The organism is Streptomyces sp. NBC_00637, from assembly GCF_045161545.1.
GTDB lineage: Bacteria > Actinomycetota > Actinomycetes > Streptomycetales > Streptomycetaceae > Streptomyces.
Genome location: NZ_CP109046.1, coordinates 2,581,040 through 2,638,710, shown reverse-complemented (window position 1 = coordinate 2,638,710; position 57,671 = coordinate 2,581,040). Strand labels below are relative to the sequence as shown.

Below are 57,671 nucleotides of genomic sequence, written 5' to 3'. Positions count from 1 at the left end.
GACACCGCGACGGCCGACCCCTCGGCCTCCGAGACGGACAAGAACGTCCTGGAGACCATCGGCGACGCCATCACCGACCTCTTCGACGGCAACGGCTCCGACGCGACGGCCGGTTCGAGCCCGTCCCCGTCGGCCTCGGCCTCGGCGTCCGCCGACGACTCGTCGTCGGACTCCGGCTCGGGCTCCACGGACACCTCCGGCTCCGGCTCCGCCGGCGAGGACTCCTCCGGTACCGCCAAGGACGCCACCGACGCCGTCACCGACACGGCGAAGGACACCGTCAAGGACACCGCCGACAAGGCCGAGGACGCGGCGAAGGACACCGAGGAGGCCGCCGACGACGCCACGGCCTCGCCGAGCCCCTCGGAGAGCGCCACCACGGACGCCGACGACTGCCCCGCCGCCACGGACGACGAGGGCGGCATCGACAACAAGATCCGGCTGCCCGACGACCCCTGGTACCTCAACGCCAGTTCGCTGCTCCTCAAGGGCGCCGACTACCAGGGCGTCGTCAAGGTGAAGACCGCCAACGGCACGGTCAAGGAAGTGCTGAAGTACGTCATCTCCGACGGCACCGACATCGGCGACCTGCACCAGACGGTGAACGACAAGCAGTCCGGCAAGACGTACCACGTGCAGGCGGGTCAGGGCACGACGTCCACCATCCGTGACGGCGACACGATCATGTACACGGAGAGCATCTCCGGGAACCTGTTCGGCCTGATACCCATCACGTTCAGCCCGGCGAGCCCGCCGCCGCTGAACATCCCGCTGATCTACTTCACCAACGTGAAGGTCCAGCAGGCGGGCCAGCTCGGCGGCACGCTGACCGTTCCCGGCCTGCACCAGTACACGACCGGCTGAGCGGTACCGGCCGATCGTCCCCGAGCCCGTCCGGGAGCCGCGACAGACGCCGAGGGCGCCCCCTGAATCCTCAGGGGGCGCCCTCGGCGTCTGTCCTGGCCCGCTCGGCGGAGCGGGCCGCCCGCTCAGTCGCGGGACGCGCCACCGAGGTGGTGCACACGCAGCATGTTGGTGGTGCCGGCCACGCCGGGGGGCGAGCCGGCGGTGATGATGACGACCTCGCCCGGGCTGAACCGGTTGATCTTGGCGATCTGCTGGTCGACCATGTCGACCATCTCGTCGGTGGTGTTCACGAACGGCACGATGTGCGACTCGACGCCCCAGCTGAGCGCCAGCTGGTTGCGGGTGCCCTCGTCGGTGGTGAACGCGACGATCGGCTGGGCCGCGCGGTAGCGGGAGAGACGGCGGGCGGTGTCGCCGGACTGCGTGAAGGCCACCAGGGCCCGGCCGCCGAGGAAGTCGGCGATCTCGCAGGCGGCGCGAGCGATCGAACCACCCTGCGTGCGGGGCTTCTTGCCCGGCACGAGCGGCTGGAGACCCTTGCTGAGCAGCTCCTGCTCGGCCGCGGTGACGATCTTCGACATCGTCTTCACGGTCTCGATCGGGTAGGCGCCCACGCTCGACTCGGCGGACAGCATGACCGCGTCCGCGCCGTCCAGGATCGCGTTGGCCACGTCGGAGGCCTCGGCGCGGGTCGGACGGGAGTTGGTGATCATCGACTCCATCATCTGGGTCGCCACGATCACCGGCTTGGCGTTGCGGCGGCACAGCTCGATGAGGCGCTTCTGCACCATGGGGACCTTCTCGAGCGGGTACTCGACGGCCAGGTCGCCACGGGCCACCATGACGGCGTCGAACGCCGCGACGACGTCCTCCATGTTCTCCACGGCCTGCGGCTTCTCCACCTTGGCGATGACGGGGACCCGGCGGCCCTCCTCGTCCATCACCCGGTGGACGTCGGCCACGTCCTTGGCGTCCCGCACGAAGGACAGCGCGACCAGGTCGGCGCCCATCCGCAGCGCGAACCGCAGGTCGTCGATGTCCTTCTCGCTCAGCGCGGGCACGTTGACGGCCGCACCGGGCAGGTTGATGCCCTTGTGGTCGGAGATGACACCGCCCTCGATGACGATCGTCTTCACCCGCGGGCCCTCGACGTCCAGGACCTTCAGCTCGACGTTGCCGTCGTTGATGAGGATCTGGTCGCCGCGCGAGACGTCGCCCGGCAGACCCTTGTACGTCGTGCCGCAGATCGTCTTGTCGCCGGGGACGTCCTCGGCGGTGATGGTGAACTCGTCACCCCGCACCAGCTCGACGGGGCCTTCGGCGAAGGTCTCGAGGCGGATCTTCGGGCCCTGGAGGTCGGCGAGGACACCGATGGCCCGGCCGGTCTCCTTGGCGGCGGCCCGGACCCGGTCGTAGCGGCCCTGGTGCTCGGCGTGCGAGCCGTGGCTGAAGTTGAAGCGGGCCACGTTCATGCCGGCTTCGATCAGCGACACGAGCATTTCATGGGAGTCGACCGCGGGGCCGAGAGTACAGACGATTTTCGAACGGCGCATGGGGCGATCCTATCGGTTTGTTTCGCTACGGAATATTCCGTCTGGTGGAAGATACAAATGAGAGGCCTTGTGCTCAGTTGCTTTACTGCTCGGTTGCCCCGCGGCGGAGCCGCAAATGATTAGCGCTTCACCAGTGCGTAGGTCTGCGTGGCGATCTCCAGTTCCTCGTCCGTCGGCACCACGGCGACCGCGACCCGCGCGCCGGCGGGGGAGATCAGCCGCGGCTCGTCCCCGCGCACCGCGTTCAGCTCCTCGTCCACCGCCAGGCCCAGGGCGCCCAGGCCGGCGATGGCCGCCTCCCGTACCGGCGCCGCGTTCTCCCCGACCCCGGCGGTGAACGCCACCGCGTCCACGTGCCCGAGTACGGCGTAATAGGCGCCGATGTACTTCCTCAGCCGGTGAATGTAGATGTCGAAGGCGAGCTTCGCCCGCTCGTCGCCCTCGTCGATCCGGCGCCGGATCTCCCGCATGTCGTTGTCACCGCACAGCCCGACGAGCCCGCTCTTCTTGTTGAGAAGAGTGTCGATTTCGTCGATGGACATTCCACCAACTCGCGCCAAATGGAAGATGACGGCCGGATCCATGTCCCCGGAGCGCGTACCCATCACGAGCCCCTCCAAGGGCGTCAGCCCCATCGAGGTGTCCACGCACCGGCCCCTCTCGACGGCCGAGGCGGACGCCCCGTTGCCGAGGTGCAGCACGATGACGTTCACCTCTTCGGGTGTCCTGCCCAGCAGCTTCGCCGTCGCCCGGGAGACGTACGCGTGCGAGGTGCCGTGAAAGCCGTAGCGGCGCACGCGGTGCGCGTCGGCCGTCTCGACGTCGATCGCGTAGCGGGCCGCGGCCTCCGGCATCGTCGTGTGGAACGCGGTGTCGAAGACGGCGACCTGGGGCAGGTCCGGGCGCAGGGCCGTCGCGGTGCGGATACCGGTGAGGTTGGCCGGGTTGTGCAGCGGGGCGACCGGGATCAGCCGCTCGATCTCGGCGAGGACGGCGTCGTCGATCACGGTCGGCTCGGTGAAGTGCTTGCCGCCGTGCACCACCCGGTGTCCGATGGCGGCGAGCTCGGGGGAGTCGAGACCGAGGCCGTCCTTCGCGAGCTCCTCCGCGACGGCCTTCAGCGCGGCGTCGTGGTCGGCGATCGGCTCGGACCGCTCACGGCTCTCGCCGCCGGTCGCGAGGGGCGTGTGCCGGAGCCGGGAGGACTGCTCACCGATCCGCTCGACGAGCCCGCTCGCCAGCCGGCCGCTGTCCCGCATGTCGAGCAGCTGGTACTTGACCGACGAGGAGCCGGAGTTGAGGACGAGGACACGGCTGGCAGTCACTGCTGGGCAACCTTCTGGTCGGCGGTCGGGGACGGGGACGGCAGCGAGGACGGGGTCCCGGCCTCGTCCTGAGCCTGAGCCCGAGCCGGGTCCTGGACCTGGGTCTGGGCCTGGATCGCCGTGATGGCCACGGTGTTGACGATGTCCTGGACCAGGGCGCCCCGGGACAGGTCGTTGACCGGCTTGCGCAGCCCCTGGAGCACCGGCCCGACGGCGATCGCGCCGGCCGAACGCTGCACGGCCTTGTAGGTGTTGTTGCCCGTGTTGAGGTCCGGGAAGATCAACACGCTTGCCTGGCCCGCGACTTCGGAGCCCGGCAGCTTGGTCGCGGCCACGGTCGGCTCCACGGCGGCGTCGTACTGGATCGGCCCCTCGATCCGCAGGTCGGGGCGCCGCTCGCGGACGAGCTTCGTCGCCTCCCGCACCTTGTCGACGTCGGCGCCCGAGCCGGACGTACCGGTGGAGTACGACAGCATCGCGATCCGCGGCTCCACGCCGAACTGGGCGGCGGTCGCGGCCGCCTGGATGGCGATGTCGGCGAGCTGCTCCGCGTCGGGGTCGGGGTTCACGGCGCAGTCGCCGTACACGAGGACCTTGTCGGCGAGACACATGAAGAAGACGGACGAGACGATGTCCGCGTCCGGCTTGGTCTTGATGATCTCGAAGGCGGGCCGGATGGTGGCGGCCGTGGAGTGCACCGACCCGGAGACCATGCCGTCGGCGAGTCCCTCCTGGACCATGAGCGTCCCGAAGTAGTTCACGTCCGAGACGACGTCGTACGCCAGCTCGACCGTGACGCCCTTGTGGGCCCGCAGCCGGGCGTACTTCTCGGCGAAGGAGTCGCGCAGCTCCGAGGTGGCCGGGTCGATCAGCGAGCTGTCGCCGAGGTCGATGCCGAGGTCGGCGGCCTTCTTGCGGATCCGGTCGACCGGTCCGAGGAGCGTCAGGTCGCAGACGCCCCGGCGCAGCAGCACCTCGGCCGCGTGCAGCACGCGCTCCTCGGTCCCCTCCGGAAGGACGACCCGGCGCTTGTCGGCGCGGGCCTGTTCCAGGAGCTTGTGCTCGAACATCATCGGCGTGACCCGGTCGGTGCTCGGCGCGGAGACGCGCCCCAGCAGACCGCTCGTGTCCACATGCCGCTCGAACAGGCCCAGCGCGGTCTCGGCCTTGCGCGGGGTGGCCGCGTTCAGCTTGCCCTCGAGGGAGAACAACTGCTCGGCGACGGGGAAACTGTTGCCGGGTACCGAGACGACGGGCGTGCCGGGGGCGAGGCGGGCGGCGAGGGTCAGGATCTCGTCGGTCGGCACCTCGTCCAGGGTGAGCAGCAGACCGGCGATCGGCGGGGTGCCGGCGCTGTGCGCGGCCAGCGAGCCGATGACCAGGTCGGCCCGGTCCCCCGGAGTGACGACCAGGCAGCCCGGCGTCAGCGCGTTGAGGAAGTTCGGCAGCATCGCCCCGCCGAAGACGAAGTCGAGGGCGTCACGGGCCAGCCCGGAGTCGTCGCCGAGGAGCACCCTCGCGCCCAGCGCGTGGCTGATCTGCGCGACGGTCGGCGCGGCGAGGGCGGGCTCGTCGGGCAGCACGTAACAGGGCACGGGCAGCCGGGTCGCGAGCCGGCCGGCGATCTCCTCCCGATCGTCCGGGGCCACCCTGTTGCTCACCATCGCGAGGACGTCGCAGCCGAGGGCCTCGTACGCCCGGTAGGCGTTGCGGGTCTCGGCGAGCACGGACTCCACCGTCTGCCTGCGGCCGCCGACGACCGGGATCACGGACGCGCCGAACTCGTTCGCGAGGCGCGCGTTGAGGGCGAGTTCGTCCGGGAACTGGGTGTCGGCGTAGTCGGTCCCCAGGACGAGGACGACGTCGTAGGCGCGGGCGACGCGGTGGAACCGGTCGACCAGGGTGGAGACCAGTTCGTCCGTCCCCTGCTCCGCCTGGAGGGCGGACGCCTCGTGGTAGTCCATGCCGTAGACGGTGGCCGGATCCTGCGCCAGCCGGTAGCGCGCACGCAACAGCTCGAAGAGCCGGTCGGGCCCGTCGTGGACGAGGGGACGGAACACGCCCACCCGGTCGACCTGCCGCGTCAGGAGCTCCATGACTCCCAGCTCGACGACCTGACGGCCGTCGCCGCGATCGATTCCGGTCACGTACACGCTGCGGGTCACGCGAGCTCTCCGTCTCTCTCCGGGGCACGGGGCGGGGGGCACAAAAATCGCCCACCTAGGTGAGCAGATCCCTCTTGACAATACCTCCGGCCGTAGTTAAGGCGCCCGTCAAGAGACAGCCCGCTCGGCGGCGTGAAACAATCGAACCTGGCTCACCGGTACCAACAGCGAGCAGGAGACACAGCACGATGCGCATCGGAGTTCTCACCGCAGGTGGCGACTGCCCCGGCCTGAACGCAGTGATCCGGTCGGTCGTGCACCGCGCCGTCGACAATTACGGCGACGAGGTGATCGGCTTCGAGGACGGCTACGCGGGTCTGCTGGACGGCCGTTACCGCAGCCTCGACCTCAACGCGGTGAGCGGCATCCTGGCCCGCGGTGGCACGATTCTCGGCTCGTCCCGCCTGGAGCGCGACCGGCTGCGCGAGGCCTGCGAGAGCGCCTCCGACATGATCCACGACTTCGGCATCGACGCGCTGATCCCGATCGGCGGCGAGGGCACGCTCACGGCGGCGCGGATGCTGTCCGACGCCGGCCTGCCGGTCGTGGGCGTCCCGAAGACGATCGACAACGACATCTCGTCGACGGACCGCACCTTCGGCTTCGACACGGCGGTGGGCGTCGCCACCGAGGCGATGGACCGCCTGAAGACCACGGCGGAGTCCCACCAGCGGGTGATGGTGGTCGAGGTCATGGGACGCCACGCGGGCTGGATCGCGCTGGAGTCCGGCATGGCCGCGGGCGCGCACGGGATCTGCCTGCCGGAGCGCCCCTTCGACCCCGCCGACCTGGTCAAGATGGTCGAGGAGCGGTTCTCGCGCGGCAAGAAGTTCGCGGTGATCTGCGTCGCGGAAGGCGCGCACCCGGCCGACGGCACCATGAACTACAGCAAGGGCGCGATCGACCAGTTCGGTCACGAGCGCTTCCAGGGCATCGGCACGGCGCTGGCCTACGAGCTGGAGACGCGGCTCGGCAAGGAGGCCCGACCGGTCATTCTCGGCCACGTCCAGCGTGGCGGTGTCCCGACGGCGTACGACCGTGTCCTCGCGACCCGCTTCGGCTGGCACGCGGTGGAGGCGGCGCACCGCGGCCAGTTCGGGCGGATGACGGCCCTGCGGGGCACGGACGTGGTGATGGTGCCGCTGGCGGAGGCGGTGACCGAGCTGAAGACGGTGCCGAAGGACCGGATCGTCGAGGCGGAGTCGGTCTTCTAGAGGGTCCTGTCGTTCAGGCGGAGCCGTCGTCCAGGCGATCGCGGCGATCAGACCGTCTCGTCGTCCAGGCGGTCCCGTCGATCAGGCGGCGCGGTTCCCGAGGCTTGTCCAGAAGGTGTCGACGATCCGGTCGAGGAAGTCCCGGCCGGCGTCGCTCGCCTCTCCGGCCGCGCCGCCGCCGCCCCAGCTCAGCGTGGCGACCATCTGCCCCTGGTAGTCCTGGTGCAGCTCCTGGAGGGTCCCCTCCAGGAGACGCCGGTCCAGGGGCACGATCCTGCCCACGGGGCCGACGTACGCCTGCCAGCGGGTGCGGGCGGCGGTGCGCAGCAGGTCCGCCAGCCTGGCCTCCAGGCCGGTGACGGTGACCAGGTCGGGCAGCGAGAGGCCGAGCAGCTCGGCGAGGGCCGCGGCCTGCCGCTCGGTGCCGCGCCACTGTCCGCTCTCCTCCATCCGCGTGTACGCCGGGAACTCGTGGCCCACGGCCCGCGCGACGTCCTCGGGGGCGAGGCCCCGGGCGACGCGGTGTTCGCGCAGGGTCCGCGGCCTGCCGATCAGCTCACCCGGGGAACACCACAACACGCCCGCGAGAGCGGTGAGTTCGGGATGCGTGGGGGTGAGTTCGCCGCGTTCCCAGGAGATGACGAGGTCGGGGGTGGCGTGCGGCAGGGCGTACGAGGAGCGCAGCCCGTGGGCGACGTGGACCGGGGTCATGCCGAGCGCCGCGCGGAGCCTGCGGGCGGCGGGAGCGTCGAAGGGGGGACCTGGCTGACGGGTGTGGGCTGGGGGTCTGGGCACGGGGACAAGCTAGGGGGTGGTGGACGCGGTGACTACCGGGTGTTCGGACATAGCCACCGACTGTAGGAACCTACGGTGGTGACCGGTCGGTCAGTAACAGGTGCCTCGGCAACCGGTGGTCGGCGACCGGCCGGCGTGCGCGGACGTCACTTTCCGCGGGCCGCCCGTACCCACCGGTACACCAGTTCCGGCCTGCCCACCTGCCCGTACAGCGGCTTCCGCTCGGCCCGGCCCGCCTCCACCAGGTGCTCCAGATACCGGCGGGCCGTGATGCGGGAGATGCCCACCGTCTCGGCGACCCCGGCCGCGGTCAGCCCCTGCTCCGCCTCCCGTACGGCCTCCGTGACCCGCTCCAGCGTGGGTGCGCTCAGCCCCTTGGGCAGCGCGGCGGGCCCCGGCGCCCGCAGTGTCGCCAGCGCCCGGTCGACCTCGTCCTGACCGCTCGCCTCGCCCGCGGCCCCACGGAACTCGGCGTACCGCACCAGCCGGTCGCGCAGCGTGGCGAAGGTGAAGGGCTTCAGCACGTACTGCACGACCCCCAGCGAGACGCCCTCCCGCACGACCGTCAGGTCCCGCGCCGACGTCACCGCTATCACGTCCGCGTGATATCCCGCCGCCCGCAGCGAGCGGGCCAGCTGCAGCCCGTGCGCGTCGGGCAGGTGCAGGTCCAGCAGCAGCAGGTCGACCGGCGTGCGGTCCAGCAGGCGCCGCGCCTCCGCGCCGGTGTGCGCCTTGCCGACCGCGACGAACCCCGGCACCCGGCCCACGTACATCACATGGGCGTCCGCGGCGACCGGATCGTCCTCCACGATCAGCACTCTGATCGGCTCTTCGCTCGTCATGGCCTGCCTCCGGACCCCGTGACGGACCCGGCGGTACCCGGGGCGGAACCGCCGCCGCCGGACGTGGCCGCGGCCGGCAGCGGCAGGCGTACCAGGAACTCCGCTCCGCCGCCCGCGGCCTCCGCCACCGACAGCGTCCCGTCGTGCCGCTGGACCGCCTGGCGGACCAGCGCCAGCCCGAGGCCGCGCCCGCCCGGCCCGGCGGGTTTCGTCGAGAAGCCGCGTTCGAAGACCAGGGAGGCGTGCGCGGGATCCACACCCGCTCCCGTGTCCGCCACCCGCAGCAGCAGCTCGGTGCTCTCGGTGGCGGCGGTCACCGTCACCCGCGCCCGGGTGCTTCCCTGGGCCGCGTCCACCGCGTTGTCGATCAGGTTGCCCAGGATCGTCACCAGGTCCCTGGCGGGGAGCGACTCCGGCAGCAGGCCGTCGTCCAGGGTGCTCTCCTGCGACACGACCAGTTCCACGCCCCGCTCGTTGGCCTGGGCCGTCTTGCCGAGCAGCAGGGCCGCGAGCACCGGCTCGCTGACGGCGGCGACCACCTGGTCGGTCAGCGCCTGGGCCAGTTCCAGCTCCGCCGTCGCGAAGTCCACCGCCTCCTCGGCCCGGCCCAGCTCGATCAGCGACACCACGGTGTGCAGCCGGTTCGCCGCCTCGTGGGCCTGCGAGCGCAGCGCCTGGGTGAAGCCGCGCTCGGAGTCCAACTCGCCCATCAAGGACTGGAGTTCGGTCACATCGCGCAGGGTGACCACGGTGCCCCGGCGCTCGCCGCCCGACACCGGGGAGGTGTTCACCACCAGCACCCGGTCCGCTGTCAGATGCACCTCGTCCACCCGGGGCTCCGAGGAGAGCAGCACACCCGTCAGCGGGGCCGGCAGACCCAGTTCCGCCACCGACATGCCCACCACCTCTCCCGAGACGCCCAGCAGCTCCCGGCCCCCGTCGTTGATCAGCGCCACCTTGTACTGTCCGTCCAGCATCAGCAACCCCTCCCGCACCGCGTGCAGGGCGGCCTGGTGGTAGTCGTGCATATGGCTCAGCTCGGTCGCGTTCATGCCGTGGGTGTGGCGGCGCAGGGACGCGTTGATCACGTACGTGCCGATCGCGCCGAGGGCGAGCGCGCCGACGGCCACCGCGAACAGGGCCGTCACCTGGTCCTGCACCCGCTTGCTGATCGACTCGACCTTGATGCCCGCGCTGACCAGGCCGATGATCGTGCCGTCGTCCTCGATCGGGGTGACCGCGCGGACGGACGCGCCGAGGGTGCCGGTGTAGGTCTCGGTGAAGGTGTCGCCCTTCAGCGCCGCCGCCGTGTTGCCGCGGAAGCGCCGGCCGATCTGGGTCTCGTCCGGGTGGGTCCAGCGGATGCCCTCCGGGTCCATGATCGTGACGAAGTCGACCTCGGTGTCCTTCATGACCCGCAGCGCGTACGGCTGGAGCTCGGCGGTGGGCCGGGGGGTCCGGATCGCCGCCCGTACGGAGGGGGAGTCGGCGACCGAGCGGGCCACGGCCGTGGCCTGGCGGCCCGCGGCCTCCTCGGCCTGGCCGCGGTCGCTGACGTACGTGAACAGCGCGTATCCCGCGACGAGCACCGCTATCAGCACCGCCTGCATGGCGAAGAGCTGGCCGGCGAGGCTGCGGGGTCTCGGCAGGGCGGGGATGCGCATGCCGTCAGTGTGCCCCCGGGGTTGAGCGTGAACTAAATGAACGGAAGGGTGACCGCCCTCACAGGGCGGGAGATAGTCACGGCAATCCCCCATACACCCCGGTCGTGAGCCGCACGCCGGTGATGCCGACGAAGACGTCAAGGAGGGCAGCCGTGGCCGCCAGCAGCACCCCCGATACGGCACCTGCCGCACCCGCGATCAAGCGGGACCGCACCCACTATCTGTACATCGCGGTGATCGTCGCGGTCGCCATCGGCATCGCCGTGGGCCTCGCCGCCCCCGACTTCGCCGTCGAGCTGAAGCCCATCGGGACCGGCTTCGTCAACCTGATCAAGATGATGATCTCGCCGATCATCTTCTGCACGATCGTGCTGGGCATCGGCTCCGTGCGCAAGGCCGCCAAGGTCGGCGCCGTCGGCGGTATCGCCCTCGGCTACTTCATGGTCATGTCGCTGGTCGCCCTCGGGATCGGCCTCGTCGTCGGCAACATCCTGGAGCCGGGCACCGGCCTCGCCATCACGGACGCCGTGAAGGAGACCGGGCAGGCGCAGGTCTCGCCGGAGGCCAAGGACACCACCGAGTTCCTGCTCGGCATCATCCCCACCACGATCGTCTCCGCCTTCACCGAGGGCGAGGTCCTCCAGACCCTCCTCATCGCCCTGCTCTGCGGCTTCGCGCTCCAGGCCATGGGCAAGGCCGGTCAGCCGGTACTGCGCGGTGTCGAGCACATCCAGCGCCTCGTCTTCCGCGTCCTCGCGATGGTGATGTGGGCCGCCCCGATCGGCGCCTTCGGCGCCATGGCCGCGGTCGTCGGTTCGTCGGGCGTGGACGCGCTCAAGAGCCTCGCCGTGCTGATGCTCGGCTTCTACGCCACCTGTTTCCTCTTCGTCTTCATCGTGCTCGGCGCGCTGCTGAAGATCGTCTCGGGTCTGAACATCCTCTCCCTGTTCAAGTACCTGGCCCGGGAGTTCCTGCTGATCCTGTCCACCTCCTCCTCCGAGTCCGCGCTGCCGCGGCTCATCGCGAAGATGGAACACCTGGGGGTCAGCAAGCCCGTCGTCGGCATCACCGTCCCGACCGGCTACTCCTTCAACCTCGACGGCACCATGATCTACATGACCATGGCGTCCCTGTTCATCGCCGACGCCATGGGGACGCCGATGTCGCTCGGCGAGCAGATCCCGCTGCTGCTCTTCCTGTTCGTCGCCTCCAAGGGCGCGGCCGGTGTCACCGGCGCCGGTATGGCGACCCTGGCCGGCGGTCTCCAGTCGCACAAGCCCGCCCTGGTGGACGGCATCGGCCTCATCGTCGGTATCGACCGCTTCATGAGCGAGGCCCGCGCCCTCACCAACTTCGCCGGCAACGCCGTCGCCACGGTGCTGATCGGCACCTGGACGAAGGAGATCGACAAGCCGCGCGTGCAGCTGGTGCTCGCCGGCGGGCTGCCCTTCGACGAGAAGACCCTGCTCGACGAGGACGGCGACGGCGTCGAGACCGTCCCGGCGGACGTGCCCGAGCAGCGCGAGGGCGGCGAGAAGGAACTCGCCAAGGCCTGAGCCCTCCCCGACTCCGGGTGTCCGGCCCCGCCTGAACCGGGGCCGGACACCCGGTCACCACCCCACCGTCTCCGGGCGGCCGAGCACTCCCCCGTGGCTCGGCCGCCCGGTCTGTGTCTCACGCCGGTCCACCCGCCCGAGGGTCTCGGCGGCCGCGCGCGGCAGCCACCGCCGGGCGTTGCCGAAGGTGAATCCGAGCCGGGTGGCGCGGGTGTTGTCCATGCCGTAGAAGCGGCGGAAGGAGAGTGGGGAGACCTCGCCGACCTCGACCTCCCGGAACACCGTCCGGCCCCCGGGGAGGTGTGCGGCCACCGCCTCGCACAGTTCGCGCGTGGTCAGCGTCCCGTGCGAGGCCGCGTTGACCGGGCCGGTGAAGTCCTGGCCCACCGTCCAGAACAGGAAGTCGGCGACCTCCTCGACATGGATGTACGTCGCCGGACGGTTCGCCGTCGGCACGGTGATCGGTTCACCCGCGCGGATCCGGGAGGCGTAGTGCTCCAGCCGTCCCGTGAAGTCGTCGGCCCCGCCGAGTACATGGGCGACCCGGACGGCCACGTGGGGGAACACGGGCTCCGCCGCGAACACCGCCTCCGCCTGCCGCTTGCCCTCGCCGTAGTGCGAGTCGAGGAACTCCGGATCGTCCCAGGGGAGTTCGAGATCGACCCGCACGTCCAGCGGATCGACGTCCCGCTCCCGCACGGAGGCGACGGAGTCCTCGTACTCGTACACCTCCACCGTCGACGTCAGCACGTAACGCCCGGTCCGGCCGGCGAACACCCGGCGGGCGGTCGCCGCCTGGCGCGGGGTGTAGCAGACCTGGTCGACGACGACGTCGAAGACGCGGGAACCGAGCGCCGCGTTCAGGGCCGTCTCGTCGTCGCGGTCGGCGATCAGGTGGAGCGCGCCCGGGGGCGGCGCGGAGGAGCCGCGGTTCAGTACCGTCACCCGGTCCCCGGCGGCCAGCAGGCGGGCGATCAGCCGCTTGCCGAAATACCGGTTGCCGCCGATGACCAATACCTCGCGCGCATTTCCCCGCCTGGGCGCCGTCTTTCCGGCCGGCGTCTTCGCGGCCGCCGTTTCCCCGGATGCGGACTCTCCCGCCGCCACCTCCCGGGCCTTTACCTCCCGTGTCATTTGCATGACCATGATTCTCCCGGCGTACGAGCGTGTCCTGAAGGGGTAACCATGGGAGTTCCGGCCGTCGCACCGAAAGAACCGCGGGATTCGCGGGCCGCCGCCGACGGAACATCGGTGGCCTTCGACGCGGTGGACCGGCAGATCCTGGAACTGCTCCAGACCGACGGCCGGATGAAGCTCAGCGAGCTGGGGCGGCGGGTGCGGCTGAGTCCGGCGGCGGTGACGGAGCGGGTGCGGCGGCTGGAGGCCGCCGGGGTCATCAGCGGCTACGGCGCGCACGTCAGTCCCGCGCGGCTCGGCTACGGAATCCAGGCGTTCATCCGGGTCGACCCGCACGGCGGCTACAACCTGAAGCACCCGAGGACCCTGGAGCTGATCGGGCGCCCCGAGATCACCGAGGTCCACCACGTGGTGGGGGAGGACTGCTGGATCCTCAAGGTCGCCGTCCGGGACACCGTCCACCTGGAGGGCGTCCTCGAGGCGGTCTCCGCGCTCGGGCGCACCACGACGTCGATCGTGCTCACCTCGCCGGTCGAACGCAAACCGCTCTTGCCTTGACGTGGGCGTCAAGCCTTACGTTCGTAGGCATGCGCATCGGCGAGCTGGCCGCACGGGCCGGGACCACCACCCGGACGCTGCGGTACTACGAGTCGCGCGGGCTGCTGCCCGCACGGCGGGGCGACAACGGGTACCGGACGTACGACGAGAGTGATCTGCGGCTGTTGCGGCAGATCAGGACGCTCCAGGACTTCGGGTTCGACCTGGAGGAGACCCGGCCCTTCGTGGAGTGTCTGCGGGCCGGGCACCCGCAGGGCGACTCGTGCCCGGCGTCGCTCACGGTCTACCGGCGCAAGCTGGACGAGCTGGACGCGCTCATCGGGGAGCTGCGGGCGGTACGGGAGACGGTCGCCGGGCAGCTCGCGCGGGCCGAGCTGGCGCGCGACGAGCTGGCCGCCGAGGCGCGGGTTCCGGGGGGTCCGGAGCCCGAGTGCGAGCTGGGAGGGCAGTAACGGTGATCAAGGCGGATGGTGTGGCCGAGGTGACGGACGCGGACTTCGGGGCGGAGGTGCTCGGGGCGGATCTGCCGGTGCTGGTGGAGTTCACCGCCGACTGGTGTCCGCCGTGCCGGCAGATGGGGCCGGTGCTCACCGCGCTCGCCGCGGAGGAGGGCGAGCGGCTGAAGGTGGTGCAGCTGAACGTGGACACCAACCCGGAGACCACCAACGCCTACCGGGTGCTGTCGATGCCGACCTTCATGGTGTTCCGGGCCGGTGAGCCCGTGAAGTCGATGGTGGGCGCCCGGCCCAAGCGCCGGCTGCTGGCGGAGCTGGACGAGGTCCTGTGAGACCCCGGCGAGGAGCCGCCGGGCCGAACTGACGGGCCGGGGCGTCCCCCCCCTCTACGGAGAAATCCCCCGAGCAATTGCGCTCGGGGGATTTCTCTGCGTATATTCGATGATTCGCGACTTCGGTGAACGAGGTCGCAAAGAGGCTCAGTGAGCACAGCATATGCGGGCGGGAGTGGAATTGTCAAACGCCGACTTTCCGGATAGTGAATTGCGCTGCGAGCAGGAATTCATCGACGACCTGTACGCGAGAGTGGACGCCCTGCGCGGTCACACCGAGGGCGCCGTCACCGACGCGCTGGCCCAGGGCAACACGCCCATGCAGGCCCGGCTCGAGCGGGACATCCTGGTCGCCGAGCGCTCCGGGCTGCTCGCCGCGCTGAACGCGGTGGACGGCTCCCTCTGCTTCGGCCGCATCGACCTCACCTCCGGCACCGACCACCACATCGGACGCATCGGCCTGCGCGCCGAGGACGCCGAGCGCACCCCGGTCCTCATCGACTGGCGCGCCGACGTCGCCCGCCCCTTCTACCTCGCCACCGGCCACACCCCGATGGGACTGCGCAGGCGCCGACACCTCACCACCGAGGGCCGCCGGGTCACCGCCCTGCACGACGAGATCCTCGACATCGGCGACGTCACCCGCACCGGCCACGAGGACCCGACCGGCGACGCCGTCCTGCTCGCCGCGATCAACTCCGCGCGCACCGGCCGGATGAGCGACATCGTGCAGACCATCCAGGCCGAACAGGACGAGATCATCCGGGCGCCCCACCGAGGGGTGCTGGTGGTCGAGGGCGGCCCCGGCACCGGCAAGACGGCCGTCGCCCTGCACCGCGCCGCCTACCTCCTCTACGAACACCGGGAACTGCTCGCCAAGCGGGCCGTCCTGATCGTCGGCCCCAACCCCGCCTTCCTCGGCTACATCGGTGAGGTGCTGCCCTCGCTGGGCGAGACCGGTGTGCTGCTGGCGACGGTCGGCGAACTCTTCCCGGGCGTGCGGGCGACGGCGACCGACACCCGCGCGGCGGCGGCCGTGAAGGGCCGCGCCGACATGGCCGACGTCCTCGCCGACGTCGTACGCGACTGGCAGGCGCTGCCCGATCCCGTGATCGCGATCGGCCACGACCGCGAGATCCTGATGCTGGACGACGGCCTGGTCAACGTGGCCCGTGAGCGCACCCGGGCCGCCCGGCTGCCGCACAACGCGGCCCGCGAGATCTTCGAGGGCCACATCCTCAACGCGCTCACCGACATGCTCGCCGAACGCATCGGCACCGATCCCTACGACGGAACGAACCTCCTCGACCCGAGCGACGTCACCCAGATCCGCGACGAACTGGCCGAGAACCCCGAGGTCTGGGCCGCCATCGACCAGTTGTGGCCGCGCCTGACCCCGCAGCGCCTGCTGGCCGACTTCCTCGCCGACCCCGTGGGGTACGTCTCCGACGACGACGCGGCCGCCATCCGCCGCCCGGTGACACGGGCCTGGACCGTGGCGGACGTACCGCTGCTCGACGAGGCGGCCGAACTGCTCGGTGAGGACGACCGGGTGGCACGGGCCCGCGCGGACCGCGAGCGGGAGACCCAGGTCGCCTACGCGCAGGGCGTCCTGGACGTCTCGTACGCCTCGCGCACCTACGAGTTCGAGGACAAGCACGAGGAGGACTCCGAGGTCCTGTCCGCGCACGACATCATCGACGCCGAACGCTTCGCCGAACGCCATGTGGAGGACGACCACCGCAGCGCCGCCGAACGCGCGGCCGCCGACCGCACCTGGGCGTTCGGGCACATCATCGTCGACGAGGCGCAGGAACTGTCGCCGATGGCCTGGCGGCTGCTGATGCGGCGCAGCCCGACCCGCTCGATGACCCTGGTCGGCGACCCGGCGCAGACCGCCGAGGCGGCCGGCGTCGGCTCCTGGGCCGGCATCCTCCAGCCGTACGTGGAGGACCGTTGGGCGCACACCCGGCTCGGCGTCAACTACCGCACCCCGGCCGAGATCATGGACGTCGCCGCCGCGGTGGTCCGCGCGGAGCACCCCGGCTTCGAGCCGCCGAGTTCGGTGCGGTCGACCGGTGTACGTCCATGGGCGCGCGCCACCGACGATCTCCCCGGCGCCGTCGCCGACGCGGTCGGCGAGATGACCCCGGCCGAGGGCCGGCTCGCCGTCATCGCCCCGCGCGACCTGCACCGGAAACTGGCGGCGCGGCTGGACGGGGTGACGGCGGGCGCCGAGCCGGACCTCACCCGGAACGTCGTGCTGCTCGACCCGCGCCAGTCCAAGGGCCTGGAGTTCGACTCCGTGCTGGTGGTGGAGCCCTCGCGGTACGGCACCAGTGACCTGTACGTGGCGCTGACCCGGGCGACGCAGCGGCTCGGGGTGCTGCACGCCAGGCCGCTGCCGAAGGCGCTGGCGGCGGTCCTCGGGGGACACCCGGCGTAACGCGGGACGCCGGGGCGGTATCGGGCGGGGGCCGTGATCACCGCGAGGTGGCCGCCGGTGCGATGTGCGGGGGTGTGCGGTGTGCGGTGGGGCAGGACCCCACCGCACACCTTCGTACCGGCCGCCGGCCGGCCCGGGTTCAGGCGGGCCGCAGCCACACCGTCGCCAGCGGCGGCAGCGTCAGCCGGACGCTCGCCGGCCGGCCGTGATGGCCCTGCGGCTCCGGCTTGACCGGGTCGGAATGGGCGACCCCGCTGCCGCCGTACCCGGCCGCGTCGGTGTTGAGGACCTCGTGCCAGGCCGGGACGTCGTCGGGCACGCCGAGTCGGTAGTCGTGGCGGACGACCGGCGAGAAGTTGGAGACGGACAGCAGCGGGGAGCCCTCGGCGTCGTACCGCAGGAAGCCGAAGACGTTCTCCTCGGCCGCGTCCCCGACCACCCACTGGAAACCGGCGGGATCGGTGTCCCGCTGCCAGAGGGCCGGCGCCGCCCGGTACACGGTGTTCAGGTCGCGGACCAGATCCCGGACACCGCGGTGGTCGGCCTCGGCGCCGTACGCCGGATCCAGCAGCCACCAGTCGGGGCCGTGGGCCTCGGACCACTCCGCGCCCTGGGCGAACTCCTGCCCCATGAAGAGGAGTTGCTTGCCCGGGTGGGCCCACATGAACGCCAGGTACGCCCGCAGGGCGGCGCGCTGCTGCCACCAGTCGCCGGGCATCTTCGACACCAGCGAACGCTTGCCGTGGACCACCTCGTCGTGGGAGATGGGCAGCACGTAGTTCTCGCTGTAGGCGTACACCATGGAGAAGGTCATCTCGTGGTGGTGATACCTGCGGTGCACCGGCTCGTGGCTCATGTACGCCAGCGAGTCGTGCATCCAGCCCATGTTCCACTTCAGCCCGAACCCGAGCCCGCCGAATCCGCTCGGGCCCGAGTGGTGCGTGGCCCGCGTGACGCCGTCCCAGGCCGTGGACTCCTCCGCGATCGTGACCACCCCGGGGCTGCGGCGGTACACCGTCGCGTTCATCTCCTGGAGGAACGCCACCGCGTCCAGGTTCTCCCGGCCGCCGTGCTCGTTCGGGGTCCACTGGTCCGGCTCGCGCGAGTAGTCGAGGTACAGCATCGAGGCGACGGCGTCCACGCGCAGCCCGTCGATGTGGAACTCCTCGCACCAGTACGTGGCGTTCGCCACCAGGAAGTTGCGCACCTCGCGCCGTCCGAAGTCGAACTCCAGCGTCCCCCAGTCGGGATGCGCCGCGCGCAGCGGGTCCTCGTGCTCGTACAGCGGACGTCCGTCGAACTCCGCGAGGGCCCACTCGTCGCGCGGGAAATGCGCCGGCACCCAGTCCATCAGGACGCCGATGCCGGCCCGGTGCAGCGCGTCCACCAGGTACTTGAAGTCGTCGGGGCCGCCGAGCCGGGCGGTGGGCGCGTAGAAACCGGTGACCTGGTAGCCCCAGGAGCCGCCGAAGGGATGCTCGGCGACCGGCATCAGCTCGACATGGGTGAAGCCGAGGTCCCGGACGTACGCGGGCAGTTGATCGGCCAGTTGCCGGTACGTCAGCCCGGGCCGCCAGGAGGCCAGATGGATCTCGTAGACGGAGAACGGCGCCTCGTGCACGGGCGTCCCGGCCCGCCGCGCCAGCCACTCCTCGTCGCCCCACTCGTAGTGCGAGGCGTGCACGATCGACGAGGTCGCCGGCGGCACCTCGGTGCGCCTGGCCATGGGGTCGGCCCGCAGGGTGTGCGAGCCGTCGGGGCGGGTGATGTCGAACTTGTACAGCTCGCCCTCGCCGATCCCGGGCACGAACAGCTCCCAGATCCCGGACGAGCCCAGCGACCGCATCGGATACCCCGTGCCGTCCCAGAAGTTGAAGGTGCCGACCAGCCGCACCCCGCGCGCGTTCGGCGCCCACACGGAGAAGGCGGTGCCGCCCACGCCCTGGTGGGTCGTCGGGCGCGCGCCGAGCACCGTCCACAGCTGCTCGTGCCGGCCCTCTCCGATCAGGTGCAGGTCCAGGTCGCCCAGGGTCGGCAGGAAGCGGTAGGCGTCCTCGGTCTCCACGGTGGTGCTCTCGTAGGTCACCAGGAGCCGGTGGACCGGGGTCTCCGTCAGGGGCAGCAGGCCGGAGAAGAAACCGTCGCCGTCGTCGTGGAGTTCGGCGCGCACATCGCCCGCCAGCACGGTGACGGACCGCGCGTACGGGCGCAGCGCCCGGAAGACGACCCCGCCGGACACCGGATGCGCGCCGAGCACGGAGTGCGGGTCGTGATGGGTGCCGTGCAACAGCCGTTCACGGTCGGCGGGGCCGAGCGCGGGGTCGATGACGGCATCGGGACCGGGGCCGGTGCCGGGGCCGCGGCCGGAACCGGAGTCGGGGCCGACGTCCACGGGGAGCTGTCCCGGCTTCGCCGGCTCCTTCGCGACGATGTCCTCGGCCGCCGCCGGGGGTATCCGCCCCGGTTCGGCCGCCGGCGCCGCCGACGTCTCCGGGACCGCGTCCTCGACCGCCGCCGCCTCGGCGGTCACCTGCTCCGTGGGCGTCGTCGCGTCCGCCGCCCCGCCGGCCGTCTTCTTCCCGCCCGCCGGCTTCTTGCCCGTCGTCTTCCTGTTCGCCGACTTCTCGGCCGCCGCCTTCTTGGTCACTGCTTTCTTCGCGGTGGCCTTCTTCTTCGGGGGAGTCACGTACGGAGCCTCCTCAAGGCAGATCGGGTGCGGCGAGGCGGTGTATCGCGGAAAGGGGCACGGGGAGCCAGTCGGGACGGTGCCGGGCCTCGTAGACCACCTCGTAGACCGCCTTGTCCGTCTCGTGGGCCCGCAGCAGCACGGGGTCGGTGCGCGGGTCGACGCCCGCCACCTCGGCGTACCCGGAACAGTAGGCCGCCCGGCAGGCGTGTGCCCAGGCCGGTGCGGGCGGATCGGCCGAGTGGGCGGCGTAGTCGAAGGAACGCAGCATGCCCGCCACGTCCCGCACGGTCGGCTGGGGCATCCGCCGCTCCGCCAGCGGCCTGGCGGGCTCCCCCTCGAAGTCGATCAGCGCCCACTCGCCGGATGCCGAGCGCAGACACTGCCCGAGGTGCAGATCGCCGTGGACGCGCTGGGCGGTCCAGGTGTGGCCCTCGGCCGCGAGGTCGGCCAGCGCGGTGAACGCGGTGCGCAGCGCCGGCGCGTACGGGCGCAGCGCGGGCACCGCCTGAGCGGCGGCGTCCAGCCGCTCGGTCATGCCGTCCACCATCGGCCGTATCTGGGCCGGCCCCAGCGTCGCCGTGGGCAGCGCCCGGGCCAGCGCGCCGTGCACCTCGGCGGTGGCCCGCCCCAGCGCCCGCGCCTCGGCGGCGAAGTCCTCGCCCTTGGCCAGTTCCCGCAGCGCCAGCTCCCAGCCGTCCGCCGCGCCCTGCACAAACGGCTGGAGCACGGCCAGGACGTACGACTCGCCCTCGCCCTCACCCGGGTCCCCGTACATCCACGCGGTCGGCGCGGGCACCCGGGGGCAGCCCTCGCGGGCCAGCGCCAACGGCAGCTCCAGGTCGGGGTTGACGCCCGGTACGACCCGGCGCAACAGCTTCAGAATGAACGTATCTCCATAGATGACGGACGAGTTCGACTGTTCGCCCGTCAGCCGGCGCGGGACCAGACCCGACCGGATCTCCTGACCGGGATCCCGCTCGCAGCGCAGCCCGCCGATCCGGGCCCCGGTGCGCAGGGCCTCCAGGAGCACCTCGGCGGGCCGGGTGTCGTACAGGGCGTCGAACACGGTCCGCCCGGCCAGCGGGCCCTGGGTCACATGGCCGATGAGCGCGGGCGCCAGCCGGGGCGGCAGCGCCTCGCGGGTGCCGATCAGGAGCTGGTAGCAGTCGCCGGGCGTCGCCGGCTGATGGGCGCGCACCAGCAGGTGGTACAGCCCCAGTCTGGTGTGGGCCGGCAGCAGCTCGGTGGCCGCCACCAGCGAGAACCCGGTGACCGGACGCCCCTTGCCGGCGAACCAGCGCTGCCGGGGCAGCCATTCGCGCAGCAGGGGATCGAGCGAAGCGAGGAGGCCGGGGTCGGTCCGGCCGGAAAGTGTGACAGTCGCCGCCATAGGTGTCACGTTCCTTTCCCCGGGGGGTCGGGGGCGGGGCGTTACTGATGCGTGCCCCGGGCGGGGCGAGGGAAACCGCCCCGCCCGGGGTTCGAGGGCCGGACCGGCCTACGCCGCGTCCCTGCGCAGCCGGAACCAGTAGAAGCCGTGGCCCGCCATGGTGAGCAGGTACGGCAGGTCGCCGACCGCCGGGAAACGCACCCCGCCGAACAGCTCCACCGGGTACCTCCCCTTGAACCGGCTCAGGTCCAGTTCCGTGGGCTGCGCGAACCGGGAGAAGTTGTGCACGCACAACACCAGGTCGTCCTCCCCGTCCTTGGTCAGGGGCGCCTCGCGGAGGAAGGCCAGGACGGCCGGATTGGAGGACTGGAGTTCGGTGTAGGTGCCGAGGCCGAAGGCGGGGTTCTGCTTGCGGATCTCGATCATGCGCCGGGTCCAGTGCAGCAGCGAGGAGGGCGACGACATCGACGCCTCGACGTTGGTGACCTGGTACCCGTAGACGGGATCCATGATGGTCGGCAGGACGAGCCGTCCGGGGTCGCAGGACGAGAAGCCCGCGTTGCGGTCCGGTGTCCACTGCATGGGGGTGCGGACGGCGTCGCGGTCGCCGAGCCAGATGTTGTCGCCCATGCCGATCTCGTCGCCGTAGTACAGGATCGGCGAGCCGGGCAGGGACAGCAGCAGTGCGGTGAAGAGCTCGATCTGGTTGCGGTCGTTCTCCAGCAAAGGCGCGAGACGGCGGCGGATGCCGATGTTGGCGCGCATACGCGGGTCTTTCGCGTATTCCGCGTACATGTAGTCGCGTTCCTCGTCGGTGACCATTTCGAGGGTGAGCTCGTCGTGGTTGCGCAGGAAGATTCCCCACTGGCAGCGGGAGGGGATCGCGGGGGTCTTGGCGAGGATCTCCGAGACGGGGTAGCGGGATTCCCGGCGGACCGCCATGAAGATGCGGGGCATGACGGGGAAGTGGAACGCCATGTGGCATTCGTCGCCGCCCGAGGCGTAGTCGCCGAAGTAGTCGACGACGTCCTCCGGCCACTGGTTGGCCTCCGCCAGGATCACCGTGTCCGGGTAGGCGGCGTCGATCTCCTTGCGGACCCGCTTCAGGAACTCGTGGGTGGCCGGGAGGTTCTCGCAGTTCGTGCCCTCCTCGGCGTACAGGTAGGGCACGGCGTCGAGGCGGAAGCCGTCGATGCCCAGGTCCAGCCAGAACCGCAGTGCGGAGATCATCTCCTCCTGGACGGCCGGGTTCTCGTAGTTGAGGTCCGGCTGGTGGGAGAAGAACCGGTGGAAGAAGTACTGCTTGCGGACCGGGTCGAAGGTCCAGTTGGAGACTTCGGTGTCGACGAAGATGATGCGGGCGTCGCCGTACTGTTTGTCGTCGTCGGCCCACATGTAGTAGTCGCCGTAGGGTCCGTCGGGGTCTTTCCTCGATTCCTGGAACCACGGGTGCTGGTCGCTGGTGTGGTTCATCACGAAGTCGATGATGACGCGCATGCCGCGTTGGTGGGCGGCGTCGACGAATTCGACGAAGTCGGCGAGGTCGCCGAATTCGGGGAGGACGGCGGTGTAGTCGGATACGTCGTATCCGCCGTCCCGTAGCGGGGATTTGAAGAACGGCGGCAGCCAGAGGCAGTCGACTCCCAGCCATTGCAGGTAGTCGAGTTTGGCGGTGATGCCTTTGAGGTCGCCGACGCCGTCGCCGTTGCTGTCCTGGAAGGAGCGGACGAGGACCTCGTAGAACACGGCGCGTTTGAACCACTCGGGGTCGCGGTCCTTGGCGGGAGTGTCCTCGAAGGTGTCCGGAACGGGCTCGTTGACGATCATGGTGTGGGTGACCCTCCGATCTGCGGGTTGGACGGTCGCAGGACGGTGAGTACGTGCGCGGGCCTGGTGCCCGGTTCGAGGCGCACGTAGTTGGCCCTGCCCCAGTGGTAGGTGTCGCCGGTGAGCTCGTCGCGCACCGGCACCGACTCGTGCCAGTCCAGGCCGAGTTGCGGCATGTCCAACGACACCGTCGCCTCCTGGGTGTGGTGGGGGTCGAGGTTGACGACCACCAGAACCGTGTTCGAACCGCTCTTCTCCGAGCTCCTCTTCGAGTAGGCGATCACCGCTTCCTTGTCCGTGGGATGGAAGTGCAGATCCCGGAGCTGGTGCAGGGCCGGGTTCGCCCGCCGGATCTCGTTGAGCCGGGTGAGCAGCGGCGCGATGCTGCGGCCGGCTTTCTCGGCGGCCGCCCAGTCACGGGGTTTGAGCTGGTATTTCTCCGAGTCGAGGTACTCCTCGGCGCCCTCGCGCAAGGGGGTGTCCTCGCACAGTTCGTAGCCGCTGTAGACGCCCCAGGTAGGCGAGAGGGTGGCGGCGAGGACGGCGCGGATCTCGAACGCGGGGCGGCCGCCGTGCTGGAGGTAGGCGTGCAGGATGTCGGGGGTGTTGGCGAAGAAGTTGGGCCGCATGTAGGAGGCGGCGTCCCCCGACAGTTCGGTGAGGTACTCCGTCAGTTCCTGCTTGGTGTTGCGCCAGGTGAAGTAGGTGTAGGACTGCTGGAAGCCGATCTGGCCGAGGGTGTGCATCATCGCGGGGCGGGTGAAGGCCTCGGCGAGGAAGATCACGTCGGGGTCGGTGCGGTTGATCTCCGCGATGACCCGCTCCCAGAACACCACCGGCTTGGTGTGCGGGTTGTCGACCCGGAAGATCCGCACCCCGTACGACATCCAGTGCCGCAGGACCCGCACGGACTCGGCCACCAGACCGTCCAGGTCGGCGTCGAAGGCGATCGGGTAGATGTCCTGGTACTTCTTCGGCGGGTTCTCGGCGTACGCGATGGTGCCGTCGGGCCGGTGGTGGAACCACTCGGGGTGTTTCTGCACCCAGGGGTGGTCGGGAGAGCACTGGAGCGCGAAGTCGAGCGCGATCTCCAGGCCCAGTTCTCCCGCCCGTTCCACGAACCAGGCGAAGTCCTCGATGGTCCCCAGGTCCGGATGGACGGCGTCGTGACCGCCCTCCGGCGAGCCGATCGCCCAGGGCACCCCGACATCGTCCGGGCCGGGGTCGAGGGTGTTGTTGCGGCCCTTGCGGAAGGTGGTGCCGATGGGGTGGATCGGCGGGAGGTAGACGACGTCGAAGCCCATCGCGGCGATGGCGGGCAGCCGGCGCGCGGCGGTACGGAACGTGCCGTGCGGGCGCTCGGCGGTCCCCTCGGAACGCGGGAAGAACTCGTACCAGGCGCCGTACAGGGCGCGTTCGCGCTCGACCAGCAGCGGCAGCGGCTCGGAAGCGGTGACCAGCTCCCGCAGCGGATGGCGGCCGAGCACGGCGTCGACCTGCGGCGTCAGCGCCGCCGCGAGGCGGGAGACCGCCGGGCGGGATTCGTCGCGCAGCGCCTCGGCCGCCGTCAGCACCACGGTGCGGTCGGGTCCCTCCGGCACTCCGGCAGCCGCCCGTTCGTACAGACGTGCGCCCTCGTCGAGGACCAGCTCGGTGTCCATCCCCGCGGGGATCTTGATGCGGGCGTGGTGCCGCCAGGTGGCGACCGGGTCGCTCCAGGCCTCCACGGTGTACGTCCAGCGGCCTGTCGCGTCCGGCGTGACGTCCGCGCCCCACCGGTCGGTGCCCGGGGCGAGTTCACGCATCGGCGTCCAGGGGCCCGGGTTGCCGTCCGGATCCCGCAGGACGACGTTGGCGGCGACGGCGTCGTGCCCCTCCCGGAACACGGTCGCCGAGACCTCGAACGTCTCACCCGTGACCGCCTTGGCGGGCCTGCGACCGCGCTGGACGAACGGGCGGACGTCGAGAACGGGTATGCGGCCGACGGCGGTGACCTCGCCGCCCGAGGAGGATCGCTCCGGGGCCGGTGGGCCGGGTGCGGGCGTGAGCACCGGGACCGACGGGTCCTGCTCGGCGTTCTCGACGCCGCCGGTGCTCTTGCCGCTCTTGTCGTTCCTGGTGCGAGGCGTCGGGGGTGATGACGGGTGGTGCCTTGCTGGCATGACCGCTCCTGTCCGCATCAAACGGGGGGTAGGCGGATGGATGTGGTGGGGAGGGGGTCCTGCGGGGGAGTACCGAGGGAGCCTTCCACCCTATGCGGGTGAGCAATCCGGCACGTTGTTAACTACTCGTGCCAATGTCAACGCACAAGACCGGCCCCGTTCGAGGGGGAACGGAGCCGGCCTCGGAGCCCCGTCATGCGAACGGTGGGACCTGGAGGAGCTTGTTCGGCGAACCGGTCCCGCGGCCGGAAACCCTGCCGTTCACCGCCCCCGTGACCAGTGCCCGCGCGACCTGGGCGGGGGTGGCTTTCGGGTGGTCGGCGAGGTGGAGCGCGGCCGCGCCCGCCGCGTGCGGAGCCGCCATCGACGTGCCGGAGTGGGCCACCCGGCCGGTGTCGCTCGTGTACGAGGCGGAGGTGATCGACACTCCCGGCGCGAACAGGTCGAGGGCCGAACCGTAGTTGGAGAAGCCCGCCCGGGCGTCCCCCCGGTCGATGGCGCCGACCGTGATCGCCTCCCGCACGTCGGCGGGGGAGTGCAGGGCGGCCGGCTGTCCCGCGTTGCCCGCCGCGACGGTGTAGGTGACCCCGGACCGGATGGAGTTGCGGACGGCCGCGTCCAGCGCCGCGTTGTAGCCGCCGCCCAGGCTGAGGTTGGCCACCGCAGGCTTGCGGGCGTGCCGGGTGACCCAGTCGATACCCGCGATGGCCTGCGCGGTGGTGCCCGCACCGGCGTTGTCGAGCACCCGTACCGCGACCACCCTGGCCTTCTTGGCGACACCCAGCCGTGTGCCCGCCGCGATGCCGGCGACATGCGTGCCGTGGCCGTTGCCGTCGGCGGCGACGCGGTCACCTCCGACGAAGTCCCAGCCGTAGCTCGCCCGGCCGCCGAAGTCGGCGTGCGTGATCCGGACGCCGGTGTCGATCACGTACACCGTGACCCCGGCGCCCGCCGACTTCGGCCAGTTGTAGCTGTTGTCCAGCGGCCGGCCCGGCTGGTCGACACGGTCCAGCCCCCACGACGGCGGATTCCCGTCGGCACCGGCCGCATCCAGGGTCACCCGGGTGTCCTGGACCACCGAGGCCACCCGAGGGTCGGCCGAAAGTCGCCGTGCCTGTCTCTCGTCCGCCTCGACGGCGAACCCGTTGAGGACCGTGTCGTAGGTCCGGCTGACGGTCGCCCCGTACGAACCGACGAGGCTCCGCCCGGCCTTCGACGACGCGTCGGTGTCCCCCGTCAGCGTCACCAGATAGCTTCCGCCGACGGAACCGGGCAGACCGGCGCCGAGTATCTTCCCCTCCGGTGCGGCGTGCGCGGGCAGGGTGACGGCCGAAAGAACCACGGTCGTGACGACCGCGGTCAGGCCCCCCGCCCGGCGCAGACGCCGTGCTCGCGTCCGTGCCATGGTTCGAGTTCCCCTCCTCGACTCGGCGCACGACGGCTCCGCCGACTTGCCCGACTTCGCCGGGTACGCCACTGGGCAGCCTCTCGTGCGGGGCGAAAGGCCACAAGGTGGCCTACCGGGGCGAAACGGGTTTCGGCCCGTTGTCGCGGGTAGGGCCGAAAAGCGAGGGTCCGCGGGCGGCCAGCCCTCAGCGAGGCCCGCGTCGGCGCCGGTACCTTCGTAGACGACGTGGACGCACACCGCCGTGCGTCTCTTCCTCACGCACGCCGAGGTGGAATGTGAAGGCGATCCGTCGATTCACCGTCCGACCCCTCCTCCCCGAACCCCTCCTCCCACTCAGCGATCTGGCCCGCAACCTGCGCTGGTCCTGGCACGCCGAGACCCGCGACCTCTTCCAGTCCGTCGACCCCGAGCGCTGGGCCGTCTCGGACGGCGACCCGGTGAGACTCCTCGGCGGCGTGCGTCCGGCACGCCTGACCGAGCTCGCCGGCGACCGACGCTTCCTGCGCAGGCTCGGTGCCGCCGCCGACGACCTGCACGACTACGTGACCGGCGACCGCTGGTACCAGGCGCAGCCCCGCAGCGCCGGGCTGCCCGCCGCCGTCGCCTACTTCTCACCCGAGTTCGGGGTCACCGCCGCGCTGCCCCAGTACTCCGGTGGTCTCGGCATCCTGGCCGGCGACCATCTGAAGGCGGCCAGCGACCTGGGCGTCCCGCTGATCGGCGTCGGGTTGCTCTACCGGCACGGCTACTTCCGTCAGTCGCTCTCCCGGGACGGCTGGCAGCAGGAGCACTATCCGGTCCTCGACCCCAACGAGCTGCCGGTCACCCTCCTGAAGGAGGACGACGGCACCCCCGCGCAGATCTCCCTCGCCCTCCCGGCAGGCAAACAGCTGCACGCCCGGGTCTGGCTGGCCCAGGTCGGCCGGGTCCCGCTCCTCATGCTCGACTCGGACGTCGAGGAGAACGACCTCGGCGAACGCGGGGTGACCGACCGGCTCTACGGCGGTGGCAGCGAGCACCGGCTGCTCCAGGAGATGCTGCTGGGCATAGGAGGTGTCCGGGCGGTACGCACGTACTGCCGGCTGACCGGCCACGCCCCGCCCGAGGTCTTCCACACCAACGAGGGCCACGCGGGCTTCCTCGGCCTGGAACGGATCGCCGAACTCTGCGACCAGGGGGTGGAGTTCGACGCCGGTCTCGAAGCCGTCCGCGCCGGAACGGTCTTCACCACGCACACCCCCGTCCCGGCCGGCATCGACCGCTTCGACCGTGAACTCGTCGCCCGCCATTTCGGCCCCCAGGCCGAGCTCCCGCGCATGGACGTCGACCGCATCCTGCGCCTTGGCATGGAGACCTACCCGGGCGGCGAGCCGAACCTGTTCAACATGGCCGTGATGGGCCTGCGGCTGGCCCAGCGCGCGAACGGCGTGTCCCTGCTGCACGGCCAGGTGAGCAGGGAGATGTTCTCCGGCCTGTGGCCCGGCTTCGACCCGGAGGAGGTGCCGATCACCTCCGTCACCAACGGGGTGCACGCTCCGACCTGGGTCGCTCCGGAGGTCCTGCGCCTCGGCGCCCGCCAGTTCGGCTCCGGGCGCGCCGAGGACGCCCTGAGCGTCGGCGGCTCCGACCGCTGGGACGCCGTCGCCGACATCCCCGACCAGGACATCTGGGAGCTGCGCCGCGAGCTGCGCGAGCAACTGGTCGTGGAGGTGCGGGAGCGGCTGCGCGCCTCCTGGCGTCAACGAGGCGCCGGCACAGCCGAGTTGGGCTGGATCGACGGCGTCCTCGACCCCGACGTCCTCACCATCGGCTTCGCCCGGCGGGTCCCCTCCTACAAGCGTCTGACGCTGATGCTGAGGGACCGCGACCGCCTGATGGACCTCCTGCTCCACCCGGAGCGGCCGATCCAGATCGTCGTCGCGGGCAAGGCGCACCCCGCGGACGACGGGGGCAAACGACTGGTCCAGGAGCTGGTCCGGTTCACCGACGACCCCCGGGTCCGCCACCGCGTCGTCTTCCTGCCCGACTACGGCATGGCGATGGCGCAGAAGCTGTACCCCGGCTGCGACATCTGGCTCAACAACCCCCTGCGGCCCCTGGAAGCCTGCGGCACGTCCGGGATGAAGGCGGCGCTCAACGGCTGCCTCAACCTCTCCGTCCTGGACGGCTGGTGGGACGAGTGGTTCCAGCCCGACTTCGGCTGGGCGATCCCCACCGCCGACGGCGCAGGCACCGACCCCGACCACCGTGACGACATCGAGGCGGCGGCCCTCTACGACCTCCTCGAACAGCGCATCACCCCCCGCTTCTACGAACGCGGCCAGGCGGGCCTGCCCGACCGCTGGATCGAGATGGTCCGCCAGACCCTCACCCTGCTCGGCCCGAAGGTGTTGGCGGGACGCATGGTCCGCGAGTACGTCGAACGGCTCTACACACCGGCCGCCCACGCACACCGGACGATGAGCCCCGACACCGCGCGCGAACTCGCCGCCTGGAAACAGCGGGTGCGCGCCGCCTGGCACGCGGTGCAGGTCGACCACGTCGAGACGTCGGTGGCCACCACCACCGCCGAACTCGGTACGACCCTCGCGCTGCGGGTCCGCGTCGGCCTGGGCGACCTCACCCCCGACGACGTCGAGGTGCAGGCGGTCTCGGGTCGAGTCGACGAGGAGGACCGCATCACGGACGCGGCGACGGTCCCGCTGAAACCGTCCGGCGGCCCCGACCTCGAGGGCCGCTGGCTCTACGAGGGCCCCCTGTCCCTGGACCGCACCGGCCCCTACGGCTACACGGTCCGCATCCTCCCCGCCCACCGACTCCTCGCCTCCGGCACGGAGTTGGGGTTGGTGGAGACGCCGTCGGAGGAGGCGGTGGAGGGAGCGGGGGTCGTGCTGCGCTGACCGGGCGGCGGACCGCCGCTCCGCCGGGGCCACCGATGTACGCGCGGTGGCCCCGGCGGCCCGGGCCGGGAGCGGCGGGAGCGGAAGTCCCTGGCGGATCGGCGCCGGGGAGCGTTATGCTCCCCGGCGATGACTACCTCTTCTGTAGACAGATCGGGGGCCCCGTCCGCGCAAGGTGAGTGCTGATGCTCACTTGGATCGCGAACGAGGATTCCCGACTTTCCTTCTGGCTGCGCGTGCGCGAGTTCGCCGTGCCGGCCTCCATGATCGAGACTGCGACTGCCCGCCGCCATGTCGGGGACTGGGCTGGGGCGTGTGTCGCCGCAGGTGTCGACGTCGATCTCGACCTTCGCGCCGTGGCGCGGACCTACGGTCGTGCGTTTGTCTCCCGACTCCGGGCCGATCTCCGTCACTTGGCGCCTGACCTGCTGCGATGGCATATGCCGAGGGTCGCTCCCGACGGATTGCTGCGGCCGGGGGTGACCGTCTCCCTCGCTCGGTATGACCTCGACGTCGGTGTCGGCGGCGCGGGGCGGGACGACACCCGGTGGCCGGTGCACCTCGTGGTGCGGACCCCGCCCGCCTGGGCGGATGCCGGCCAGCGGTTCAGCCTCGGGTTGTGGGACGGGTCCCGCGGTGACCGTACGCATCCGCATCCCCGTCCCAGCCGGCGGTTCCGGTTCGACCTGCACCGGCACCTCTGGGATGCGCGTCGGGCGGACGAACTGCGGATCCGGGCCGGTGGCGCGGCGGGTGACACCCTGCTCGGCCACGAACTTCCCGGGCCCGACGGGCGGGGCGCCGCCGTCGACCGATGGGCGGACGAGGCCGAACTCCTGCTCCGGGCCGAGGGCAGTACCGGGTCCGGGTCCGGGTCCGGGGCCGGCGGGACGGTACTCGTGCGGCTCGGGGGCCGGCATCGGCTGGTACTCGGACTAGGGCCGGGGCCCGCTTCCGAGTCCGCAGGCGTGCCGTCCGCCTCGCGGATCACCGCCGTGTCCACCCGCAGCGACGGCTCGACCGTTCTGCCGGTCCTGCCCGACGCGGCGACCTGGGTGCCGCCCGACCTGGAGTTGCTCCGCGCCGGCGCGATCGGCGCCGACCGGCTGCATCCGCTCGTCGCCTCGGCGTTGGTACCGGGGCACTCGCCGGCGCCGACCGGGCCGGACCGATTCCCGCATCCCGCCCGGGCCGGGCAGCCGCATCTCGTGGAGTGCCGGGGGGAGCGGCATCGGATCGGGCTGGTCGACGGGGTGCTGGCCGCGCTCGACCACCACCCGGACGAGGTCCGGCGGGAGGAGTTGCTGGTCGCGCTGACCGGGAGCCCGCTGCCCTGCCTGCGGGCCATCGACGACGCCCATCGCCGCCCGGACTGCCTGACCGGGGTCCGTGACCGGCTCGTCCACGGAGACATCGCCGGTGCGCTGGCCGTCGTCGAGGGGCTGCTCGGGCCCGACGCGACACTGCGCGAGGGACCGCTGCGGGACGAGTTGCGGGCGGCCGCGCGACGGCGCGTCACCTACGGGCTGTTCAGGGCCGGACTCGCGGGGCCCGGGCCCGGCCGTGTCCTGCCCGGGGCCGTCCGCCGCCCCGGCCGACGGTCCCACCCCCGCCACGCCCTCGTTCGCTGAACCTCGTTCGCCTCCGCGGCAGCGCTTCACCGGCTCCGCGCCGCCGAACCCCGAACTCCCGAACCCCCGAACTCCCGAACCCTCGGACTCCCGAACCCTCGGACTTCCGAACCCTCGGACTTCCGAACCCTCGGACTTCCTGACCCTCGAACTCCCAAAGGTGATCACCCATGCCCGCTTGCGCCCCGCTCACCCTCGTCGACGCCCCTTCCGACCCGTTCGCAGCCGACTCCGCCCCCGGTACCGCACCCGACTCCCCGACCGATACCGCGCCCGATTCCGTGCCGGGGCCCGTGCCCGGTTCCACGTCGTCCCGACTCGGCATCGCCGCCGATCTGTTGGCCCTGCTCCGGGACTCCACCACCGAACCCCGCCCCGACGGCCAACTGGAGGCGCTCACCCTCGCCGTGGCCGCCGACCTGCCCGTGCTGCTCTGGGGTGAGCCGGGGATCGGCAAGACCGCCGCCCTCACCCAGCTCGCCGCCTCGCTCGATCTTCCGCTGACCACCGTCATCGCGAGCGTGCACGAACCGTCCGACTTCTCGGGGCTGCCCGTCGTCGGGGACGATCCCGCCGAGCAGGGCGTGCCCATGGCGCCGCCGGACTGGGCGGTCCGGCTGGTGCGGGCCGGGAAGGGGCTGCTGTTCCTCGACGAACTGTCCACCGCGCCGCCCGCCGTGCAGGCCGCGTTGCTGCGCCTGGTGCTGGAGCGCCGGATCGGGTCGTTGCAACTGCCGCCGGAGGTGAGGATCGTGGCCGCCGCCAACCCGCGGGGCTCGGCGGCCGACGGCTGGGAGCTGAGCCCGCCGCTGGCCAACCGGTTCGTGCATCTCCAGTGGACCCACGACCACGAGGTCGTCGTACGCGGACTCGGCGGGACCTGGCCGCGGGCCACGCTGCCCCGGCTCGACCCGGCGAAGCTGCCGGAGGCCGTTGCCTTCGCGCGGCGCGCGGTGTGCGGGCTGCTGGCCGCCCGGCCCACGCTCGTGCACCGGCTGCCCAGTGGGGAGACCCGGCGGGGCGGGCCCTGGCCGTCGCCCCGCAGCTGGGACATGACCCTGAGCCTCATCGCCTTCGCGACCGCCGCCGGTTCCTCCCGGGACGTGCTGTCCCAGCTGGTCCGCGGCACCGTCGGGGACGGGCCGGGACTGGAGCTGCTGGCGAGCCTGGACCGGCTGGACCTTCCGGACCCCGAGACGCTGCTCGCCGACCCGGCGGGCGCCGACCTGCCCGAGCGGGGCGACCTGCGGCAGGCCGTGCTCGACGGGGTGGTGGCGGCGGTGCGGGCCCGGCCGGAGCGGTCCCGTTGGGACGCGGCGTGGGAGCTGCTGGTCAAGGCGGTGGAGACCGGCGCCCCGGACCTGGTGGTGGTCCCCGCGACCACTCTCGCCACTCTCCGCCGGGAGGACTGGGACGTTCCCGCCTCGATCGAGAGCCTCGCCGGCGCCGTCGGACTGTCGCGGCGGGCCGACGAGGCGGCGGGCCGGGCGGCGGCACGGCTCGCCGGAACCGCGAAGGCCGGCCGATGACCGCGCACCCGACGGCGACCGCCCGCCCCCGCCCGCGCCCTCCGGTGAGGGTGCCCCCGTCGCCCGAGGTGTCGGACCCGGCCCGGAACGCGAACCCGGATCGCAGCCCGGGCCCGAACCCGGGCCCGGATGCGGACTCGGCTCCACAGCAGGATCCGGAGCCGAACCCGCCGCGCCCGGGTTCGGGCCCGGGGCCGGACCGGGACCCGGGCCTGGAACTGGACCTCGACAAGCTCCTCGCGGCCCGGTTGCACGCCGCGCGGGCCCGGCCCTATCTGGCGACGGCGCTGTTCGCGCTGCACATCGTCGCGTCGCGGCAGGTGCCGACCATGGCCGTCGACCGGCACTGGCGCTGCTACGCAGCACCGGCGTTCGTGGACCGGATGCCGGTGGAGGACCTGGCGGCGGTGTGGGTGCACGAGGTGTCGCATCTGCTGCGCGACCATCACGGACGCAGTGACCGGTACGCCAGGCAGCACGGTCTGACCGGGCCGGGGGAGCGGCTGCGGATGAACATCGCCGCCGACTGCGAGATCAACGACGACGCCTTCGGGGAAGGACTGGTCCAGCCCGAAGGCGCGGTCAGGCCGCAGTCGTTGGGGCTGCCCGACGGCCGGTTGATGGAGGAGTACCTCAGCCGGTTCCGGCTGGGGCCGCACACGGAGGGACTGTCCTGGCTGGACTGCGGCAGCGGTGCCGACGGACTGGACCGGGAGTGGGAGCTGGGTCCCGACGGCGCGCACGGGCTCAGCAAGGAGGAGCGGGACGCGGTCCGGTTCCGGGTGGCACAGGGCATCAACGGCCGGCCGGGTTCGGCGCCGAAACAGTGGAAGCGGTGGGCGGAGGAGGCGTTCCATCCGCCGCAGCCGTGGCGGGAGTTGCTGGGCGCGGCCGTCCGCTCGGCGGCCTCCGGGCCGGGCGTGGGCGAGGACTACAGCTACGGCCGTCCGGCGCGCCGCTCGGCAGGCCTGCCCGGCGTCGTCCTGCCGAGCCTGCGTCGCAGACCGCCCCGGGTCTGCGTGGTCGTCGACACGTCCGCGTCGGTCAGCGACGCCGAACTGGGCAGCGCGCTCCTCGAGGTCGCCGCCATCGCCCGTGCCGTGGGCGGCCGTCGTGAACTGGTCACCGTGGTGCCGTGCGACGCCTCGGCCGGGTTCGTGCACTCGCTGTGCCGCGGTGAGGGCATTCCCCTGCTGGGCGGTGGTGGGACGGATCTGCGCGCCGGGTTCGCGAGGGCACTCCGTACGACGCCCCGCCCCGACGCGGTCGTGGTCCTCACCGACGGCCAGACGCCCTGGCCGGAGAGCCGGCCCGCCTGCCGGACGGTGGTGGGCCTGTTCCCCCGGGCGGGCGCGTACAGCGAGCACGACCCCGAGTACGTGCCGGACACCCCGCCCGCCTGGGCGCGCGTGGTGGAGATCGGGTGAGCTGACGAGGGCGTTGTGCGGTGAATGTGGTGTGATCACGTTCACTTCGCGCGGGCGAACCATGTGCGTACCTTGTGCTTCGGCTCGGAGATCCTTTAGAGCTTGCCCACTCGTGATCGTTTGGGCGGGGGATCCCGCGTGCTCGGCGCGTCGGAACAGCGAATGAGTGGATGAGGCAAGTGAGCGTGGAGAGACCCGAGATGTCCCGAGCCCGCCGTCGAGGGCCGGCCGTGCTGCGGACCGCCGTGACCCTGGCCGGGCTGTGCCTGGTGGGATGTTCGGCCGCCGACACCGGTGCCGAGGAGCCGGCGGGCGGGGAGCGTTCGCCGTCGAGCTCCGTGTCCGCGTCGGTGGGTTCGGCGAGCGGCGCCGCGTCGCCGAGTCCCTCTCCGAGCCGCTCGGCGACCGTGTCGGCCACGCCGTCGCCGTCGAAGACCTCGGCCTCGCGGGAGACGAAGGACTCGTCGACGCGGGTGGGCAGCGGCTCCGGTACGTCGGGCGGCTCCGGTACGTCGGGCGGTTCGGGTTCGGGTACGAGCGGCAGCGGGTCGGGCGGGTCGGGTTCGGTCGCGCAGAATCCCAACCGGGGATCCAATCCTCCGCCCGCGCCGGCCCGTCCGTCTCCCACGCCGGAGTGGAGTTCGGAGGAATGGCAGCCGGGGGACCCGGTCGAGACCAAGCCTCTCGTCACACCGGAACAGGGCTGACATAGGCTGTTCCGCCCGGTGATCGACGTACAGAGAGGCCGACGGCGCGTGTCTGACAGACCGTCCGACGAGGACAGCTCCGGTTCATCCATATCCGACGCGGAGTGGGCGAAGTTCGTCCAGGACAGCGCACGCGAGATACCCGCCTCCGCGCCGAAGGAGCCGTCCGCGCGTGCTCGTATGGTCGCCGAGCGGCTGCGGCAGGAGGAGGCACGCGGAGCGACGCCGCAGGGGTGGCGGACCGTCGCGGATCTCCAGCGGACGCATGAGCGGGCGTCCCGCGGGAAGCGGCGGCTGTGGGTCTTCCTCGGGCTGCCGGTCGTGATCGCTCTGGCGGCTGTGGCCATGCGGCCGTCGCTGCTGCCCGGGGACCCGTTCGGCACCGGCGGGCCCGGGGCCGCCGTCTCCGCGTCGCCGCTGCCGGCGGAGACCGCCGCGCCGACCGCCGCGCCCGGTGCGGCGGACGCGGCGACCCCCACGATCGAGCACCCGTTCGCGGGCTCCCCGGCGTTGCGGTGGGCCGACGGCGCGGCCGGCATCGTCCTGCCGAAGGCGACCCGCGTCGGATCGCTGTCCAAGGCGCAGGTGGAGCAGGCGCTCCAGCAGACGGGCAAGCTGCTGATCGACGCGAACCTCGACCCGGCCACCCTGCGCGGCGGACGTCCCGAGACCGCGCTCTCCGTGATCGAGCCCCGGCAGAAGGAACTTCTGGACCGGCTGGACACCTCGCTGAGCAAGCCGGACGAGAAGCACGACCCGCTGCTGATGTTCAGCCGTTTCGACCCGGCCGAACTGCGCCTGGTCGGCGACGTGGTGAAGACGCGGGGACGGACGACGTTCGAGGCGGGCGAGAGCGGCGTCGTCGTCGTGCACGCCGACTACACCTTCGTCTATCCGGTGATGCGGGTGGAGAAGGACGCCCCGACCGAGGTGGTGCGCACCATCGTGCGCCGGGTCCTCGACGTCGAGCTCCACGATCCCGACAAGTACGTCGTCAGCCCCGGGAAGATCACCGTGAAGCGGTTCGACCAGGAGATCGGCAACTCCGCCTGTGACGTCTACGACGGGTATATGCACCCCCGGTTCGAGACGGCCCATTCGCCCACGCCCACGGGCGCGCCCGCGACCGGTCCGACGAAGGACCCCTACGACCGCAGTCGCGACATCGCCGGTGACACCGACGAGGGCTGCGGCGTGGTGTCCCGTACCTGACCTGTCGGCGCGTGGTGCCCGGGAGGCCGGCCGGCTACGATTCCTCGCCGCCGCACAGCCCCCGCAGCACCACGCCGCACCGGCGTGCGTAGGCCTGTTGCAGGCCGCGGGTCGCCGGGCCGCCGGCCCTCGCGTACCACTTCGCGCCGCGGCTGAACGCGGAGACGGTCAGCCATACCGTGCCGTCCCCCGTGCGGTCGACGACGAAGGACTCCTCGCCGCACTCGGGGTGGCCGGGAAGGGTGCCGTACGCCCAGCCGGCCCGCCGGTGTTCGTCCACCGTCCAGACCACGCGGCAGGGGGCTTTTATGAGGCCGGCCAGGGTGACGGTGACGTCGACGTCGGGGGCCGCCCGGTCCGCGGTGGTGTCCATGCCCACGCCCAGTGCGCGGTGCATCTCCCAGGTCAGGACCGCTTCCGCGGCGCGGCGGAAGACCTCGTGGCCCTCCCCGAGGCGGGTGCGGACGTGCAGGGAGTGGAAGCCCGCAGGGCAGTGGCCGGGCCGGTCGCGGGTCGCGCCGACGTCGTCGTACGTGAAGTCCTTCGAAGACATGGGAGCCAAGAGTAAGGCGGTACCCGGGGATGCCTTCGTCCCGGGTACCGCCTCACGTCAACCGCTCTTGGATCAGGCGACGTTGACGGCCGTCCAGGCCGCGGCCACCGCCTTGTACTCGGTGCTGGTCGAGCCGTACAGCGCCGACGCCGCGCTCAGGGTCGCCGTGCGGGCGCCCGCGTAGGTGGTCGTCGAGGTCATGTACGTCGTCAGCGCCTTGTACCAGATCTGGACGGCCTTGGCGCGTCCGATGCCGGTCAGGGTGGAGCTGTTGTACGTCGGGGAGTTGTAGGCCACCCCGTTGATGGTCCGGCTGCCGCTGCCCTCGCTCAGCAGGAAGAAGAAGTGGTTCGCCGGGCCGGACGAGTAGTGCACGTCCAGGTTCTTCAGCGAGGACGACCAGTAGTTGGCCGAGCCGCCGTCCTTGCTGGGCTGGTCCATGTAGCGCAGTGGCGTGCCGTTGCCGTTGATGTTGATCTTCTCGCCGATGAGGTAGTCGCCGACGTCCGAGGAGTTCGCCGCGTAGAACTCGACGGCGGTGCCGAAGATGTCGGAGGTCGCCTCGTTGAGCCCGCCGGACTCGCCCGAGTAGTTCAGGCCCGCCGTGTTCGAGGTGACGCCGTGGGACATCTCGTGGCCGGCCACGTCCAGCGAGGTCAGCGGGTGGGTGTTGCTCGACCCGTCGCCGTACGTCATGCAGAAGCAGCTGTCGTCCCAGAACGCGTTGACGTACGCGTTGCCGTAGTGGACGCGGGAGTACGCGGCCACGCCGTTGTTCTTGATGCCGCTGCGGCCGAAGGTGTTCTTGTAGAAGTCCCAGGTGACCTGGGCCCCGTACGCGGCGTCGACGGCGGCCGTCTGGTCCGTGGTCGAGCTGGAGGCGGCGCCCGTGCCCCACGTGTCGTCCGCGTCGGTGAACAGCGTGCCCGCGGAGGAGGTCGTGGTGTGCGACTTGTTGTACGTCTTGTGGCTGCCGCGCGTGCTGTCCGTCAGGCTGTACGTCGAGCCCGAGAGGGTGGTGCCGAGGGTCACGGTGCCCGAGTAGAGGCTCTTGCCGGTGCCGGTCTCGATGCCCTGGTACTCGTACAGCTTCTTGCCGGTGGCCGCGTCGGTGATGACGTGCAGCTCGTTCGGGGTGCCGTCGTCCTGGAGCCCGCCGACGACCGTCTCGTAGGCGAGGACCGGCTTGCTGCCGTTGCCGGCCCAGATCACCTTGCGGGGCGCGTCGCTGGCCTCGGTGCTGGCGGAGCCGGCGTCCTTGGCGAGGGTCAGCGCCTGCTTCTCGGCCTTGGCGGCGGTGACGACCGGGGTGAGCGAGGCCACCTTGATGGTGGTGTTCGTCGCCTTGGTGACACCCTTGTTCGCGCCCGCGGCCGACTCGTGGACGACCAGGTCGCCGCCGAGGACCGGCAGACCCGCGTAGGTCCGCTCGTAACGTGTGTGGACCGTGCCGTCCGCGTCCTTCACGACGTCGCGCACGACCAGCTTCTCCTGGACGCCCAGGCCTATCTCCTGTGCGGTGGCGGGCGCGTCGGCCTGCTTGTCCTGGATCAGGGCGGTGCGGGCGGCCGGAGCCAGCGCGGTGGGCACGGCGAGGGGTGTCGCGCCGACGGCGTCGGCCGGCGCCTGGGCGGCGGCGGTACCGGCGGTCAGGCCGGTGGTGACCAGGGCTCCGGCCGCCACGGCGGTGGCGATGGCCAGAGAGGTGCGCTTGTGACGCGCGTAGAGGGAGGTCACACAAGCTCCTTGGGTGTGGGGGTGCCCGGGCAGCGTGGGGTGGCTGTCCGTGACTGCTGTGAAGTTGTGCGGCGGGTGACAGGAAGACTGGCATCAAGGCGCGTACATGTCAGGACCCCGAAGTGATGTTGGCTGAAAACCAACGGCCGAGAGAACATTGCCGCTTTGTAAACGGATTCGACCTGGGTCAAAGGCCAACAGTGCGTTGGTAAGGCACCGGCAAAAAGCGGACGCCGTCCCGGAGGGGTCGAACCTCCGGGACGGCGTCCTGTGCGTGGGCCCTCGTTCGGCTGTGCACGGCCCCTGCGGGGCCCGTGGCCTACGGGAAGGTCAGCTTCCAGCTGTTGATGTAGCCGGTGTCCTGGGCCGCGTTGTCCTGGACCCGCAACTTCCATACCCCGTTGGCGACCTCGGAGGAAGCGTTCACGGTGTACGTGGTGTTGATGTTGTCCGTGCTGCCGCCGGTGCCGTACGCCTTCAGCGTGTAGGCCGTGCCGTCGGGGGCGAGCAACTGCACCTGGAGGTCACCGATGTAGGTGTGGACGATGTTGACCGCCACCGCGAGGTTCGAGGGCGCGTTGCCGGTCCGGCCGGAGACGGTGACCGAGGAGGTGACCGCGGCCCCGTTGTCCGGAATCGATACGTCGGCGGTGTTCTCGAACGAGGTGCCGCCACCGCCGCCACCGCCGGAGCGGGCGCCGACCGCGACGCCGGCCCACGCGTCCTGCACGGCCTTGTACTCGGTGGAGGTCGTGCCGTACAGCTCACCGGCCGCCGCCAGCGTGCCGGTGCGGGCCGCCGCGTAGTTGGTGGTCGTGGTGAACTTCGTGGTCAGCGCGCGGAACCAGATCTTCTCCGCCTTGTCCCGGCCGATGCCGGTGACCGGAAGTCCGTCCGCGGTCGGCGAGTTGTAGCTGACGCCGTTGATGACCTTGGTGCCGCTGCCCTCGCTCAGCAGGTAGAAGAAGTGGTTCGCCGGGCCGGACGAGTAGTGGACGTCGACCGAGCCGATGCCCGAGTACCAGCTGTCCTTCGACGCGCCGTCCTTGCTCGGCTTGTCCATGTACCGCAGCGGCGAGCCGTCGCCGTTGATGTCGATCTCCTCGCCGATGAGGTAGTCACCGACGTCGGAGGCGTTCTGCGCGTAGAACTCGACCGAGGTGCCGAAGATGTCCGAGGTCGCCTCGTTGAGGCCGCCGGACTCACCGCTGTAGTTGAGACCCGCGGTGTTGGAGGTGACGCCGTGCGTCATCTCGTGCCCGGCCACGTCGATTGCCGTCAGCGGGTGGGTGTTGCCCGAGCCGTCGCCGTACGTCATGCAGAAGCAGCTGTCGTCCCAGAACGCGTTGACGTAGTTGTTGCCGTAGTGCACGCGCGAGTACGCGCCGACGCCGTTGCCCTTGATGCCGCTGCGGCCGTGCACGTTCTTGTAGTAGTCCCAGGTCAGGGCCGCGCCGTAGTGGGCGTCCGCGCCCGCGGTCTCCAGGTTCGACGCGGCGCCGTTGCCCCAGACGTCGTCGGCGCCCGAGAAGAGCGTGCCGGTGCCGGAGGAGCCGTGGTTGAGGTTGTACGTCTTGTGGTTGCCCCGCGCGGCGTCGGTCAGGTTGTACGTCGACCCCGACTGCGTGGTGCCCAGGGTCACCTGGCCGCTGTACATCGTGTTGCCGGTGCCGGTCTCGATGCCCTGGTACTCGTAGAGCTTCGCGCCGGTGGTGGCGTCGGTGATGACGTGCAGCTCGTTCGGGGTGCCGTCCTCCTGGAGGCCGCCGACGACCGTCTCGTACGCCAGGACCGGGGTGCCGTTCGCCGCCCAGATCACCTTGCGCGGGGCACGGTTCGTGTCCGCCCGCTCGGCGCCGGCGGCCGTGGCGAGGCCCAGCGCCTGCTTCTCCGCCTTGGCCGCGCTGACGGTGGGCGAGAGCGAGGCCACCTTGATGACGGCCCGGGAGGCCTTGGTGACGCCCTCGGTGGCGCCGGACTTCGCGGTCTCGACGACCAGGTCGCCGCCGAGCACCGGCAGCCCGCCGTAGGTGCGCTCGTAGCGGGTGTGCAGGGTGCCGTCGACGTCCTTGAGGACGTCACGGACGACGAGCGCCTCCTGGGCGCCGAGGCCCAACTCCTTGGCGGTGGCCGCCTTGTCGGCGTCCGCGTCGCGTATCAGCGCGGCGCGCTGGGCGGGCGTGAGGCGCACCGACTCGGCGCCCGGGTTGGCCTTGCCGGCCGCCTGCGGTGCCTTCACCGGGGCGGCGGACGCGGCGCCGGACTGCACGGCGGCGGCGATGAGCGCGGAGACGCCGACGAGGGCGACGGCCGCGGCACGGCGGGAGGTGCTGTGGGGGGTGCGTCTGCGAGCGGGGCTGCTGCTCAACACTGACTCCTTCTGCGCGGCCACGGGTCACGCGGCCAGGGGAGACCCGACGGCGGGTGAGCCGTACGGGCACGACAAAGGCGGTACGCAGAACAAAGGCGGAACGTGGAGCGGGCTTATCTGTGGGGTTGCTGTGAACCAGCAGTGGGAAGAGTGGCAGTGGATTGCGCTATCTGTCAGGAGCGCGTCAGGAAGTTGGCCGGAAATGGTTCGTTGTCCGGTATTTCATGTTCGATATGCGGTCGAGTCGCCGGACGGACATGTGGGGGCGCGGGGTGGGCAGGTCGACTCGTCGGCGGGGCCGGTCTCCGGCGTTCACCAGTGGTCCGCGGGACTTGTCGGGTGGTCCGCGGGCAGCGGTCAGGCGAGCCCCAGCTCGTGCCGCCACCGCCAGGCGAGCTTCAGACAGGCGCGGCCGGCGGGCAGGGTCCCCGCGTGCTCCGCGTACCCCAGCACGCTCTCCTCGGTGAACGGGATGCCCCGGTACCCGGCCGCCGCCCGGGTACCGACGACCAGCACCCCCTCGTCGTTGCGCTCGACCATCGACGCGAAGACCTCGTCGAAGGTCGCCGCGTCCCAGACGCAGACCAAGCAGATCTCCGGCTTCCACCCGAGCGGATCGAATCCCAGCCCCAGGAAGCGAACCCGGGCACGCCGCTCCTCCAGCGCACGCTCGAAGCGGGAGAAGGGGGCGTCCCGGGCGTAGTCGATGGTCACCCCGCCGTCGCCGGCGGCGTCCGCGGCGCCGAGGAACTCCTCGGCGTACTCCCGCATGGTGTTGCGCCACAGGTCCAGATCGGAACGCCACACGGGCAGCACATCGGCGTGCGGCTGGAACTCCCCGGCCGGCACCACGTGCGTGGTGTTCATGGCGACGGCCACCTTCCCCGCCTCACGGTGGTGCATGAAGAAGTACGCCGCCCCGTCCTCCACTCGGATCGTGAGGGTGCTGACGCCCGGCAGCGCACACCGCCTGTCCAGCGCGAAGGGGTCGCCCAGCGAGCGGCGGTAGGGGCCGTGCAACGGCCGCGCCGCCCCCTGGACGGCCCGCAGCGCCTCCTCGTAGACCAGGGCCTCCGTCGTGTCGAGGTGGTCGAAGTAGCGGCCGAGCGTGAAGGTCAGGTCGAGGCCCGCCTCGGGCCGGTCCGACGGCGGGGGGACGACCTCCAGCAGTCGGTAGGAGGGTCCGTTGAACCACACGGCGGGTCGGTCCACCGACTCGATCGCGGCGGAGTAGCTCTCCCACCGCCCGGCGCCGGAACGGTACGGCCAGTAACGGTCCAGCTGTCCGGCCCGGCCGTCCAGCCGCTCGTAGGGCCGGACCTCGCGCAGTGACATGCGGACGGCCTCCAGCGGCAGCGGGCGCGGGGGTATCCAGCCGGGTCGGGTCAGCAGCACCAGCTCCTCGTCCGCGCGGTGCTCGCGCTGGCCGTCGGCGCACGCGGTGCTCAACTCCGCGCGGTGGTCCTTCAGATGACTCCGCACCCGGACGAAGAGGGCCAGGCTCTGCTCCTGGCGCGCGGCGCGCTGCGGCGCCACCGCGAGCAGCGCGGCGGCGATCGCCACGAGTAAGCCCGCTATGCCGATGACCGCTTCCATACCCCCGTACCTTCCCTTCCGGTGGTGCCGTTCCTTCCGGCAGGGCTACCCTGCCCGGTCCCGGAGCGGGGCGAACGGTGGACCGAAACGGTCAGGATTCGGTTCGCTCGCCGTGCCATGTGCGCCACAGCGCCGCGTACGCGCCGTCCGCCGTCACCAGCGTCTCGTGCGTGCCGAGTTCGGTGAGGCGGCCGTCCTGCATCACGGCGACGCGGTCCGCGTCGTGCGCGGTGTGCAGACGGTGGGCGATGGCGATGACGGTCCGGCCCCGGAGCACGGCGGCCAGCGCCCGCTCGGTGTGCCGGGCGGTCGCCGGATCGAGCAGGGCCGTCGCCTCGTCCAGGATCAGCGTGTGCGGGTCGGCCAGCACCACGCGGGCCAGGGCGAGCTGCTGGGCCTGTGAGCCGTCCGTACGGACGCCGCTCCCGCCGAGCACGGCGTCGAGAGCGCCCGGCAGCTCCCGGACCCAGTCGGCGGCGCCGACCGCGGCCAGCGCCGCCCACAACCGCGCGTCGCTCGCGGCCGGTTCGGCGATCAGCAGGTTGTGGCGGACCGTACCGAGGAAGACATGGTGCTCCTGGGTGACCAGCACGACCTGCCGGCGCAGCGTCTCGGGCGCCAGCTCCGCCACCGGCACCCCGCCCACCGTCACCGTGCCCGCGCTCGGCGCGTCCACGCCCGCGAGGAGCCTGCTCAGCGTGGTCTTGCCCGCGCCCGACGGGCCCACGACCGCGAGCCGCTCCCCGGGCCGCACCGTCAGATCGACCCCGCGCAGCACCTCGCCGCCGCGCTCGTAGGCGTACCGCACGCCCGTCACGTCGATCCGGTCGTCCGCCGGGGTCGGCGCCCCGCCGTCCGGCTCGGCGCGCGGCACCCCGGCCAGGCCCTCCACCCGGGCGAACGAGGCGCCACTGCTCTGGAGTTGCTCCACCCGCATCAGGATCTGGTCGAGCGGTTCGGTGAACTGCCGCAGATACAGCGCGGCCGCCACCACCGCGCCCAGGCTCATCGCGCCCCGCGCGTGCAGCGCGCCGCCCAGCAGCAGCACGCCCGCGACCGGCAGCGAGTACGACACCTCGATCACCGGGAAGAACACCGTGCGCAGGTGGAGGGTGCGCAAGCGGGTGCGGCGCGAGAGCTCCAGCGCCTCGCGGCTCGCCGCCGTCCGCCGCTCCTGGAGCCGGAACGCCTCGACCGTGCGCGCCCCGGACGCGGTGGCGGCGACGATCTCGGCGACCTCGGAGGTGGCCGCGCCCTCGGCGAGGTAGGCGGCGCGCGCCCGCCGCAGATACCAGCGCAGCGCGAACCAGATCGGGGTCAGTCCCAGCACCCCGACCGCCCCGAGCAGGGGGTCGATGACGAACACGGCGCCGAGCGTGAAGAGCGCCTGGACGGTGCAGACCAGCAGCTCGGGCCCGGCGTCCCGCAGGGTCGTGCCCACGGCCGCGACGTCGGCGGTGCCGCGTGTGGTCAGATCGCCGGTGCCGGCCCGCTCCACCACCGAAGCGGGCAGCGCGAGCGCCCGCCCGACGAACTCCTCCCGCACCCGGGCCAGCGTCCGCTCGCCGAAGCGGTGCCCCGCGTACCGGGCCCAGCGGGCCAGTACCAGCTGCGCGATCGCGCAGGCCAGGAGGGTCGCCGCCAGCCGGTCCACGGCCCCGGTGCCGTGCCCGGCCCGCACCTCGTCGATGATCCGCCCCAGCAGCCACGGCCCGGCCAGTCCGGTCCCGGCCGCGAGCACGTTCAGGGCGAGCGCGCCGGCGAAGGCCCGCCGATCGGCCCGCAGCAGCCGGACGGCGGCGCGGCGCACGTCACCGGGCTCGGCGACCGGCAGGCGTCCCGAGGTCCCGTCGGCCCCCGTCATCGCGCCACCTCCCCGGCTCCCGCGCCGGCATCCGCACCCGTGCCGGTGCCGGTGCCTGTGTCGGTGTCCGGGTCCGCGCCTGTCCCCGGCGTCGGATCCAGGTCGTCCAGGGCGTCCAGGTCGTCGGCGGGGTCTTCGGTGTCGCGGGCCACCAAGGCCCGGTATCCCGGCTCGCGTTCCAGCAGGTCGCGGTGGTGGCCGGTCGCCGCGGCCTTTCCGTCGACCAGGTAGTGGACGGTGTCCGCCTGGGCGAGGAGCAGCGGGGAGGTGGTGGTCACCACCGTGGTCCGGCCGGTCCGTGCCGCGCGCAGCCGCCGGGCGACCGCCGCCTCCGTGTGCGCGTCGAGCGCCGACGTCGGTTCGACGGCCAGCAGCACCTCGGGATCGGCGAGCAACGCCCTCACCAGCCGCACCCGTTGCCGCTGGCCCCCGGACAGGCTGCGGCCCTGCGCGGTCACGGGCGACTCGAGTCCCTCCGGCAAGCCCCGCACGATGTCGTCGGCGGCCGCCGCCCACACCGCCCGTTCGACGTCCGCCGGGGAGGGCGCGCGCCGTCCGCCCACCACCTCGCGCAGACTCCCGGCGAACAGGTCGGCCTCGTCGTCGGCTACCAGGATCCGGTCCCTGACCTGGGCCGGCGGGACGGCGTCCAGCCGTACCCCGCCCCAGGTGGCGTCGGTGGGCCCGTATCTGCCGAGCCGGTCCACGACGGCGGTCATCTCCGCGTGCCGTGCGCCGACCAGCGCGGTCAGCCGGCCCGGCGCCACCCGTACACCCGAGACGGGGTCGTGCAGCACGGACGGCTCGACGGGCGCGTCGGCGGCACCGACGGAGGTGGCGGTGTCGGGGGCCGGTTCCAGCCGCAGCAGCCCTACGACGCGCCGGGCGGCCACCACGCCCCGGCTGAGCTGGTAGCCCATCTCGACGAGGAACGCCACCGGCCCGATCAGGACCGCGACATAGCCGTACACCGACACCAACTCGCCGACCGTCAGGTCCCCCTGGGCGGCGAGCCGGGCCGTCAGCCAGGTCACCACGGCCAGGAACAGCGTCGGCAGGCCCACCCCCAGCGCCTGCATCCAGCTGGTGACCGCGCCGACCCGGTAGCCCTGCGCCCGCAGCCGCTGCGAGTCGCGCCCGAAGGAGTCCGCGAACAGCTCCTTGCCACCGAGCCCGTTGAGCACCCGCAGGCCGCCCGCGAGATCGCCGATCCGCGCGGTGAGCACTCCCTGCCGCTCCCGGTACTCGGTCTCCGTGCCCTGCAACCGCTTCATCAGCGGCCCGACCAGCACCGCGACCACCGGCATCCCCAGCAGCACCACCATCGCCAGCAGCGGCGACACCGACAGCAGCAGCCCGGCGACGAAGACGTAGACGACGAGCGAGCCGATGCCCGGCCCGACCACCGTCAGCGAGCCCGCGATCGTGTGCACGTCGCTCACCCCGATGGTGACGACCTCCCCGGCCCTCACCTGGCGCGGCAGCGCGGCGCCGAGCCGCACCGTGTGCGCGACGACGACCTTGGTGGTGCGGAGGTACGCGTCCATGCGCACCCGGGTCATCGTGCGGTGCCGCATGATGCTCACCCAGGCGTTGAACGCGCCGACCGCGAACAGGGCCGCCGTCCAGCCGGCCAGCGCGGCCGTGTCACCGGGCTCGAGACCGTCGTCCACCGCCTTCGACAGCAGGTACGGCGCCACCGCCATCAGCACCATCCAGACGCTGGCCAGTACCGCCCCGGCCAGCGCCCGCCACGGCTGGCAGCGCACCAGCCACGCCAGGTACGCCCAGCCGCCGCGGCGGTCGGGCGTGCCGGGATCCTCGTACGCGTCGATCATCCGCTCGTCCTTCCGCCCCCGTGGTCCCCTGGACGCCTACGCCAGACTGTCGCGCCAGGCCCGGTGCAGATCCGCGAACCGGCCCGTGCCCGCGATCAGTTCGGCCGCGGTGCCGTCCTCGACGATCCGCCCGTGCTCCATCACCAGGACCCGGTCGGCGATCTCCACGGTCGACAGCCGGTGCGCGATCACCACCGCCGTACGGCCCTTCAGCACCGTCGCCATCGCCGCCTGCACGGCCCGCTCGCCGGGGATGTCGAGCGAGCTGGTCGCCTCGTCGAGGATCAGCACCGCCGGGTCGGCGAGCAACGCCCTCGCGAACGCCACGAGTTGCCGCTGCCCGGCGGAGATACGGCCACCGCGCTTGCGTACGTCGGTGTCGTAGCCGTCGGGCAGGGCGCAGATGAACTCGTGGGCGCCGATCGCCTTCGCCGCCCGCTCGATCTCCTCCCGGCCCGCGTCCGGCCGGCCGATGGCGATGTTCTCGGCGACCGTGCCGGAGAACAGGAACGCCTCCTGCGTCACCATGACCACCCCGCGCCGCAGTTCGGACACGGCCAGGTCGCGCAGGTCGACCCCGTCCAGCAGCACCCGCCCCTCGGACGGGTCGTAGAAACGGGCGAGCAGCTTGGCCAGCGTGGACTTGCCCGCACCGGTCGAGCCGACCACGGCGACGGTCTGCCCGGCGGGCAGGGTGAGGTCGAAGCGGGGGAGGATCTCGCCGCCCGTGCGGTAACCGAAGGAGACCCCGTCGAAGACGACCTCCCGCCCGGGCAGTTCACCCTCCGGCGCCGGGAGTTCCCGCGGCGCCGACGGCTCGGGCACGGACGGCGTCTGGGCGAGCAGCCCCGCGATCTTCTCCAGCGAGGCGGCGGCCGACTGGTAGGAGTTGAGGAACATGCCGAGCCGGTCGATGGGGTCGTACAGCCGCCGCAGGTACAGCACCGCGGCCGCGAGCACACCCAGTTCCAGTGAGCCGTCCGCGACCCGCATGGCGCCCCAGAGCACGATCGCCGCGACCGCCGTGTTGGCGACCAGCCGCGACCCGACGACGTACCGGGCCATCTCCAGGATCGCGTCGCCGTTGCGCCGCTCGTGCAGCCGGTTCAGGACCCGGAAGTCGGCGTCGTTGACGGCCTCGCGGCGGAACGCGCGCACCGGGCGGATGCCGTTCATCGTCTCCACGAACTTCACGATCACGGCCGCGATCGCGGTGGAACGGGCGGTGAACACCCGGGCCGCGCGCCGCTGGTAGAGCCGCACGAGGAGGTACAGCGGCACGAAGGAGGCCACCGCGACGGCGCCCAGGCCCAGGTCCAGCCAGAGCAGCATCGCGGAGATGAACAGGAAGGACAGCACGACCGTCACGAGTTCCTGCAGGCCCTCGCTGAGAAGCTCGCGCAGGGCCTCCACGTCGCTGGTGGAGCGGGAGATCAGCCGGCCCGAGGTGTAGCGCTCGTGGAAGTCGAGGCTCAGCGCCTGCGCGTGCCGGAAGATCCGGCCGCGCAGATCGAGCAGCGCGTCCTGGTTGACGCGGGCGGAGGCGATCAGGAACGCGTACTGGAGCGCGCCGGAGACCAGCGCGCACAGCAGATAGCCGACGCCCACCGCGATCAGCGGCCCGTGGTCGTCGGCCCGGAACGCCGGTACGGCACGGTCGATGGTGTACGCCACCAGCAGCGGGCCGGCCTGCACGGCCGCCTGCTGGAGCAGCAGCAGGAGCGACGTGAGGGCGACCCGCGCCCGCAGGGGCGCGAGCAGGGAACGCAGCAGCGCGCCCGTGGCGCCGGGCGGGGTGGGCAGGACGTCCTTGTCGAAGGGGTCGTCGGCGGCCGTCCGCGGAGGGGCTTCGGGGTCGTCGTCGGTGACGGGGGAAGCGGTGGTGGGGGCGGTCATCGGCGGTCGGCCTCCTGTTCACCGGACATGAGGTGGGCGTACTCGGCGTTGCTGCGCAGCAGTTCGTGATGGGTGCCCACGGCGGTGACGCGCCCGTCGGACAGCAGGGCGACCCGGTCGGCGAGGAGCACGGTGGACGGGCGGTGCGCCACGATCAGCGCGGTGGTGTCGGCGAGGACCTGCCGCAGCGCGGCCTCGACGGCGGCCTCGGTGTGCACGTCCAGCGCGGACAGCGGGTCGTCCAGGACGAGGAACCGGGGCTGCCCGACGACGGCTCTGGCCAGCGCGAGGCGCTGCCGCTGCCCGCCGGAGAGACTGAGCCCCTGCTCGCCGACCTGCGTCTCGACGCCCTGGGGCAGCGCGTGCGCGAAGTCCGCCTGCGCCACGTCCAGCGCCCGCTCCAGCCCGACGGCGCCCGCGCCGTCCGCCGCCCCCATGAGGACGTTCTCCCCGACGCTCGCCGAGAACAGCGTCGGCTCCTCGAACGCGACGGCGACCCGCGAGCGCAGCTCCGCACGGGACATCGCGGTGATGTCCTCGCCGTCGAGCGTGATGCGGCCGGCGGTCACCTCGTGCAGCCGGGGGACGAGGGCCGTCAGCGTGGTCTTCCCGCTGCCGGTCGCCCCGACCAGCGCCATCGACTCGCCGGACCGGATGTGCAGGTCGACTCCGTCGAGGGTGGGCGGGGAGCCGGGGGAGGCGTCGGGATAGCGGAAGGTGACGCCGGCGAACCGCAGCCCGCCGTCGGACGTGGCGGCTTGCCCACCGCGGCCGTCGGGCTCCTCGGGGGGTTCGTCCATCACCTCGAAGTAGCGCTCGGTGGCCGTCGCCGCCTCCTGACTCATCGCCAGCAGGAATCCGATCGAGTCCACCGGCCAGCGCAGCGCGAGCGCGGTGGACAGGAAGGCGACCAGGGTGCCCGCGGACAGCTCGCCGTCCGCCACCTGTACCGCGCCGAGGACCAGCGCCGCCCCGATCGCCACCTCCGGCAGCGTCACGATGACGGCCCAGATCGTGGCCAGCAGCCGCGCCTTGCGCAGCTCCGTGCCGCGCAGCGTCGACGACAGCTCCCGGAAGGCCCGTGCCTGGCTCCGGTGCCGCCCGAAGCCCTTGATGATCCTGATCCCGAGGACGCTCTCCTCGACCACCGTCGTCAGGTCCCCGACCTGGTCCTGGGCGAGCCGCGCCACGACCGCGTACCGGTTCTCGAAGTACACGCACATCACGACGACGGGGACGGCCGGCCCGAGGATGACCAGTCCGAGCGTCCAGTCCTGGAGCAGCATGATGACTACCCCCAAGAGGATCGTCACCGAGTTGACCAGCAGGAACGTCAGCGGGAACGCCAGGAACATCCGCACCAGTCCCAGGTCGGCCGTCGCCCGGGACAGCAGCTGTCCCGAGGGCCACCGGTCGTGGAACGCCACCGGCAGCCGCTGGAGCCGCCCGTAGAGATCGGCCCGCATCTCCGCCTCGACATGCGCCAGCGGACGCGCCACCAGCCAGCGCCGCATCCCGAACAGCACCGCCTCCGCGCACCCGAGCAGCAGCAGGCAGAGCGCGCCGAGCCAGACCCCGGCCGTGTCCCGGCCGGCCACGGGGCCGTCCACCATCCACTTCAGGACGAGCGGGATGACCAGCCCCGCACAGGAGGCGAGCACGGCGACGAAGGCGGCCGCGAACAGCCGTATCCGCACGGGGCGGACGTACGGCCACAGGCGCAGCAGGGAGCGTACGGCGGAGCGGTCCTGGGAAGCGGTTGCAGGTGTCCTGGGCATCACCGCGAGCCTACGGACCGGCACTGACGACGCCCACCGAGTTTTGGCCGGACCGGACTCGTCCGCAGGTCCTACGACCTGCTGTTCCTGTTCGAGGGGTCGTACCGGCGCGTCGACCGATCGGCCGATGCCCGTTCGAGCGAATCGGCCGGTGTGCGGGCCGGGGGGCCGCCCGCCGCCGTCCGCGAGGCCCCGGAGCCGCACTCCGGGTACGCCGCTTTGCACCCGCGCCCGCCGGCCACCTGGGCGGTGTCCGCGCGGTCGGTGCACGGGCGCGGCCCGGTCGCCTCACCCCACCACCCGCAGCAGCAGCACCGCCCGCCCCGGCACCGTCACCGGCAGCCCCGCCGGGTGGATCACTCCCGGCGCCCGCCCCTGCTCCTCGCTCGACGTGTCGACGACCACCTCGTACCGCTCCGCCCACGGCGCCCCCGGCAGGACGAAGCTCACCGGCCGGTCCCCGGCGTGCAGGACGGCGAGGAAACTGTCGTCGGCGATCGGGGCGCCCCGCTCGTCCCGGCCGGGGATGTCCCGTCCGGACAGGTACATCCCGAGGGTCGCCGCGGGCGCGTACCAGTCCCCTTCGGTCATCTCGGTGCCCCGCTCGGTGAACCAGGCGAGGTCCCGCAGCCCGTCCGCCGAGTGCGCCCGCCCGGAGAAGAAGGCGCGGCGGCGGAGCACCGGGTGGCGGTGGCGCAGGGCGATCAGCCGCGAGGTGAGGTCGAACAGGGCCCGCCAGCCCGGCTCCTCCAGCAGCCCCCAGTCCACCCAGCTGATCTCGTTGTCCTGGCAGTAGGCGTTGTTGTTGCCCCGCTGGGTGCGTCCCAGCTCGTCGCCCGCGACCAGCATCGGCACGCCCGTCGACAGCAGCAGCGTGGTGAGCAGGTTCCGCAGCTGGCGCCGCCGCAGTGCCAGGACCCGCTCGTCGGACGTCGCGCCCTCGGCGCCGCCGTTCCAGGAGCGGTTGTCGTTCGTGCCGTCGCGGTTGCCCTCGCCGTTGGCCTCGTTGTGCTTGCGGTCGTACGACACCAGGTCGCGCAGGGTGAAACCGTCGTGCGCGGTCACGAAGTTGACCGACGCGTAGGGCCGGCGCCCGCCCCACGCGTACAGGTCGCTCGATCCCGACAGCCGGTAGCCCATCTCCCGCACGTCCGGCAGCGACTGCCGCCAGAAGTCCCGTACGGCGTCGCGGTAGCGGTCGTTCCACTCCGTCCACAGCGGCGGGAAGGCGCCCACCTGGTAGCCGCCCGACCCCACGTCCCAGGGCTCCGCTATCAGCTTCACCCGGCGCAGCACCGGGTCCTGCGCGATCACCGCCAGGAACGGCGACAGCATGTCGACGTCGTGCATGGAGCGGGCCAGCGCCGCCGCGAGGTCGAAGCGGAACCCGTCGACGCCCATCTCCGTCACCCAGTACCGCAGCGAGTCGGTGATCAGCCTCAGCACGTGCGGCTGGACGACGTGCAGGGTGTTGCCGCAGCCCGTGTAGTCGGCGTACCTGCGAGCGTCCGTCTGCACCCGGTAGTAGCCCCGGTTGTCGATGCCCTTCAGCGACAGCGTCGGCCCCAGCTCGCCGGCCTCCGCCGTGTGGTTGTAGACGACGTCGAGGATCACCTCGATCCCGGCCGCGTGCAGGGCGCGCACCATCCGTTTGAACTCGCCGACCTGCTGGCCCGTCGTCCCGGCGGAGGCGTACGCGGCGTGCGGGGCGAAGTAGCCGACGGAGTTGTAGCCCCAGTAGTTCTTCAGTCCCCTGCGCAGCAGGTGGTCCTCGTGCGCGAACTGGTGCACCGGCAGCAGTTCCACCGCCGTGACGCCCAGCTTCACCAGGTGCTCCACGGCAGCCGGGTGCGCCAGACCGGCGTACGTGCCGCGCAGTTCCTCCGGGACCCCCGGGTGCAGCCGGGTGAAGCCGCGCACGTGCAGCTCGTAGATCACCGAGTCCGCCCAGGGTGTCTTCGGGCGGCGGTCGTCGGCCCAGTCGTCGTCGTCGTGCACGACGACTCCCTTGGGGACGTGCGGCGCCGAGTCCCGTTCGTCGCGCACGGTGTCGGCGACCTGTTGCTGGGGCCAGTCACGGACGTGCCCGTAGACCTCCGGCGGCAGGCTGAACTCGCCGTCCACCGCGCGGGCGTACGGGTCCAGGAGCAGCTTGGCCGGATTCCAGCGGCCGCCGGTCCACGGATCCCAGCGGCCGTGCACCCGGTAGCCGTAGCGCTGCCCCGGCATGATCCCCGGCACGAAGCCGTGCCAGATCTCGTGGGTGAGCTCGGTGAGCGGGGCGCGGGTCTCCCGGCCGGTCTCGTCGAACAGACACAGTTCGACCGCCTCCGCCCCGCCCGCCCACAGCGCGAAGTTGGTGCCCGCGACCCCGTCCGGGCCGACCCGGAAGCGGGCGCCCAGTGGTGTGGACGCGCCCGGCCACACGGGTGGACCCGGCACCTTGCGCGACGCACCGTTCATCACGGTGTCCGGCGTGGCGCGTTCCGCCACCGCCTCCTGCTCGGCTGCGCTGGACACCGTTCAGCCTCCCGCGGCTCATGGAACGACGTGGGAAAAGAGCGCGCGGTGTCCCGGCCGCGGCTCCCCGTCGCGTCGTCCTCCCCCCATTTCTGCCCAGAGCGGCCCTCGCACTCACGTTTCCCCGGAGCGTGCCCGGTCGTTGGACATCATGTGAGGCACGTACATGGGCGCGCACGGCGCGCGGGGGTCGCACTGGCCGCCGTACTGACATGGGCAGGACTACTGGCCGGGGCCGCCGGTTGCACCGGCGAGGACAGCCGGAGCGGACTCGACCGGGTGCTCGGCAAACCCCGGGCCCCCGAGGACGTCATCCGCGTCACCCCGGAGGACGGCATGAAAGGAGTGCGGCCCGAGGAGCGGCTGCTGGTGCGGGTGCCGGGCGGACGGCTGGAGTCGGTGAAGGTCGTCAGATCGCAGGACGCCCAGGAGACACCTGTCCCGGGCACGATCGCCGCGGACGGCCTGACCTGGCGTCCGGACGACGACCGGCTCGGGCTCGCCGCCCGCTACACCGTCGACGCCGTCGCCCTGGACGGCGACGGGAACCGGTCGGCCCGGCACACCACCTTCACCACCTACGTCCCCGAAGAGCGCTTCATCGGCTACGTCACCCCGGAGAACCGCTCCACCGTGGGCACCGGGATGATCGTCTCGCTGGAGTTCAACCGGGAGATCGCCAACCGTGCCGCGGTCCAGCGCGCCGTCCGGGTCACGGCCGAACCCGCGGTGGACATCCGGCCGCACTGGTTCGGTGACACCCGGCTCGACTTCCGGCCCGAGGACTACTGGGCGCCCGGCACCCGGGTCACCGTCGCGCTCGGCCTGCGGGACGTCGAAGGGGCGCCCGGTGTCTACGGGCTCCAGGACAAGTCGTTCTCCTTCACCGTCGGCCGCAGCCAGGTGTCCCTGGTGGACGCGGCGAAACACACCATGCAGGTGCGCCGCGACGACGAACTGCTGGCCACCGTGCCGATCACGGCCGGGGCGCCGAAGAACACCACCTACAACGGGAAGATGGTGGTGACCGAGATGCTGGAGCTGACCCGGATGAACGGCGCCACCGTCGGCTTCAAGAAGGCCGACGGCAAGGGCGAGTACGACATCCCGGACGTGCCGCACGCCATGCGGCTGACGAGCTCCGGCACCTTCCTGCACGGCAACTACTGGGCGGAGGACGTCTTCGGCCGGGCCAACGTCAGCCATGGCTGCGTGGGCCTGCGGGACGTGAAGGGCGGTGCCTCGGACACCCCGGCGGGCTGGTTCTTCGACCGCTCCCTCGTCGGTGACGTCATCGAGGTCGTGCACAGCAAGGACAAGCAGGTCGCCCCGGACAACGGGCTCGGCGGCTGGAACATGACCTGGAAGGAGTGGATCGCCGGCGGCGTCCTGAAATGACCTCGCTCCCCGGTGCAACCTTCCCCGCGTTCGCACAGTCCTAGTTGGGACTGAACAGTGACAATCTCGGCCCGTCCAGGCCGTTGACCTTGTGGTTAATATGCGGCGAACGCGGGGGACGCGTCGCGGTGCGGGCCCGGGGAGGGCCCGGGGAGTGGGGAGAACGACTTTGAACGTGCGACCGATATCGGGGGCGTCGGTTGGGGGACGCCGACGCGGCCGCGACAAGCGGTTGGCGCTGATCGTCGGCGGGCTGCTGCTGGCCGTCACGGCCTGCGGCGGGGGCGGGGACTCCGGGTCCGGCGACGCGAAGGACGCGGGTTCCGGCGACAAGGGCGCTTCGGCCGCGGCCGAGAGCAAGCAGTCCGAGGCGGTCGTGACCATCGCCCCGAAGACCGGCGCCAAGGATGTCGACACCAGCGGCGCCCTGAAGGTGACGGCCGCCAAGGGCAAGCTGACCGAGGTCGTCGTCAAGGACGACAAGGGCACGGCGGTCGCCGGCACGATCTCCGCGGACGGCGTCGGCTGGACGCCGGCCACGCACCTGGCCGGATCCACCAAGTACCAGGTGCACGCCGTCGCGAAGGACACCGAGGGCCGTACGGCCGCCGAGGACTCGTCCTTCACCACGCTGAGCCCGCAGAACACCTTCACGGGCAACTTCACGCCCGAGGACGGTTCCACGGTCGGCGTCGGCATGCCGTTCTCGGTGCGCTTCACCCGGGGCATCACCCACCCGGACGACGTGGAGAAGGCCATCTCCGTCACGACCGTCCCGGCCGTCGACGTGCAGGGCCACTGGTTCGGCAACGACCGTCTCGACTTCCGTCCCGAGAAGTACTGGAAGGCCGGCACCAAGGTCACCGTGAAGCTGAACCTCGACGGGGTCGAGGGCCGCAAGGGTGTCTACGGCAAGCAGGCCAAGACGGTCTCCTTCACCATCGGCCGCGACCAGGTGTCCGTCGTGGACGCCAAGAAGCACACGATGAAGGTCACGCAGGAGGGCAAGGTCGTCAAGACCATCCCGGTCACCACCGGCAAGTCCGGCTACGCGACCTGGAACGGCCAGATGGTCATGAGTGAGAAGTTCACCGTGACCCGGATGAACGGCGACACGGTCGGCTACGACGGCGAGTACGACATCAAGGACGTCCCGCACGCCATCCGTCTGACCGACTCCGGCACCTTCGTGCACGGCAACTACTGGGGCGGCGACGCCTTCGGCAACTACAACGCCAGCCACGGCTGCATCGGCCTGCGGGACGTGCGCGGCGGCTACGACAGCGGTGTGCCGGCGGCGTGGTTCTTCAACCACTCCATGGTCGGCGACGTGGTGGTCGTGAAGAACTCCACCGACCCGACGGTCGACCCGTCCAACGGCCTCAACGGCTGGAACATCCCGTGGGCGGAGTGGACGAAGTAACGTCCCCGCGTAGCCCCTGACGGGCGGGCCCGGTGCTGTGACAAACGGCACCGGGTCCGTTGCCATTAGTGGTGGTTAACCTGCTGCCATGACCGTGAATCTCGAAGTCGCCGACGGCGTCGGCACGCTGCGTCTCGACCGCCCGCCCATGAACGCGCTGGACGTGGCCACCCAGGACCGGCTCAAGGAGCTCGCCGAGGAGGCGACCCGTCGCGACGACGTCCGCGCGGTCGTCGTGTACGGCGGTGAGAAGGTGTTCGCGGCGGGCGCGGACATCAAGGAGATGCAGGAGATGGACCACACCGCGATGGTCCTGCGCGCCCGCGCCCTCCAGGACTCCTTCACGGCGGTGGCCCGCATCCCCAAGCCGGTCGTCGCGGCGGTGACCGGATACGCGCTGGGCGGCGGCTGCGAGCTCGCGCTGTGCGCGGACTTCAGGATCGCCGGGGACAACGCCAAGCTGGGCCAGCCGGAGATCCTGCTCGGGCTGATCCCCGGCGCCGGCGGCACCCAGCGTCTCTCCCGGCTGGTCGGCCCCTCCAAGGCGAAGGACCTGATCTTCACGGGCCGGATGGTGAAGGCCGACGAGGCGCTGAGCCTGGGCCTGGTGGACCGGGTCGTCCCGGCCGCCGACGTGTACACGGAGGCGCACCGCTGGGCCGCGAAGCTGGCGCAGGGTCCGGCGATGGCACTGCGTGCCGCGAAGGAGTCGATCGACATGGGTCTGGAGACCGACATCGAGACGGGTCTCGCGGTCGAGCGGAACTGGTTCGCGGGTCTGTTCGCGACCGCCGACCGCGAGATCGGGATGCGCAGCTTCGTCGAGGAGGGCCCGGGCAAGGCCAAGTTCCTGTGAGGGAGATCTCCTTCCAACTTTCCGCGATCACTTGCAATTGACGGAGTGTCTGATGCGGGTAGCTCGATGGGGCGGTTTATGGGGACCTTAAGGCGACCTTAAGCGTGTCTTGTCGGGCGACCCCGCCGAGCGCTTCCGCGCACATGGTCGCCGCAGGTCAGTCCTGGTTTGTCGGGCTTTGAACTGTCCCTGGCATATGCCGATCGGTTCATCCGGAACGGTGTGTTCCGGGGAGCGTATTCCGTCGGAACGGCCCCGGAGGCGGCTCGGGGCCGCCATGATGGGGGCATGGCGGGGCTGGAGGGCATCGAACAGCCGCGGGGACCGGGCCGTGCGACCGCGGCGCGCTGGTCGCCCGCGGTCGAGGACGAACGGGCGTTGAAGGCGCTGGAGTTGTTCGGCAACCCGACGGACGGCGAGGTGCCGCTGCCGTCCCGCCCCGAGTCCGCCGCCACGGCCCGTCGGCTGGCCCAGGTCGTCGTTCTGCGCCAGTGGGGACTGACCCCCAAGATGACCGAGGACGCGGTCCTCCTCGTCTCGGAGCTCGTCGGCAACGCCGTACGGCACACCGGCGCCCGGGTCTTCGGCCTCCGGATGCGGCGCCGCCGGGGCTGGATCCGCGTCGAGGTCCGTGATCCCTCCCGCGGGCTGCCCTGTCTGATGCCGGTTCAGGAGATGGACATCAGCGGGCGGGGCCTGTTCCTCGTCGACAAACTCTCCGACCGGTGGGGCGTCGATCTGCTGCCCCGGGGCAAGACGACGTGGTTCGAGATGCGGGTCGCCGACCGGTAGCGCGCGTGCGGTCGGCGGCCAATGCCGGGTATGTGCGGTTGCGCCCACCGGCCGTCCCCCGGGGGCTGCCCCCCGTCCCCCCGCTTCGGCCCTGAACGGGCCTCGCCCTCGAACGCCGGACGGGCTGAGCAGGCCGTCCCCCGGTCGGCGGGACGGGTCGGGCCGGTGGCCGCAGGGGCCGAGTCTGTCGTCCCGGGGCGGCGGGTGGGGTGTGTTGTTTCCCGGTCGGCGAGCCGGGTAGCGTCAATGGCCGGAAATGTCGCATATGCGGCCTTAAATGGTGCGGGTGACCACATCCGACCGTCGTTCCGTGCTGCGGGCGGGCACCGGGCTCGTCGCCGGGGGCGCGTTCGCGGCCGCGTGCTCGCCCTTCACGTCCTCGTCCGGCGCCGACGCCCGGCACGGCCCCGCGTCCGCCTCCCCGGCCTCCGCTTCCCCGACCAGCGCCCGCAAGGCTCCCGCCCGGACCCTCGTCGCCCCCGCGCCCCGTGCCTTTCCCGGGCAGCCGGCTCAGATCAGCCACGGTCCGCGCGGCCGTTCCCGGGTCGCTCTCACCTTTCACGGGCAGGGGGAGCCGAGTATCGCCAGGGCCCTGCTCGGCGAGGCCGAGCGGCAGGGCGCGCGGGTCACCGTGCTGGCCGTCGGGTCCTGGCTCGACGAGCACCCCGACCTCGCCCGCCGGATCCTCGACGGCGGCCACGACCTGGGCAACCACACCCAGCGCCACCTGGACATCAACGCCATGCCGGAGGCCGAGGCGACGGCCGAGATCACCGGCTGCGCCGAGCGGCTGCGCAGGCTCACCGGGTCCATCGGCACCTGGTTCCGGCCCTCCCGTGCCCTCCGTGCCTCCCCGTTGGTGGAAACGCTGGCCCGCCGCGCCGGCTACCCGCACGTCCTCTCCTACGACGTCGACTCCCTCGACTTCACGTCGCCCGGCGCCGCCGCCGTCGCCCGCACCATCCTCGGCGAGATCCGGGACGGGTCCGTCGTGAGCCTGCACTTCGGGTACGCGGACACGGTCGCCGCACTCCCCGCCGTACTCGACGAACTCGCCCGCCGCGGACTGCGCGCGGTCACCACCACGGAGCTGATCGGCTGATGCACCGCAACCTCGTGACAAGCGCCCTGCTCGCCGGCGCCGCGCTCACCGTCCTCGCCGCCTGCGGCACCGGCCCCGACGGCGGGACGGGCAAGGAGGGGCCGGGCGGCGCCACCAAGGCGGCCGCCCCGGCGCCGGCGAAGAAGGCCCGCAGGC

39 protein-coding genes (2 of these 39 running past the window's edge) are annotated in these 57,671 nt (G+C 71.8%); 18 read left to right on the top strand and 21 right to left on the bottom strand.

Annotated features, from left to right (window positions below):
* On the top strand, positions 1-864 hold the 3' portion of the coding sequence (locus tag OG440_RS11150) for a hypothetical protein (RefSeq protein WP_406006690.1). Its footprint begins 507 nt before the window's first position; only the last 864 of its 1,371 coding nucleotides appear in the window; its start codon lies beyond the left edge, outside the window; it ends in the stop codon at positions 862-864.
* Between the two features lie 125 nt (positions 865-989).
* Here OG440_RS11150 and pyk read toward each other — a convergent pair whose 3' ends face one another.
* The 3 genes from pyk to pta form a co-directional block, all read right to left on the bottom strand.
* Positions 990-2,420 (bottom strand): pyruvate kinase, encoded by a 1,431-nt coding sequence (gene pyk, locus OG440_RS11145; RefSeq protein ID WP_406006689.1) that lies wholly within the window; start codon positions 2,418-2,420, stop codon positions 990-992.
* A gap of 119 nt (positions 2,421-2,539) precedes the next feature.
* The gene (locus OG440_RS11140) at positions 2,540-3,745 is read right to left on the bottom strand and encodes an acetate kinase (RefSeq protein ID WP_406006688.1); all 1,206 of its coding nucleotides are present in this window, start codon (positions 3,743-3,745) and stop codon (positions 2,540-2,542) included.
* Positions 3,742-5,910, bottom strand: coding sequence for a phosphate acetyltransferase (pta, locus tag OG440_RS11135; RefSeq protein WP_406006687.1), 2,169 nt, complete (start codon positions 5,908-5,910; stop codon positions 3,742-3,744). Before pta ends, OG440_RS11140 begins: the two co-directional genes overlap by 4 nt.
* Positions 5,911-6,098: 188 nt before the next feature.
* On the opposite strand from pta, the gene OG440_RS11130 reads away from it, so the two are divergent.
* Positions 6,099-7,124, top strand: coding sequence for an ATP-dependent 6-phosphofructokinase (locus OG440_RS11130; protein WP_406006686.1), 1,026 nt, complete (start codon positions 6,099-6,101; stop codon positions 7,122-7,124).
* 81 nt (positions 7,125-7,205) lie between these two features.
* On the opposite strand, the gene OG440_RS11125 is transcribed toward OG440_RS11130, so the two are convergent.
* The 3 genes from OG440_RS11125 to OG440_RS11115 form a co-directional block, all read right to left on the bottom strand.
* Positions 7,206-7,919 carry a helix-turn-helix domain-containing protein gene (locus OG440_RS11125; RefSeq protein WP_406006685.1) on the bottom strand — a complete coding sequence of 238 codons (714 nt, stop codon included), beginning with the start codon at positions 7,917-7,919 and terminating at the stop codon, positions 7,206-7,208.
* 146 nt (positions 7,920-8,065) lie between these two features.
* The gene (locus tag OG440_RS11120) at positions 8,066-8,761 is read right to left on the bottom strand and encodes a response regulator (protein ID WP_406006684.1); all 696 of its coding nucleotides are present in this window, start codon (positions 8,759-8,761) and stop codon (positions 8,066-8,068) included.
* Positions 8,758-10,425: an ATP-binding protein gene (locus OG440_RS11115; protein WP_406006683.1), complete on the bottom strand. Its 1,668-nt coding sequence runs from the start codon at positions 10,423-10,425 to the stop codon at positions 8,758-8,760. The genes OG440_RS11120 and OG440_RS11115 overlap by 4 nt, the downstream gene beginning before the upstream one ends.
* Before the next feature lie 122 nt (positions 10,426-10,547).
* Here OG440_RS11115 and OG440_RS11110 point away from each other — a divergent pair, with 122 nt between their 5' ends.
* Positions 10,548-11,981 carry a cation:dicarboxylate symporter family transporter gene (locus OG440_RS11110; RefSeq protein WP_406011315.1) on the top strand — a complete coding sequence of 478 codons (1,434 nt, stop codon included), beginning with the start codon at positions 10,548-10,550 and terminating at the stop codon, positions 11,979-11,981.
* A 54-nt stretch (positions 11,982-12,035) separates the two neighbouring features.
* On the opposite strand, the gene OG440_RS11105 is transcribed toward OG440_RS11110, so the two are convergent.
* On the bottom strand, positions 12,036-13,115 hold the full coding sequence (locus OG440_RS11105; RefSeq protein WP_406006682.1) for an NAD-dependent epimerase/dehydratase family protein: 1,080 nt from the start codon (positions 13,113-13,115) through the stop codon (positions 12,036-12,038).
* Positions 13,116-13,166: 51 nt separating this feature from the next.
* Here OG440_RS11105 and OG440_RS11100 point away from each other — a divergent pair, with 51 nt between their 5' ends.
* The 4 genes from OG440_RS11100 (at position 13,167) to OG440_RS11085 (ending at position 16,909) form a co-directional block, all read left to right on the top strand.
* Positions 13,167-13,676, top strand: coding sequence for an Lrp/AsnC family transcriptional regulator (locus OG440_RS11100; protein ID WP_406006681.1), 510 nt, complete (start codon positions 13,167-13,169; stop codon positions 13,674-13,676).
* Between the two features lie 29 nt (positions 13,677-13,705).
* Positions 13,706-14,128 carry a MerR family transcriptional regulator gene (locus OG440_RS11095; protein ID WP_406006680.1) on the top strand — a complete coding sequence of 141 codons (423 nt, stop codon included), beginning with the start codon at positions 13,706-13,708 and terminating at the stop codon, positions 14,126-14,128.
* A gap of 2 nt (positions 14,129-14,130) precedes the next feature.
* Complete coding sequence (locus OG440_RS11090) at positions 14,131-14,463, top strand: thioredoxin family protein (RefSeq protein ID WP_406006679.1); 333 nt, start codon at positions 14,131-14,133, stop codon at positions 14,461-14,463.
* A gap of 211 nt (positions 14,464-14,674) precedes the next feature.
* Positions 14,675-16,909, top strand: a complete 2,235-nt coding sequence (locus OG440_RS11085) for a HelD family protein (protein ID WP_406006678.1) — start codon at positions 14,675-14,677, stop codon at positions 16,907-16,909.
* A 139-nt stretch (positions 16,910-17,048) separates the two neighbouring features.
* Here OG440_RS11085 and glgB read toward each other — a convergent pair whose 3' ends face one another.
* From glgB to OG440_RS11060, 5 genes are all read right to left on the bottom strand, one after another.
* The gene (gene glgB / locus OG440_RS11080; protein WP_406011314.1) at positions 17,049-19,235 is read right to left on the bottom strand and encodes a 1,4-alpha-glucan branching enzyme; all 2,187 of its coding nucleotides are present in this window, start codon (positions 19,233-19,235) and stop codon (positions 17,049-17,051) included.
* Positions 19,236-19,608: 373 nt separating this feature from the next.
* Positions 19,609-20,988, bottom strand: a complete 1,380-nt coding sequence (locus OG440_RS11075) for a maltokinase N-terminal cap-like domain-containing protein (protein ID WP_406006677.1) — start codon at positions 20,986-20,988, stop codon at positions 19,609-19,611.
* 108 nt (positions 20,989-21,096) lie between these two features.
* Entirely contained in the window at positions 21,097-22,815 is a 1,719-nt protein-coding gene (gene treS, locus OG440_RS11070; RefSeq protein ID WP_406006676.1) for a maltose alpha-D-glucosyltransferase, read from the bottom strand.
* Positions 22,812-24,977: an alpha-1,4-glucan--maltose-1-phosphate maltosyltransferase gene (locus OG440_RS11065; protein ID WP_406006675.1), complete on the bottom strand. Its 2,166-nt coding sequence runs from the start codon at positions 24,975-24,977 to the stop codon at positions 22,812-22,814. The genes treS and OG440_RS11065 overlap by 4 nt, the downstream gene beginning before the upstream one ends.
* Positions 24,978-25,170: 193 nt before the next feature.
* Entirely contained in the window at positions 25,171-26,382 is a 1,212-nt protein-coding gene (locus OG440_RS11060) for a S8 family peptidase (RefSeq protein WP_406006674.1), read from the bottom strand.
* A gap of 278 nt (positions 26,383-26,660) precedes the next feature.
* Between OG440_RS11060 and OG440_RS11055 the strand changes: the two genes are divergently transcribed.
* The 5 genes from OG440_RS11055 (at position 26,661) to OG440_RS11035 (ending at position 35,791) form a co-directional block, all read left to right on the top strand.
* Positions 26,661-29,285 (top strand): glycosyltransferase family 1 protein, encoded by a 2,625-nt coding sequence (locus OG440_RS11055; protein WP_406006673.1) that lies wholly within the window; start codon positions 26,661-26,663, stop codon positions 29,283-29,285.
* A gap of 185 nt (positions 29,286-29,470) precedes the next feature.
* Positions 29,471-30,916, top strand: coding sequence for a hypothetical protein (locus tag OG440_RS11050; RefSeq protein WP_406006672.1), 1,446 nt, complete (start codon positions 29,471-29,473; stop codon positions 30,914-30,916).
* A gap of 170 nt (positions 30,917-31,086) precedes the next feature.
* Entirely contained in the window at positions 31,087-32,445 is a 1,359-nt protein-coding gene (locus OG440_RS11045) for an AAA family ATPase (protein WP_406006671.1), read from the top strand.
* Positions 32,442-33,872 (top strand): DUF2201 family putative metallopeptidase, encoded by a 1,431-nt coding sequence (locus OG440_RS11040; RefSeq protein ID WP_406006670.1) that lies wholly within the window; start codon positions 32,442-32,444, stop codon positions 33,870-33,872. Before OG440_RS11045 ends, OG440_RS11040 begins: the two co-directional genes overlap by 4 nt.
* A 755-nt stretch (positions 33,873-34,627) precedes the next feature.
* A complete protein-coding gene (locus tag OG440_RS11035; protein WP_406006669.1) occupies positions 34,628-35,791 on the top strand; it encodes a hypothetical protein in 1,164 nt (387 codons plus the stop codon).
* Positions 35,792-35,825: 34 nt separating this feature from the next.
* On the opposite strand, the gene OG440_RS11030 is transcribed toward OG440_RS11035, so the two are convergent.
* From OG440_RS11030 to glgX, 9 genes are all read right to left on the bottom strand, one after another.
* Entirely contained in the window at positions 35,826-36,344 is a 519-nt protein-coding gene (locus OG440_RS11030; RefSeq protein ID WP_406006668.1) for a DUF1990 domain-containing protein, read from the bottom strand.
* A 72-nt stretch (positions 36,345-36,416) separates the two neighbouring features.
* Complete coding sequence (locus OG440_RS11025) at positions 36,417-38,081, bottom strand: M4 family metallopeptidase (protein ID WP_406006667.1); 1,665 nt, start codon at positions 38,079-38,081, stop codon at positions 36,417-36,419.
* A 319-nt stretch (positions 38,082-38,400) separates the two neighbouring features.
* The gene (locus tag OG440_RS11020) at positions 38,401-40,452 is read right to left on the bottom strand and encodes a M4 family metallopeptidase (RefSeq protein WP_406006666.1); all 2,052 of its coding nucleotides are present in this window, start codon (positions 40,450-40,452) and stop codon (positions 38,401-38,403) included.
* Between the two features lie 357 nt (positions 40,453-40,809).
* Positions 40,810-42,048, bottom strand: coding sequence for a hypothetical protein (locus OG440_RS11015; protein WP_406006665.1), 1,239 nt, complete (start codon positions 42,046-42,048; stop codon positions 40,810-40,812).
* A 91-nt stretch (positions 42,049-42,139) separates the two neighbouring features.
* Positions 42,140-43,912, bottom strand: coding sequence for an ABC transporter ATP-binding protein (locus tag OG440_RS11010; protein WP_406006664.1), 1,773 nt, complete (start codon positions 43,910-43,912; stop codon positions 42,140-42,142).
* The gene (locus tag OG440_RS11005; RefSeq protein ID WP_406006663.1) at positions 43,909-45,750 is read right to left on the bottom strand and encodes an ABC transporter ATP-binding protein; all 1,842 of its coding nucleotides are present in this window, start codon (positions 45,748-45,750) and stop codon (positions 43,909-43,911) included. The genes OG440_RS11010 and OG440_RS11005 overlap by 4 nt, the downstream gene beginning before the upstream one ends.
* A gap of 36 nt (positions 45,751-45,786) precedes the next feature.
* On the bottom strand, positions 45,787-47,646 hold the full coding sequence (locus tag OG440_RS11000; protein WP_406006662.1) for an ABC transporter ATP-binding protein: 1,860 nt from the start codon (positions 47,644-47,646) through the stop codon (positions 45,787-45,789).
* Positions 47,643-49,424, bottom strand: coding sequence for an ABC transporter ATP-binding protein (locus OG440_RS10995; RefSeq protein ID WP_406006661.1), 1,782 nt, complete (start codon positions 49,422-49,424; stop codon positions 47,643-47,645). Before OG440_RS10995 ends, OG440_RS11000 begins: the two co-directional genes overlap by 4 nt.
* Positions 49,425-49,712: 288 nt before the next feature.
* Positions 49,713-51,944, bottom strand: coding sequence for a glycogen debranching protein GlgX (gene glgX, locus OG440_RS10990; protein WP_406006660.1), 2,232 nt, complete (start codon positions 51,942-51,944; stop codon positions 49,713-49,715).
* Between the two features lie 153 nt (positions 51,945-52,097).
* Here glgX and OG440_RS10985 point away from each other — a divergent pair, with 153 nt between their 5' ends.
* From OG440_RS10985 to OG440_RS10960, 6 genes are all read left to right on the top strand, one after another.
* Entirely contained in the window at positions 52,098-53,342 is a 1,245-nt protein-coding gene (locus OG440_RS10985) for an Ig-like domain-containing protein (RefSeq protein WP_406006659.1), read from the top strand.
* Between the two features lie 169 nt (positions 53,343-53,511).
* Positions 53,512-54,765 carry an Ig-like domain-containing protein gene (locus tag OG440_RS10980; RefSeq protein ID WP_406006658.1) on the top strand — a complete coding sequence of 418 codons (1,254 nt, stop codon included), beginning with the start codon at positions 53,512-53,514 and terminating at the stop codon, positions 54,763-54,765.
* Between the two features lie 88 nt (positions 54,766-54,853).
* A complete protein-coding gene (locus OG440_RS10975) occupies positions 54,854-55,621 on the top strand; it encodes an enoyl-CoA hydratase/isomerase family protein (protein WP_406006657.1) in 768 nt (255 codons plus the stop codon).
* Between the two features lie 288 nt (positions 55,622-55,909).
* Positions 55,910-56,413 (top strand): ATP-binding protein, encoded by a 504-nt coding sequence (locus tag OG440_RS10970; RefSeq protein WP_406006656.1) that lies wholly within the window; start codon positions 55,910-55,912, stop codon positions 56,411-56,413.
* 277 nt (positions 56,414-56,690) lie between these two features.
* Positions 56,691-57,515: a polysaccharide deacetylase family protein gene (locus tag OG440_RS10965; RefSeq protein ID WP_406006655.1), complete on the top strand. Its 825-nt coding sequence runs from the start codon at positions 56,691-56,693 to the stop codon at positions 57,513-57,515.
* On the top strand, positions 57,515-57,671 hold the 5' portion of the coding sequence (locus tag OG440_RS10960; protein ID WP_406006654.1) for a YncE family protein. The gene runs 1,040 nt beyond the window's last position; the window shows 157 of its 1,197 coding nt (coding positions 1-157); it begins with the start codon at positions 57,515-57,517; the stop codon falls past the right edge of the window. Before OG440_RS10965 ends, OG440_RS10960 begins: the two co-directional genes overlap by 1 nt.

Bases quoted from the DNA above. Each gene is read 5' to 3' on its own strand.
- pyk (WP_406006689.1), bottom strand. From the start codon at position 2,420: ATGCGCCGTTCGAAAATCGTCTGTACTCTCGGCCCCGCGGTCGACTCC.
- OG440_RS11130 (WP_406006686.1), top strand. From the start codon at position 6,099: ATGCGCATCGGAGTTCTCACCGCAGGTGGCGACTGCCCCGGCCTGAAC.
- OG440_RS11120 (WP_406006684.1), bottom strand. From the start codon at position 8,761: ATGACGAGCGAAGAGCCGATCAGAGTGCTGATCGTGGAGGACGATCCG.
- OG440_RS11115 (WP_406006683.1), bottom strand. From the start codon at position 10,425: ATGCGCATCCCCGCCCTGCCGAGACCCCGCAGCCTCGCCGGCCAGCTC.
- OG440_RS11110 (WP_406011315.1), top strand. From the start codon at position 10,548: ATGCCGACGAAGACGTCAAGGAGGGCAGCCGTGGCCGCCAGCAGCACC.
- OG440_RS11105 (WP_406006682.1), bottom strand. From the start codon at position 13,115: ATGACACGGGAGGTAAAGGCCCGGGAGGTGGCGGCGGGAGAGTCCGCA.
- OG440_RS11100 (WP_406006681.1), top strand. From the start codon at position 13,167: ATGGGAGTTCCGGCCGTCGCACCGAAAGAACCGCGGGATTCGCGGGCC.
- OG440_RS11095 (WP_406006680.1), top strand. From the start codon at position 13,706: ATGCGCATCGGCGAGCTGGCCGCACGGGCCGGGACCACCACCCGGACG.
- OG440_RS11075 (WP_406006677.1), bottom strand. From the start codon at position 20,988: ATGGCGGCGACTGTCACACTTTCCGGCCGGACCGACCCCGGCCTCCTC.
- treS (WP_406006676.1), bottom strand. From the start codon at position 22,815: ATGATCGTCAACGAGCCCGTTCCGGACACCTTCGAGGACACTCCCGCC.
- OG440_RS11065 (WP_406006675.1), bottom strand. From the start codon at position 24,977: ATGCCAGCAAGGCACCACCCGTCATCACCCCCGACGCCTCGCACCAGG.
- OG440_RS11060 (WP_406006674.1), bottom strand. From the start codon at position 26,382: ATGGCACGGACGCGAGCACGGCGTCTGCGCCGGGCGGGGGGCCTGACC.
- OG440_RS11050 (WP_406006672.1), top strand. From the start codon at position 29,471: ATGCTCACTTGGATCGCGAACGAGGATTCCCGACTTTCCTTCTGGCTG.
- OG440_RS11045 (WP_406006671.1), top strand. From the start codon at position 31,087: ATGCCCGCTTGCGCCCCGCTCACCCTCGTCGACGCCCCTTCCGACCCG.
- OG440_RS11040 (WP_406006670.1), top strand. From the start codon at position 32,442: ATGACCGCGCACCCGACGGCGACCGCCCGCCCCCGCCCGCGCCCTCCG.
- OG440_RS11030 (WP_406006668.1), bottom strand. From the start codon at position 36,344: ATGTCTTCGAAGGACTTCACGTACGACGACGTCGGCGCGACCCGCGAC.
- OG440_RS11015 (WP_406006665.1), bottom strand. From the start codon at position 42,048: ATGGAAGCGGTCATCGGCATAGCGGGCTTACTCGTGGCGATCGCCGCC.
- OG440_RS11010 (WP_406006664.1), bottom strand. From the start codon at position 43,912: ATGACGGGGGCCGACGGGACCTCGGGACGCCTGCCGGTCGCCGAGCCC.
- OG440_RS11005 (WP_406006663.1), bottom strand. From the start codon at position 45,750: ATGATCGACGCGTACGAGGATCCCGGCACGCCCGACCGCCGCGGCGGC.
- OG440_RS11000 (WP_406006662.1), bottom strand. From the start codon at position 47,646: ATGACCGCCCCCACCACCGCTTCCCCCGTCACCGACGACGACCCCGAA.
- OG440_RS10995 (WP_406006661.1), bottom strand. From the start codon at position 49,424: ATGCCCAGGACACCTGCAACCGCTTCCCAGGACCGCTCCGCCGTACGC.
- OG440_RS10975 (WP_406006657.1), top strand. From the start codon at position 54,854: ATGACCGTGAATCTCGAAGTCGCCGACGGCGTCGGCACGCTGCGTCTC.
- OG440_RS10970 (WP_406006656.1), top strand. From the start codon at position 55,910: ATGGCGGGGCTGGAGGGCATCGAACAGCCGCGGGGACCGGGCCGTGCG.
- OG440_RS10965 (WP_406006655.1), top strand. From the start codon at position 56,691: ATGGTGCGGGTGACCACATCCGACCGTCGTTCCGTGCTGCGGGCGGGC.